The 57,671-nt window shown below is 55.3% G+C and carries 43 protein-coding genes (1 of these 43 running past the window's edge); 25 read left to right on the forward strand and 18 right to left on the reverse strand.

From position 1 onward, the window contains the following. Positions 1 to 11 precede the first annotated feature (11 nt). Complete coding sequence (locus tag EKK48_29235; protein RTL35250.1) at positions 12 to 794, forward strand: hypothetical protein; 783 nt, start codon at positions 12 to 14, stop codon at positions 792 to 794. Between the two features lie 142 nt (positions 795 to 936). Here the strand turns inward: EKK48_29235 and EKK48_29240 are convergent, their stop codons facing one another. Then, entirely contained in the window at positions 937 to 1,488 is a 552-nt protein-coding gene (locus EKK48_29240) for a GNAT family N-acetyltransferase (protein RTL35251.1), read from the reverse strand. Positions 1,489 to 1,573: 85 nt separating this feature from the next. On the opposite strand from EKK48_29240, the gene EKK48_29245 reads away from it, so the two are divergent. Beyond that, positions 1,574 to 3,895, forward strand: a complete 2,322-nt coding sequence (locus EKK48_29245; GenBank protein ID RTL35252.1) for a hypothetical protein — start codon at positions 1,574 to 1,576, stop codon at positions 3,893 to 3,895. A gap of 64 nt (positions 3,896 to 3,959) precedes the next feature. Here the strand turns inward: EKK48_29245 and EKK48_29250 are convergent, their stop codons facing one another. Continuing rightward, positions 3,960 to 4,373 (reverse strand): hypothetical protein, encoded by a 414-nt coding sequence (locus EKK48_29250; protein ID RTL35253.1) that lies wholly within the window; start codon positions 4,371 to 4,373, stop codon positions 3,960 to 3,962. 625 nt (positions 4,374 to 4,998) lie between these two features. Between EKK48_29250 and EKK48_29255 the strand changes: the two genes are divergently transcribed. The 5 genes from EKK48_29255 to EKK48_29275 all read left to right on the forward strand — a co-directional run bounded on the left by EKK48_29255 (position 4,999) and on the right by EKK48_29275 (position 9,443). After that, entirely contained in the window at positions 4,999 to 6,633 is a 1,635-nt protein-coding gene (locus tag EKK48_29255) for a dephospho-CoA kinase (GenBank protein RTL35254.1), read from the forward strand. A gap of 13 nt (positions 6,634 to 6,646) precedes the next feature. After that, positions 6,647 to 7,495 carry a hypothetical protein gene (locus EKK48_29260; GenBank protein RTL35255.1) on the forward strand — a complete coding sequence of 283 codons (849 nt, stop codon included), beginning with the start codon at positions 6,647 to 6,649 and terminating at the stop codon, positions 7,493 to 7,495. 64 nt (positions 7,496 to 7,559) lie between these two features. Further along, a complete protein-coding gene (locus EKK48_29265) occupies positions 7,560 to 7,982 on the forward strand; it encodes an OsmC family peroxiredoxin (GenBank protein RTL35256.1) in 423 nt (140 codons plus the stop codon). A 159-nt stretch (positions 7,983 to 8,141) separates the two neighbouring features. After that, positions 8,142 to 8,477 carry a hypothetical protein gene (locus EKK48_29270; GenBank protein ID RTL35257.1) on the forward strand — a complete coding sequence of 112 codons (336 nt, stop codon included), beginning with the start codon at positions 8,142 to 8,144 and terminating at the stop codon, positions 8,475 to 8,477. 372 nt (positions 8,478 to 8,849) lie between these two features. Beyond that, positions 8,850 to 9,443, forward strand: coding sequence for a hypothetical protein (locus tag EKK48_29275; protein RTL35258.1), 594 nt, complete (start codon positions 8,850 to 8,852; stop codon positions 9,441 to 9,443). 141 nt (positions 9,444 to 9,584) lie between these two features. Here the strand turns inward: EKK48_29275 and EKK48_29280 are convergent, their stop codons facing one another. Then, positions 9,585 to 11,615, reverse strand: coding sequence for a hypothetical protein (locus EKK48_29280; GenBank protein ID RTL35259.1), 2,031 nt, complete (start codon positions 11,613 to 11,615; stop codon positions 9,585 to 9,587). A gap of 531 nt (positions 11,616 to 12,146) precedes the next feature. Here EKK48_29280 and EKK48_29285 point away from each other — a divergent pair. Then, the gene (locus tag EKK48_29285) at positions 12,147 to 13,412 is read left to right on the forward strand and encodes a tetratricopeptide repeat protein (GenBank protein RTL35260.1); all 1,266 of its coding nucleotides are present in this window, start codon (positions 12,147 to 12,149) and stop codon (positions 13,410 to 13,412) included. Between the two features lie 441 nt (positions 13,413 to 13,853). On the opposite strand, the gene EKK48_29290 is transcribed toward EKK48_29285, so the two are convergent. The 3 genes from EKK48_29290 to EKK48_29300 all read right to left on the reverse strand — a co-directional run bounded on the left by EKK48_29290 (position 13,854) and on the right by EKK48_29300 (position 18,398). Beyond that, a complete protein-coding gene (locus tag EKK48_29290) occupies positions 13,854 to 15,524 on the reverse strand; it encodes a phosphohydrolase (GenBank protein ID RTL35261.1) in 1,671 nt (556 codons plus the stop codon). Between the two features lie 47 nt (positions 15,525 to 15,571). After that, complete coding sequence (gene pip / locus EKK48_29295; GenBank protein ID RTL35262.1) at positions 15,572 to 16,570, reverse strand: prolyl aminopeptidase; 999 nt, start codon at positions 16,568 to 16,570, stop codon at positions 15,572 to 15,574. A gap of 430 nt (positions 16,571 to 17,000) precedes the next feature. Further along, entirely contained in the window at positions 17,001 to 18,398 is a 1,398-nt protein-coding gene (locus EKK48_29300) for a DUF4388 domain-containing protein (protein RTL35263.1), read from the reverse strand. Here EKK48_29300 and EKK48_29305 point away from each other — a divergent pair. Beyond that, complete coding sequence (locus tag EKK48_29305; GenBank protein RTL35264.1) at positions 18,372 to 19,595, forward strand: histone deacetylase; 1,224 nt, start codon at positions 18,372 to 18,374, stop codon at positions 19,593 to 19,595. The genes EKK48_29300 and EKK48_29305 overlap by 27 nt on opposite strands. A 1-nt stretch (position 19,596) precedes the next feature. Next, on the forward strand, positions 19,597 to 20,460 hold the full coding sequence (locus EKK48_29310) for a DNA adenine methylase (protein ID RTL35340.1): 864 nt from the start codon (positions 19,597 to 19,599) through the stop codon (positions 20,458 to 20,460). 3 nt (positions 20,461 to 20,463) lie between these two features. Here EKK48_29310 and EKK48_29315 read toward each other — a convergent pair whose 3' ends face one another. From EKK48_29315 to EKK48_29350, 8 genes are all read right to left on the reverse strand, one after another. Then, the gene (locus EKK48_29315) at positions 20,464 to 20,919 is read right to left on the reverse strand and encodes a hypothetical protein (protein ID RTL35265.1); all 456 of its coding nucleotides are present in this window, start codon (positions 20,917 to 20,919) and stop codon (positions 20,464 to 20,466) included. An 81-nt stretch (positions 20,920 to 21,000) separates the two neighbouring features. Beyond that, a complete protein-coding gene (locus EKK48_29320; protein RTL35266.1) occupies positions 21,001 to 22,470 on the reverse strand; it encodes a PLP-dependent aminotransferase family protein in 1,470 nt (489 codons plus the stop codon). 145 nt (positions 22,471 to 22,615) lie between these two features. Beyond that, on the reverse strand, positions 22,616 to 23,827 hold the full coding sequence (locus EKK48_29325; GenBank protein ID RTL35267.1) for a hypothetical protein: 1,212 nt from the start codon (positions 23,825 to 23,827) through the stop codon (positions 22,616 to 22,618). A 270-nt stretch (positions 23,828 to 24,097) separates the two neighbouring features. Beyond that, entirely contained in the window at positions 24,098 to 26,134 is a 2,037-nt protein-coding gene (locus tag EKK48_29330; protein ID RTL35268.1) for a hypothetical protein, read from the reverse strand. 151 nt (positions 26,135 to 26,285) lie between these two features. After that, positions 26,286 to 27,674 carry a hypothetical protein gene (locus EKK48_29335; GenBank protein ID RTL35269.1) on the reverse strand — a complete coding sequence of 463 codons (1,389 nt, stop codon included), beginning with the start codon at positions 27,672 to 27,674 and terminating at the stop codon, positions 26,286 to 26,288. Between the two features lie 106 nt (positions 27,675 to 27,780). Next, on the reverse strand, positions 27,781 to 28,137 hold the full coding sequence (locus EKK48_29340; GenBank protein RTL35270.1) for a hypothetical protein: 357 nt from the start codon (positions 28,135 to 28,137) through the stop codon (positions 27,781 to 27,783). A 184-nt stretch (positions 28,138 to 28,321) separates the two neighbouring features. Continuing rightward, positions 28,322 to 30,313 (reverse strand): acyl-CoA dehydrogenase, encoded by a 1,992-nt coding sequence (locus EKK48_29345; GenBank protein RTL35271.1) that lies wholly within the window; start codon positions 30,311 to 30,313, stop codon positions 28,322 to 28,324. Positions 30,314 to 30,570: 257 nt separating this feature from the next. Next, a complete protein-coding gene (locus EKK48_29350) occupies positions 30,571 to 31,581 on the reverse strand; it encodes a M4 family peptidase (GenBank protein ID RTL35272.1) in 1,011 nt (336 codons plus the stop codon). A 1,305-nt stretch (positions 31,582 to 32,886) separates the two neighbouring features. Between EKK48_29350 and EKK48_29355 the strand changes: the two genes are divergently transcribed. From EKK48_29355 to EKK48_29385, 7 genes are all read left to right on the forward strand, one after another. Continuing rightward, complete coding sequence (locus EKK48_29355; protein RTL35273.1) at positions 32,887 to 35,706, forward strand: M1 family peptidase; 2,820 nt, start codon at positions 32,887 to 32,889, stop codon at positions 35,704 to 35,706. A 246-nt stretch (positions 35,707 to 35,952) separates the two neighbouring features. Beyond that, positions 35,953 to 38,577: a M1 family peptidase gene (locus EKK48_29360; GenBank protein ID RTL35274.1), complete on the forward strand. Its 2,625-nt coding sequence runs from the start codon at positions 35,953 to 35,955 to the stop codon at positions 38,575 to 38,577. A 131-nt stretch (positions 38,578 to 38,708) separates the two neighbouring features. Continuing rightward, positions 38,709 to 38,996 carry a hypothetical protein gene (locus EKK48_29365; protein ID RTL35275.1) on the forward strand — a complete coding sequence of 96 codons (288 nt, stop codon included), beginning with the start codon at positions 38,709 to 38,711 and terminating at the stop codon, positions 38,994 to 38,996. 133 nt (positions 38,997 to 39,129) lie between these two features. Continuing rightward, entirely contained in the window at positions 39,130 to 41,727 is a 2,598-nt protein-coding gene (locus EKK48_29370) for a M1 family peptidase (protein ID RTL35276.1), read from the forward strand. A gap of 197 nt (positions 41,728 to 41,924) precedes the next feature. Beyond that, the gene (locus EKK48_29375; protein RTL35277.1) at positions 41,925 to 43,763 is read left to right on the forward strand and encodes an FMN-binding glutamate synthase family protein; all 1,839 of its coding nucleotides are present in this window, start codon (positions 41,925 to 41,927) and stop codon (positions 43,761 to 43,763) included. A gap of 78 nt (positions 43,764 to 43,841) precedes the next feature. Next, positions 43,842 to 44,138: a hypothetical protein gene (locus tag EKK48_29380; GenBank protein RTL35278.1), complete on the forward strand. Its 297-nt coding sequence runs from the start codon at positions 43,842 to 43,844 to the stop codon at positions 44,136 to 44,138. A 36-nt stretch (positions 44,139 to 44,174) separates the two neighbouring features. After that, positions 44,175 to 44,684 (forward strand): hypothetical protein, encoded by a 510-nt coding sequence (locus tag EKK48_29385; GenBank protein ID RTL35279.1) that lies wholly within the window; start codon positions 44,175 to 44,177, stop codon positions 44,682 to 44,684. Positions 44,685 to 44,851: 167 nt separating this feature from the next. Here the strand turns inward: EKK48_29385 and EKK48_29390 are convergent, their stop codons facing one another. Beyond that, a complete protein-coding gene (locus EKK48_29390) occupies positions 44,852 to 45,262 on the reverse strand; it encodes a hypothetical protein (GenBank protein RTL35280.1) in 411 nt (136 codons plus the stop codon). Between the two features lie 590 nt (positions 45,263 to 45,852). Here EKK48_29390 and EKK48_29395 point away from each other — a divergent pair. Further along, positions 45,853 to 46,104, forward strand: coding sequence for a hypothetical protein (locus EKK48_29395; protein RTL35281.1), 252 nt, complete (start codon positions 45,853 to 45,855; stop codon positions 46,102 to 46,104). A gap of 248 nt (positions 46,105 to 46,352) precedes the next feature. Here EKK48_29395 and EKK48_29400 read toward each other — a convergent pair whose 3' ends face one another. The 3 genes from EKK48_29400 to EKK48_29410 form a co-directional block, all read right to left on the reverse strand. Next, the gene (locus EKK48_29400; protein RTL35282.1) at positions 46,353 to 46,922 is read right to left on the reverse strand and encodes a hypothetical protein; all 570 of its coding nucleotides are present in this window, start codon (positions 46,920 to 46,922) and stop codon (positions 46,353 to 46,355) included. A gap of 176 nt (positions 46,923 to 47,098) precedes the next feature. Continuing rightward, complete coding sequence (locus tag EKK48_29405; protein ID RTL35283.1) at positions 47,099 to 48,073, reverse strand: universal stress protein; 975 nt, start codon at positions 48,071 to 48,073, stop codon at positions 47,099 to 47,101. Between the two features lie 256 nt (positions 48,074 to 48,329). Continuing rightward, entirely contained in the window at positions 48,330 to 49,262 is a 933-nt protein-coding gene (locus EKK48_29410) for a universal stress protein (GenBank protein RTL35284.1), read from the reverse strand. Positions 49,263 to 49,783: 521 nt separating this feature from the next. Here EKK48_29410 and EKK48_29415 point away from each other — a divergent pair. The 7 genes in view from EKK48_29415 to EKK48_29445 are tightly spaced (at most 7 nt apart) and all read left to right on the forward strand, a layout consistent with a single transcriptional unit that may run on beyond the window. After that, the gene (locus EKK48_29415) at positions 49,784 to 51,082 is read left to right on the forward strand and encodes a hypothetical protein (GenBank protein RTL35285.1); all 1,299 of its coding nucleotides are present in this window, start codon (positions 49,784 to 49,786) and stop codon (positions 51,080 to 51,082) included. Next, a complete protein-coding gene (locus EKK48_29420; protein ID RTL35286.1) occupies positions 51,079 to 52,080 on the forward strand; it encodes a hypothetical protein in 1,002 nt (333 codons plus the stop codon). The genes EKK48_29415 and EKK48_29420 overlap by 4 nt, the downstream gene beginning before the upstream one ends. Positions 52,081 to 52,082: 2 nt before the next feature. Then, positions 52,083 to 53,573, forward strand: a complete 1,491-nt coding sequence (locus EKK48_29425; protein ID RTL35287.1) for a Y4yA family PLP-dependent enzyme — start codon at positions 52,083 to 52,085, stop codon at positions 53,571 to 53,573. Beyond that, positions 53,570 to 54,919, forward strand: coding sequence for a pyridoxal-phosphate dependent enzyme (locus EKK48_29430; GenBank protein ID RTL35288.1), 1,350 nt, complete (start codon positions 53,570 to 53,572; stop codon positions 54,917 to 54,919). Before EKK48_29425 ends, EKK48_29430 begins: the two co-directional genes overlap by 4 nt. 7 nt (positions 54,920 to 54,926) lie before the next feature. Continuing rightward, on the forward strand, positions 54,927 to 56,210 hold the full coding sequence (locus tag EKK48_29435; GenBank protein ID RTL35289.1) for an aminotransferase class V-fold PLP-dependent enzyme: 1,284 nt from the start codon (positions 54,927 to 54,929) through the stop codon (positions 56,208 to 56,210). After that, entirely contained in the window at positions 56,191 to 57,414 is a 1,224-nt protein-coding gene (locus tag EKK48_29440; GenBank protein ID RTL35290.1) for an N-acetyltransferase, read from the forward strand. Before EKK48_29435 ends, EKK48_29440 begins: the two co-directional genes overlap by 20 nt. A gap of 3 nt (positions 57,415 to 57,417) precedes the next feature. Beyond that, positions 57,418 to 57,671, forward strand: partial view of a transcriptional repressor gene (locus EKK48_29445; protein RTL35291.1) — the 5' portion only. Its footprint extends 223 nt past the window's final position; the window shows 254 of its 477 coding nt (coding positions 1-254); the start codon lies at positions 57,418 to 57,420; its stop codon lies off the right edge, out of view.

The raw sequence follows: 57,671 nt of genomic DNA on the forward strand, positions 1-57,671 counted from the left end.
ATGCATCCCAGATGCAACAACCACAGACACAGCCTATGGATGCATCCCAGATGCAACAACCACAGACACAGCCTATGGATGCATCCCAGATGCAGCAACCGCAGACACAACCTATGGATGCATCCCAGATGCAACAACCGCAGACACAGCCTATGGATGCATCCCAGATGCAGCAACCGCAGACACAACCTATGGATGCATCCCAGTACTCGCAAATGCCATCCGACGCATCCAACACGCAGCCAGTCACTGACAACACCCAACAAGCAGGTGGCAGATACACACTACCTGCACAATTGACTTCGTCTGGTGATCCAAACATCGAGGCGGGCGTGAAGCAAGCTTTCCAACTAATCCAGTCAGGCGATCAGTTTGATGGCGCAAGAATTTTGATGATGATCGCAAAGGCAGACCCGTCAATTCTCCAGGATCAGGCATTCATCAAAAATTTGGTCGATCTCGAATCAGCAGTCAAAGCTGGTGGCGTGAACGCAGCTACAGATCAATCAGCGCTTAGCCAGACTGGACAAGCGCAATACGATGCAAACGGCAATCCAATAGACGCAAACGGAAACCCAATTAACCAGCAAGTTGATGCAAGCGGCAATCCGATTTCGCAGCCAGGCACTCAACAAATGGTTGATGCAAGCGGTAATCCAGCTTCGACCGATTCACAGACAATGCCATATTCGCAAAACGGGACGCAAGGCATGACCGGAATGTCAGTTCCGTACGATTCTTCCACTCAAGTTGCCTCCGGCACAGACCCTAGTGTCGGTGCACCAACAGGCTGAGCCATAAGTTTACGCTGAACGCCCAACGCTGCGGAGCAATTCGCATTTTCACTCCGCAGTAGGTGGTGGTTCCAAGGTTTACGCTGAACGTCGTCCCGCGAGGCCAAATCGGTTTCGCGGAGCAGGCGTTTGAGACTCCCGATCATCGAAGACCGCGAGCCACAATGTAGAACTCCCGACCGGCGAAATCGAATCGGTCAATCACGTCCATACCCACCTTCTCATGAGCCTTTACGGATCTCGGATTAGAAGTGGCGATAAAGGCAAGCGCGACATCGAAATCAGTAGCGGTTGCATCAAACAGCTTGTTGTATAGCGCTTCGAATACACCCTGACCGCGATAACTTTTCTCCACGCAAACCGGCCCACTTATAAAACTCGAAACTTCATTCAACCTTCTAGAGCCAATTTTGATGCGAGGAAATCTCTGCATCATAGCTGCAGGAACGGGCACATTTCGATTAAACTCAGGCGTACTGGCACAGACAAAACCAATAACCTGACCCGCATCCAGAGCGACAATCAGAGCAACACTTTTCGCCATCTGCTCGAACTGTTCAGCCGTAAAATCAGACGACAAGAAACCGTCGCCCCTTGCGTCTTCCGGCAATACTGCCAACGAGTTAGCCTTCTGCAGAGTGACAACCTGCTCAAAATCTAGTGCGCCTGCTGTGGTGACCTCGAATTTTGACACTTGCAACTTCAACTATTCCTGACGATTTTCATTCTAATTGTCCCAATTTGCGATAATAGCGTCATCTTCAGAAATTGGTGTTTGGGTGTCCATAAAGTCGCGCTTTTTATCGCTTTTTGTAATTTTTAGCACAATCGCTTCGGCTTCGTCGCTTCCTGCCGTAGCGATTGACATCGACCTGGATTCACGAGACTCCAGAGAGGCGCTTGCCAAGCCGTCTCCGCAGGCTCGCAAATTAGCAGAGAAGATCGTTGAGGCCTACGGCGGAATTGAAAAAATCAAGAATCTGAATGAATTGATGTACAAAGCGAAAGGTACGATCAAAGAGAGTTCAATGATATCAGGCGCGGAAAACACCTTTGATTGCCTTGTTTTTGCGCGAGGCGACAAGACGAGAGTCGAACTGAACATTTTGGGACAACCAGTGGTAACAGGTTACAACGGCTCCCAGAGTTGGGTAAAACAGGGCGACAACGTTTTTCCAACCGACGCGACTACAGCAAAACATATTCAACTGGAAGTCGAACATGGACTGAAATTACTGGAGCGCATCGCCGAACGAAACTCATATCTGGCTCTAGGGGAGCCACAATCTGTCAACGGGAAATTGTGTCAGACACTTCTGATACGAGCTAGCGACGGCAAGTTCAGCCGCTTTTCCATCGACCCGACAACCAATCTGGTTGTACGAAATGAATACACAGGCATAGACCTTGAACAAGGATTGAAAACCGTCAAAGCTAATGATTACCTGGACTATCGCCCGATCTTCGGTACGCAGTTGCCCTACACGACAATCGAATACAACGACGGTAAAAAAAGCACTGAGACTCTGCTCACCGAAATTGAGCTCGTTCCGAACGGCAACGACACGATTTTTGACATGCCTCTCGAAATTCCGATTGCGCGCCTGAAACAGGGTCCTATCAAAATGCCTTTCGAGTACAAAGGCAACGAAGTCATGGTCAAATCAAAAATCAACGGCAAACCGGAAGTAGCGCTGATTTTGGACACCGGCGCCACAACAACTGTGTTGAATTCAGCAGATGCCACCAATTACGGTATCGCAAAAACTTCCGATTTTAAAATGACCACCGGATCCGGAACAATTAAAACGAGCTATATAACTCTTTCAAGCCTCAGTCTCGGTGACCTGACGCTCAACAATGTACCGGTTGCTGTCAGTGATCTGCCGGGCTTCCGCGAACTGCCGGGCGAAAAACCAGTGGGAATCATCGGCGCAGATATTCTGCGAAGATTTCTTGTTTGTATAGACTACGAAAATCGCGAGGTCAGCTTTTCTGATCCCCGTGAAGTCAAAGTACCCGAAGATGCCATCGTAGTACCTACGGAACCGGCTCTGGGAGCGGCCGGGTTGGTCGTTCAAGGCAAGCTCGACGGTCAACCGCTGACGATGCTTGTCGACACAGGCGCAGCATTCAACAATGTTTCGGAGCACCTGGTAAAGAAACTACTCAAATCGGCGCTCTTGCCGGTTGGGAAAGTAGAGGGGCTGGACGGGCAAAAGATAAGCATTGGCGCAGTTATGTTCAAAAATCTGAAAATTGGACCACTAACAGTGCCCAATCCAATTTTCTCAGTCGCACCAGATACAATACCGGGTGCACCCAAGGGAATTATCGTTAACGGAGCCCTTGCGATCCTTGGGAACCCTTTCTGGAGCCACTTCAAGCTGACAATCGACTATCGAAACCAACGCCTGCTGTTGCAACGGTCTAAGACGCAGGAACAATTTGAAGCCGCCATGGCCGAGATTGATGCGATCGATGAGAAATACTGGCGCTCGCATGATGCGGTAGCAGCCGCCTCACAACTCAAAGATCTTTCAAAAAAGCTGGAATCACGCGGTGTTCTTTCCGGAGCTTCTGTTTGCCTGGCTAGATCTGCCCTTTACTCGGCTATAGATCTGAAGTCATTTGATGCAGCACATGCCTCCGATTTGCCAACCCGGCTCAACTCCATCAACGCAGATTTCAAAAACGCCGAACGGCTAGCCACGACGTCAAAAGACAAAACCGCTCTGGCTGAGGTTCTAGCAGCCAATGCGACATATTCACTCAAGTACAGCATGCCACCAAATACAGCGGCAGTGAAAGCTTTACTGAGCACGGCTATGAGTTACTCCCCGACAAATGTATCCGTATCGTTAGCATGTTACTGGCTGGCGAAACAACTAAAATCAAAAACTGCCAGCCAAATTGTCGACCAGGTGCTGATGACTCAGCCAAACAACTGGGACGCGCTCTGGGAGCGATACAGAGACGCAAAGGCGCAGGCGAACAGTCGTGATCAGACGCTTATCGTAGAACAACTTAAACGCTACTATTCAGGCTTTCCCGACGTCGAAGCGATTGATACCGAATCCAGTGCGGGCACCAATCCGTAACCAGGCTGCAAGACACACGGAAATCAGTCGGCTCAGACAGACAAGCGCCTAAAATGACACGGGATCAGGCTTGCTGGGGTTGCTGCGCAGCCAGTACTACCTGAAACGGCAAAGTTCCCACTATTTGACCGTCAACATCAAGCGCGAAACTATAGACGCCTTCGCGATCGAAGGTCAAACCAGTGAAAGCATTGATAATTTTGTGAGTAATATTCTCATTCGGCAGTGGGTCTACTTGAGCCATTGGTGAGGCTCCGAGCAGGTTGCCATCCGGATCCATGACCTTAAACTGATACTGGAATCCCACCTTACCACCAGTCAACTGCGCGAAAGCATAGATGAGAGGAAGCTGAGTAGGGAAGGCTGGGGCGACAACTCCACTGTGAATGTTGACGCAAGAAATAGCATCTCTTCTCAGCACATCTTGCAGCACTAGTTCGCAAAGAACAATTCCAATCAACTGCGGTCTGTCACTCATTGCACTTCCTCTTGGTACGCTAGGCCGCTTATTATATCAGCGCAAAAAAAAATTCCATCGGCCGATCAAACTTGGTTGTTTACTTTCGATGCGCTTATAATGGTTGTCATGATCGATCCAGAAAATTTCTCATACGTCGAATGGAGTTTCTTTTGCCTCGCGGCAATCTTGATTGTGTTCTTTTTGTGCCGCTGGATTGACATGGTCTACTGAGACAATCAAAAAATGTGTCGCGGCTCGCGAGATAACACGAGCCTCCGGCCGCAAAGCGACCTCGCACGGATGACGACTTGCGCCCTTGCGTCATACTGACAACTTCTGTTGAACCCCGGTTGTCATTTGGTATCGCAAACTGCGCTATTAACGCCTACTAACAACCAGGATGCAGGGCGTCTACTTATTGAAAACATATAGAGATCTTGGCTAGTGTAACTTCGTTTTTATCACACTTCTTTTTCCGGATTTAGATCAACCTTTAGCCAATCTCCTCTGAGATAGAAGCTTTCCTGAACACCGCGCGCGTAGCTATGTTGCTGCGCCGATTGAAATCGACTGGTCCCAAGCGCGACTGGTCGAACTCTTTCGCACGCTCCTGAGCGTGTTTCCAAAGAACTGGAGATTTATCATGAGCAAGCCTCAAAAGACGTACACGCTTGCGATAACCGCATCCATCGGTTGTGGCAAGTCAACGGTGCGTCGGTGTCTGGAGCAGCTCGGTGTACCGGTTGTCGACACAGACGACATCGCACACCAGCTTCTCAACTCGCCGAACCCCATCTATCACGCCATCCTGGAACGGTTTGGCCACCATCTGGTGGACGCACCCGATGCCCCCATCAATCGCAAGAAGCTCGGCGCCATCATCTTCGCAGACCCCAAGGCTCGCGAAGACCTGAACGCGCTGATGCATCCTGCCATTCGCTTTGTCTCTCAGCAGCGCATCCAGAACTTCAACAGTGACATCGTCGCCGTCGAAGTGCCGCTGCTTTTCGAATCGGGTCAGCAAGATGAGTATGACGAAGTCTGGGCGGTGCTCGCAGAGAGCCACGTTCGACTGCAGCGTCTCATGGTGCGTGACTCGATCACAGCGACCCAGGCGCAGATGCGCATCGATGCACAGTGGTCGCAGGAGAAGAAAGCGGCTCTGGCGCATCGCATCATCGACAACTCGAACAGCATCGAGGAGACTCGCAAGCAGGTGATCGCCTGCCTTGCGAAAGCCCGAGCCGCTGCGAGAGACTCCGCAACGAGTCGCTCCATCGACGCGACAAGCGCCGAATATCACGACATCCTCAAGCGCTTCGGCTACCTGGGTACCGACCAGGCGCTGGAGCAGATGGGCGACCTGTCGACGACAGCGCACAAAGAGGCGAACGCCTCGATGACGCTCGTGGTCGACTCGACCAACACGGATGATGGTGACCACAATCGACGCGAGCTGCAGGTGGACGTGCACATGTCGGTGAAGCAGACAGCGCCGCCGCCGCCTCCTCCTCCTCCTCCACCGCCGCCACCGCCACCTCCTCCACCGCCGCCTCCCCCTCCGCCGCCTTCCGACAAGAAGCGCTGCTGGTGGATGCTCGGTGTTCTCCTGGCGGCGCTTATCGCCTTCTGGGTGATACTTCAACGCCCATCAGTGCCTGTGCACCCTGTGACACCGCCACCGCCTATCGTGCAAGTCGATCCCAAGCCACCGCCTGCAGTGCCACCGACTCTGCCACCGCAGAAGGATCCCGGCAGCCCGACTTGCCCGGCTTCGGTGCAGTACCTGTCATCGCCACCTGATTTCATTCGCCAGAACCTGCACAACCGAGAGTTGTTCAGCGCCGTGCAATGGAAGGTCGAGTACGTGGCAGGCAATTGCGGCGGTGCAGTAGTGACTGGCACAGACTCCTCCGGACGAGTGGTCAACATCCAGAGCTACGGGCCAAACCTGCGTTTCCAGCATCAGTGGACTATCTTCTACGGTGCCGGCATTGTGCAGGTCGACCGCTTCGAGCCCTTCAACAACTTTGTCGGGCGCACCAATTACATCTTCAACAACAACGTTCTGGTCGACGTTCAGCAACTGGACGGCAATCAGAGGCTGCTCGTAGATGCGCGTTTTAACCGCTTCGATGGGCAGCTTGTTGTTGCGCTCAAGTTTTACGACGCACCGACTGGCCGTGTGACAAACAGCTACACGGTGGCGTCTGCTGACGTTCATTCCGCTTGCAATCAGCGGTTCTACCTGTTCGACATGTTCGGACAGAACATCTGAAACGGAGCTTTCCATGTCCAAGAAGACAACGAAGAAGCTCGCCGGTTCGAAGAATTTCACACTCCAGAAGTCGGGTGTGATCAAGATCGCCGGCGAGTTCCCCAACCTCATCGAGCCCTGGTCCAAGACCAAGGTTCCCAACTACCTCGGCGCCGTCGACCACGCCCTTGCCATCGAAGACAAGGACGAGTACGAGAAGGCGCTGAAGGAAGCCGAGACCGAGTTCAACCTGCTCGTGCGCGAGATGGCAGCGGCCAAGAAGTCGCTCATCATCGCACTGCAGGGCCGTGACGGCGCCGGTAAGACCGGTGCCACCATGCGCATCACCGAGGCGCTCGGCTACGACTTCAAACTCTTCGCCAGCGTGCCCGTTGGGCCGCCGACCGAGGAGGAGAAGGCGCACGACTACCTGTGGCGCTTCTACAAGCACGAGCGCATGCCGGCTGCCGGTCAGGTGCGCGTGTTCGACCGCAGCTGGCAGGAGCGAGTGCTGGTCGAGAAGGTGATGGGCTTCACGCCCGAAGAGAAGATTCGCGACTCCTACGCGGAGTTGCGCGTCTTCGAGTGGCAGCTGCAGCGCCAGGGTGTCGTGCTGGTCAAGATCTGGCTCGACATCTCCAAGCGCGAGCAGAAGAAGCGCTTCAAGGCGCGCAAGGAGTCCAAGCCGTGGAAGGTGAGCGCGTCCGATGACATCGCCCGCTCCCACTGGGACGACTACACCCCTGCTGCCAACGAGCTGTTCCACCGCACCGGCACCGACTTCGCGCCGCAGTTCATCATCTCGAGCGAGGACAAGCGCTACAGCCGCGTCACCGTTCTGCAGGTGATCAACCAGCAGCTGCGTCAGGCGCTCGGCAAGTAACCCTCACCCTGCGAACCGCGGGTTCAATCGAACTCGCGGTTCAACGGGAAAGGAGCAACTCTTCATGAACAAAACAGTCACGGTTTCACTCGTGCCTGGCCAAACCTACCAGCAACAGATTGTTGCAGGTAGCCACACAGTGCTCGCCGATGTCGACACCGCATCTGGTGGCGCCAACGGCGGACCCGACCCCAAGGAGCTGGCACTCGGCGCACTCGGTGCCTGCACTGCCATGACCTTGATCATGGTCGCCGCGCGACGCAAATGGAACTTGCAGAGCGTGTCGGTCACCGTCACATTGACGGACGAAGCCGACCCGAACGACAAGACCAGGCGCATCGCGGTGATTACCGAAGATGTTTCGGTCAAGGGTCAACTCTCCGCGCAAGAGCTCGCCGACATCAAGGCGACCGCGGCCAAGTGTCCCGTCTACAAGCTCTTCGAAGGTCCGAAACGTTTGGAAACGAACGTCATCTCGGTGCCCTAGTGCAGTAGCAGTGCTTCGGAAACGAAGGACGCACTGACTCGATAGCACTTGTGACGAGGCATTTTTCTCCAGTGGCACCACTTCCGGTGCCACGCAGTCATCAGACAAACTTCTGCGTGCCAGGCACGACGAAGTTTGTCCTCAAGTAAGGTCAAATCTATGCCATACATCATCAGTGCGATCCTCGTTATCGCAATGGCGTCGGTGGGCGGCTTCTGGCTGCACGCCGAGCGCACACGGAAGAAGCGCTACCAGGCCGAACTGGCTCGGGTGAAGGCGCTTCCTCTGAACGAGCGGCTCGACGAGCTGCTCAAGGCTCGTCGTGAACTGGTCGAGGCGCGTCAGCACCTGGCCTCCATCCGGCGCGCTTTCAACAGCAGCTGGGGTTACCGTCGCAACCCCTACTTCTCTCGCCTGATCATCGCAGAAGCGTCCTACAACGCCGCACACGACTGGGTGAAGACGGTCGAAGAGCTCTGCAACGAGCCTGCCTGAGCTGCCTGAAAGCAGTCGCAACAACTGAAAGAGTCGCCGAGAGCAAGGTCAATCGACCCCAATCTCGGTGACTTTTTCACCTTTTTGCACCTTTTTTGCAATTTTCCGGCCGTTTTCAGTCACTTTTCGACCTTTTTTGTACGGCTTCTATTCATTTTGCTTTCAAGAAGTGAAAGCTCGCTTCACAACATTTACTCTTTGGCACTTGCCAACAAGACCACCCTCAAATTCAGTCTGAATCAGGCTTTACGAGAATAGAAGCGATGCTTGGCAAATTCTAAAATTGGCAAGATGAACCGGCAATAGTGACCTTGCCGAGAACATAAGTTATTCTAGTTCGCCGCAAGCGCGAAAGGTAACCGGTCACCAACTATGATGCTCAAACTAAAATCGAATTTTATCCCGTTACTGTCCATGGTGTTATTTCTCGTTTCAATCAGTCTGGCTTCCTGTGCCAGCAAAGAACAGCAACTGAAAGAACGCCAGGAGACACTTGAAAAATTCGTCGTCTCACTGACAAAAAATGTTTTCGACAGAAACCCGGTTACCATCAAAGAATCAATGGGACAGTTGATGCGTCTGCAACTGAGTGAAGGGGCGCGCAACAAGCTTCAGGCCGAAGGAAAAATTCCCGACACCGAACTTGATGTTCTCAAAATCATCGACGATAACCAGAACGCACATATCACTAACAAAGTGGATGTTGACTCAGTGCACCCGACTGGACCTGTCGACCAAAACTTGATTCCCTTCAAAGTCGTCGCCAAAACAACCACTCTACAGAACGGACAACCCACTGACAGCAAGGTCTTCAACCTGACAGTGGTTTGCCAGTTAACACCGGAGATGGGCGGATATCCTCGCTGCACCGAAATCGATGGTTTGCCGGGTGGAAAGGAACCTGCTAAAGCGACCGGAAAAAGCTCGAGCAATACGCCGATTTCTAAGCGAAAACGTCGCCACTAGACAATAGTTCTTTTAGCAAACAACTGACCCCGATGCTTACCCCAAAATCACAGTAATGCTATAGATTATAGTAAAACAGTTGAAAAAAACAGTTCAGGAAGGCGGCGGGCTTGCGCCCGCCACCTCCCCGACTGCCTGCTGCTACTTGACCGGCACCGTGGGAACAGCCACGTTGACGGCTCGGGTCGGCACCGGGGTGGTCTCCGGAGTGACGACCGCCGAAGCGTCCGTCGTATCCGCAGTCCCCGCTGCACCCTTCCCACTGGAGTCAGCAGCGACATCAGCGGGCTTGGCATCGTCGGGCTTGACGACACCGGAAGTTGCGTTCGAATCGCCCGTACCATCCGCAGGAGCGCTTCCACCACCGGGGTTGACCGGGGGCTTCGGCTTGCGGCGCGGCGGCGGCACGACCAGAACGGGCTGCTGATTGGGGTCGTCCACGAGCGTCGAGGGGTCCCACTTGCCGGTGGCAAGCAGTTGCGCCTCGAGCTGCTTGTAGCCGTCCAGCCAGCCGGTCTGCCACGCATCCGTCGTCGCCAGCTTGCCCGTCCAGCCAACAGTCTTCTTCACCCACTTGCTCGCACGGGCGGCAGCGCGGCTCTGGAAGTGCTTGTTGATGTCGAACATGTTGACGAACACGAACTGCGCCAGCTTCTTGTTGCCGATGACGATGACGCCGTTCTCGTCATTGCCGTAGCTCGCCTTGGCGCCGAGGTTGTCGGAACCGAAGATGACCACCGGCTTGTCGCCCCACGGGTCGATGACGATGATCTTGCCGTGCGTGATGGCGTGCGCGTCCGGGAGCTTGAGCAGCTCCTTGACGAAGTCGGCGAAGTCCTGCTCGCGACCGGTTGCGAGCGTGAACAGCGGCTGCCGGCCCTTGCGACGCTTGGTCTTGACACCGATAAGCGCGTCGTACGAGCTGACGGTGAGGAACTGGTACAGCTTGGCGTTGCTGTTCCAGATGTCCGCCATCCACTGCACCACCGACGGATTGCCGGGGTAGAACACCTCGCCGACCAGCACCTCCTTGGCGCCCTCCATCAGCGACTTGACTCGCGTCAGGAAAGGCGACAGCGGCACCGTCGGGCCCTTCGGCTTGACGTTGCTGTCCATGGACGGCTGGAAGTAGGTCTCGATCACCGTCCCATCGCTCAACGTGACAGGCGCGTAGCCCTGAGCGTTGCGGCGACGGAAGGCGAGCGACTGCTGCCCGTTGTCAGCGAGCAGACGGTTCCAGTAGTCCATGAAGTTCGCCGCCACCTGGGCGTTGAAGATACGCGCCACCATGTTGGACTGGCAGCCCATACCCGTGTTCGTCCAGTTGGTGCTGCCAGTGGTCACGTCGGTCGGCACCTTGTTCTTGTCGACCTTGATCTGGAACTTGTTGTGGGCAATGCCCCAGTCCCCGACGAACCGGTCGTGGATGTCGGCGCCGTCGGCGTGCAGCTGCTGACGTGCCGGCGCGTTGGTGATGTCGTCCTTGCCCGTGTTGCCCAGGATGAGCGAGAAGTACTGGAGGTGCTTCCGGAGGAAGTCGACCAGCTGATTCGCACTCAGCTCGTAGAGCGCCTGGTAGACGTGTCCGCCATCGCTGACGCACTCGTTGATGGGCGCCATGAGCATCTCGGGCACCAGCGCCATCAGCTCCTTGCGGATGACGTTGTTGGGGTTGGCGTAGTCCTCCAGAGCGTCGATGATCTTCTGGAAGTCGGGCAGACCGTCAGCACCGAGACCGATCCGATGGGCGAGCCACTGGGTCGACAGAATGCCGCGGGTGAACGCCACGCTGAAGGTCTCGTCGACCTTGGTGGTAAGGGTGACCGGGTTCGTCTTGACGAGCAAGCCCACGATCGGCGCCAGGCTGCCGGGGGTACCGGACATGGCCTGGATCTCGTAGGTGTACGTCTCACCCGGGGTGCCGGTGAAGTCGATCCAGAACTTGCGCTGAATCGGCCAGACATCGCTGGGCTGACTGAGCCAGCCCTGGTTGTCCTGTCCTTCGAAGGGCAGCTTGGTGGTGATCACCTCGCGCTGGCCCTTGCTGTTGATGCGGGTCAGGCAGAAACCGAGGCAGCCGTCGATCTTGACGCCTCGATTCCAGTCCCAACCGATGAGGGTCACCGTGTCATTGCTATGAGCAGCGGCGACCAGGTTGATGGTCTTCGTCATGGTATGGTCCTTTCGTGCCGTTATTCGGCAGTTGGTGAAAGAAAAACCACAACGCACAGCCCGACAGGGTTGCGTGATGTGGTGTGGAATGGTTCGTGTTATTGCTTTAGGGGTGCGTAATTATTCGGTGCTGAAAAAGAGAAGTAGTACCCGACCGTCGCGCAAACGCATATATAAAAGCAAGAGGACTCATTTCTCTTAAAAGAGCCTCGGTATAAGCTTTAAAGCTCAGTCTAGAAAAGCTTTTTAGAGAGCTATAAGAAATTAGTGCGAGCTCCCGCGACTTCCACAAAATGCTGCTTTTTACTTCTTGACTACTCGCCTACCTAGCGCAATGCCCAGAAAAATTTGCGCCAACTTGTGCTAGCTGTCATGTCGCCACTGCATCTGATACCGAAATGAGATCAGTTAATCGAGATCCGCAACTCCATTGAACCTGCGCCGCTGCCAGGTATCGCTCAGCTGCGCTAGTAATCGCACCTGCCTGATACCAACTTTTGTTTGCGCTAGGATATAGATGAGGTGGCAAACATGATTAACTTCTGTCCACGGCGCCTTACTACTTTGCTGACTTTCGCACTCCTGCTGACACTATCAGCAAACTCTCAATCGGACTCTGCTGACAAAAAGGGCTCCGGCGACAAAAAAAGCCCCACCGAAAAAAAGAACCCTGCAGAAAAAATGGGGTCTGCCGAAATCAACAAGGGGCTGAACTACTTCCACCAGAGCAATTACGAGAAAGCACTCGACTCCTTTACACAAGTGATCGCGAAAGATCCGAAAAATGAAAGAGCCTGGTATCAGCGCGGCGAATGCTACATCAAACTGAAAAAATACGATCGCGCTATAGCCGACAGTTCACGAGCTATCGAACTCAATGCAGCAGACCCAAACGCATACAGATTGCGCGCCTATGCGTATCTGCAGTTACAGCAGTATGTGCCAGGCATTGCAGACTACACACGAGTGCTTGCTTTACGCCCAAATGACAAAGAAGCGCTGCAGAATCGGCGCATCGCCTGCAAGTTGATCGGCAAACCGGAACCGCCTGTGACTCCGACGAAAAGTGGATACGATCCCACTGAGCTCGTTTTGATAGCCCAACACGAAGCTGATCATGGGCACTTCACCAGCGCACTGAAAAAATTCCACGACGCCCTCGTCTATGACGACAAAAGGGCCGACACATACTATCGCAGGGCTGAGACTTATTTTGCTATGGAACGCTTCCAGGATGCCATCAACGATCTCAACGTTGCAGTTAAATTGAACCCCAAAGATGTCGGCTATTACTACAGTCTCGGCAAAAATTACACGTCGCTGAATCAGTACGACAAAGCCATCGAGAGCTTTAATCAGGTGGTTAAACTAATGCCGAACAACAAAGGCGTTCACATGCGCCTGGGCGGCTGTTATTTAGCTATCGGAGACAAGAAAAAAGCGATCGAAGAATGGGCGCTGCACTTAAAAGTACAGCCCCATGACGATAAAGTACTTTATCAAAAAGCAGGTTTATATCGCGAACTAAAAATGTATCCACAAGCACTGAAGGACTACAACTTACTTGTAGACAGGAACCCGAAGGACGAAGACTGGCACAGATTGCGGGGTGAGTTCTTTATGGAAACGCACCAGTACAACAAAGCCATCGAAGATTTCACGCAAACAATCGACCTCGACAAAGAAAATGCCGGTTCCGTATACAAGCTCAGAGCCAAAGCCTATCAGGCAGTCGGCAAGCCGGACCTGGCTGCCAGAGATCTGAAAGCAGCAAAAGAATTCGATGAACGAATCTAAAGTCGCACCACATCTGAAGTCGCAACATGTCTGAGCGTCTGCCCGAACACAAAGCTCGATCTCAAATCTCTTCCGAATCTCTTATTGATCCGCTAAATAGGCTGATTTCAATGCCTTGTAGGCAATCGTCCCATACAACAAACAGAGCAGCACGATCCCAACAATCGGAAACTTCATGATGATCTTCAAGAACGGTCGCAAAATATAGTCGAGCACAAGTATGCCTGTTGAGGCACTAGCTCCCCAGCCCATATAACTCTCCAGTTTTTAGTAATGACTAGAGTGTGGCAGCAATCGGTTAAGGCTGGGTTAAAACCACATTCTCCATAACTCACCAATCATACTAATGACAATAGTAGTAAAAGTCAAAAAGTGTAAGCCCTGGAATGAACCAGGGCCTACACAAAGAAACCAACACAGCCGACAATTTGCTCACCATCGCTACTTGGTGATGACCAGCTTCTCCAGCACCTCACCTTCCAGCGAGATCTGGCGCAGGATCAAGGTCTCACCGTTCACATCGCAAACAGTGAAGCTGTGCAAGTCGCCGGCGTGTCGAGCCGTCGACTCGAGCCAACCACTCTCAGAAGCCGGCAGATGCTGCTCCTGCAACTTCGCGCCACCAGCACCGGTGACAATGTAGATGACACCATCCGGCTTGGTGAAGGTAACTCCATCGAACTTCCGGTCGAGCTGCCACGTCCCATCCACAGAACCATCCGCACCAATCAAGCTGCCGTCTGCCTTGGGCGTGACGGTGAACTTGAGCGGATACGAACGCTCGTACAAGTGGGCATGCCCGTTGAAGACGATGTTCACACCGCACTCCTGGAGGATGCCCGTGAGGAGCCGCATGCGTTGCTCCTTGCCGTGCTTGTTGTGCGAAGTGAAAGGAGGCTGGTGGAACATGACGATCTTCCACGTGGCAGTGCTCGTGGAAAGATCCTTACGAACCCACTCCAGAAGCTCCTCATTGGTCCAGTCGACGTTGGAGTTGCCATCCAGGATGAGCCAGTGCGAGTTGCCATAGTCGTAAGAGAAGTTCGCCATGCGCGGATAACGACCTTGAGCAGCCTTCAGGAATCGCTCCTGATGAGACTTGTCTCCAATCAGCTTCTGGCTGATCTGGTCGGCGAGCGCATCGTCAGGGCCGTTCATCGGCTGCGACCAGAAGATGAAGTAGCCGAACAAGTCGGAGAAATCATCGAGGTCGGGCACGTCGATCAGGTCGGGTCGACCATAATCGTGGTTGCCCAGGCAGGCGAACGAAGGAATGCTGCGCAGAAGCGATGCCCCCAGAAGAGGCGAGGAGCGCTCTGCGTTGAAGAACGGAAAATACTTGAGCAGATACTCCGAAACCCGTCCGCGCTTGTAGGCGATGTCGCCGGGCATAGCGAGGAAATCGGGAGAGACCCGGGAGATCTGATAGGCGATCTTGGCCTGCTCCGGCTTGGCCTCGCCCATATCACCTACGGTGACAAAGCGATAGGGCTGAGACGCCGACTTGCGAGCCGTCGTGTAGGAAGAAAACACGAGCCCGCCGTTCTTGATGATATCGTACTCAATCTGCTCGCCAGGAAGCAGGTCTTGCACGACGCAATGAAACTGCGTCTGCTCGACGAGCGGAGCCTGGTCATGCTCGAGAAAAGAGACCGCGTTTTGATGCGGCTCGAGGAAGAACCGCTTGAAGTAGCCGCGCAGAGTCTTTGAGAGCCGAATCTCCACGGTCCACCGGTCGCCAGGCAGGCTTTCCGCGAACCACCGGATTTCCAGACTCTCATCACCGCGCTCACCAGGGGCGGTGCCAAGCTGAATGTAAGGCTTGACGAAAAATTCTGGCTTACAGCCAGGAGAAACGCTGCTGCCTGTGCCCGACTTGCTTTCAGCCTGGTCCGCGCAGGAAGTCACCTTGCGGCGACATCGAGTGCGAAGGACGTAGATTGCCAAGCAAATGTCGAACAAAAACAGCAGCACCAGTGCTGCGTTGTAGTACATATGCTCTCCTTGAGAGTTAGGAGCCCGAAACAGATTCTCCGGGCTCATCTTCACGCGCTGCCAGGCAGCGCCTTTTGACACCACGCACAGTGCGTGGACGCACGGGCGGAACAACATCGTTCCGCCCGGCGCAAATTAAACTCTGAGAACGACTTGGAATCGGCTCAGACAGCGGCGAACTTGTCGGCAGCCTCGACGAGAGCGCGAGTGATGCCGGGCTCGGACATCGAGTGACCGGCATCGGGCACGACGACGAACTCCGCCTCGGGCCAGGCCTTGTGCAGCTCGTAGGCGGTGGCGATCGGGCAGACCATGTCGTAGCGACCCTGCACGATCACACAGGGAATGTGCCTGATACGGGCCACATCATCGAGCAGCTGCGCATCGGACTTGAGGAAGCAGCCGTTGATGAAGTAGTGGCACTCGATGCGCGCGATGGCGACAGCGAATTCCGGATTGCCGAAACGCGCACGCAGCCCCTCGTCGACATGCAACTTGCTTGTCGAACCTTCCCAGAGGCTCCACGCCTGCGCCGCTTCGATGCGCACATTCTCGTCATCGCTGGTCAGCCTGGAGTAGTAGGCCTTGACCATGTCGACACGCTCATCAGCCGGGATCGGCTTGAGGTAGTCGCGCCAGAACTCGGGGAAGACAGTGGATGCACCCGACTGATAGAGCCAGTCGAGTTCCTGCTTGCGACCGAGGAAGATGCCGCGCAAGACGAGCTCGCTGACGCGGTCGGGATGCGTCTCGGCGTAGGCGATGGCGAGCGTGCTGCCCCACGAGCCGCCGAAGAGCATCCACTTCTCGATGCCGAAGTGCTGACGGATCGCTTCCATGTCGGCGACCAGATCCCACGTCGTGTTGTGGTCGAGCGAAGCGTAGGGCAAGCTCTTGCCGCAACCACGCTGATCGAAGAGGATGATGCGATAGACATCCGGGTCGAAGAAACGGCGATACTTCGCGTCCGTTCCACCGCCGGGTCCACCGTGGACGAAGAGCACAGGCTTGCCGTTGGGGTTGCCCGACTCTTCGAAATAAATCTTGTGTCCGTCCGAAACGCTCAGCATCCCTGTGCAGAATGGAGCGATTTCCGGATATAGTTCGCCTGCCTGCCGCTCACCAGTACTGGTGTCACGGGCGGGAGCTGTATCGGTACTCATGTGAGACCTCCACTTTCTGGGCACTGAAGATGGTGTCGTATGAACCTCAGTTCATCACGCTACCAGAAGCAGGTTCCATGTTCCCACTCGGCCCCATGCATACGCAAACGCGCGGAGCTGAAGATGAGCAAGAGATGGAGATGTGCCGGGTCTGACCTGCTATAGAACTAAAAGAAGTAAAGAACGAAATTTAACAGCTAAAACTAGTGCAGATCTAATTTCTTGATCAAGAGCATTTTAAGATCAATTAGCTAAGCTTCTCTATTTTAGGCTTTACAACGGCAAAAGCGTGGCTATGACAACTAGCAAACCTTGGCAACCACAGTTGAGCAATCAGGCTTAAGCGATGCCCGGAAGGTAACGAGCCGCTCCGAATGACAACCTCCGTTTCGTCTCTTCTGGCGCTTTCCTGAAGTCGAGATAGCAAAACTCATCCGGCGTTAAGAACAATTCGTCGCTCAGGAGTAGCAGCCAATCGCAGCTTACAGGCACGATTCATAACCGTCTCAAAGTCAGCCCCATCGCGTGGCACTTCACACAAGCCGACAGACATTCTCAAAGCGCTGCCGTGAATGCCATTTCCCAGCTGCGTGTTTTGAAGATTATGCAAAAACTGCTTGAGAGTCGCCGCCGCAGTTGTGCCCGAACAGTGAGGAAACAGGGCCAGGAAGCGCACTCCCGTAGCCGCAGAGATTGTATCGAGTGCCTGCCCTGCACTCTCGAAACACTCCTGCACCTTGCCGATACTCTCGTAACTGAGTACGCCTTGAGACTCCAGGCCAATGGCAGCGATACAAAATGGTGTCCTGCTCATTTCAAAACGAGCAAACTCGGTGCGGGCAAGCATCAAGAACATACCGTACTTAAGCATGCCGGAAGGCTCAATCAAATTGTCGAATGTCTCTGCGATCAGGTCATCAGCATTGGAAAAATCGTCGGGATTGACTTTGATTTTCGCCGCCAGAGGAATGGGCGGAGCGGCACTACCAGGCAATTTTGGCGGAGTTGCCGGTTGAGCCGGCGCAGCTGCAGGAGCGGCGGCAACAGGTGCAGCGGAAACTTTTCCTGCCAACAAATCTTCGAGCGATGAGTTGACCGTGCGCGTCGCTGCCGGATAGCCATTCTGAAATTTGAAATCACCAGAGGTCCAGGTCAAAAGGTCTACGACTACGCTATCGCCGGTCATGTCACGGTCTTTGTAAATCGAATGCACAGACTTAGCATGCACAGGCGAGCCGTCGGTAAAAAACACCTCTGATTCGACAGTGCCCTGATTGATGAGAAGACGCCCTGTCGCCTTGCTTGACGCCAAACGCTGCACTAAGTTGCGAATCGGTATTTCTCGCAAGTTTCCTGATTCGAGCGAGCCCGCACCACCTGCGGTGCCGGACTGAGCCGCACCACCATAGCCAGCCGCAGCACCACCGTAACTTCCGGCAGAAGCACCCCCATAGGTGCTCTCAGAACCGCTTGAAGCTCCACCATAAGCGGGAGCTCCTCCATACTCGCTTTGAGCTCCGCCATAGGAGGGCGGTCCACCGGCACTGTCTCGTGACTCCGGCGAAGCACTCTGGTTCGCCCACTGTTCGTCAAGCGGTGCAGACGCTGCCGCATCACCAGCCTGGCCGTCGACCAGTATTTCATCAATTACCGACAGCACCATATAAGAGTCGCTCGTCTGCATATTAAAAAGCTGCTGGCGCCGACCTTCGATGTCTGCTTGCAACGTCCAATCAGCGGCACTGACTGCAGCATTATCGTGGGCGCTGACGGCCCAACCTTTACGCTGGTCTGCCTTACCATGCGTGACGACGTTCAGATAGTACATCTTAGTCTGATCGGGCGAATGCCACTTGTACTGAAAGGTTCGATCCGGAGACTTCTGGGACAGACCCAGAATCTGTGTCAGATCTGCATTTGTCGGCGGTTGTTTCTTGGCTGCTTCCTCCTGAGGCTTTTTGCTTTTTCCCAGACCGAAACCGCTGCTTCTCATTACAATTTCTCCCAGACGCTAACTCAACTTGCCCCAGCGAACCTACCTTGTAACACCCAGGCGCTATACTTGCAAACGATGATTGCGCCTCTGTTTTACTCACCAAAATACAAGACCGACCTTGGCCGGTTCGGCATTGACAAGCCCTTCGCTCTGGATCGGGGCGAGCTCGTCTTGAAACGCTTAAACGAGGAAGCAGCTGCCCGTGGCGCTGAAAAAATCCAGTATCGTCTGCCCGAACCCATATCTGACGCGGACGTTCGACTGGTTCACACGGCCGAGTATCTGGAAACTCTGAATGACGCCGCCACTTGGCTTGATATTTTCGAATTCAAGGGTAACGAGTACATTCCTGAAAAAGCTATCGAGCCACTGCCAAATTTAATCGAAGATTTGAGACTAAAAAGTGGTGGCACCCTTGCAGCCGCAATGCTCAGCCTGGAAACAGGGCTAGCCGCCAGTCTGGGCGGAGGCTACCACCATGCCTTTGCCGATCGCGGCAGAGGCTACTGCGTGATCAACGACGTAGCCATCGCCATTCGTTCGATGCAGAAAAGCAAGCTGGTCAAAAATGTGCTGATTGTCGACCTGGATTTTCACCAAGGTGACGGCACAGCCAGAATCTTTCAAAACGACGATTCAGTTTTCACATTTTCAGTACATTCACACGAAGGATGGCCCGACGAAAAACAAACCAGCGATCTTGACGTGCCCGTGAAAGAGTCAGAAACAGGGTGTTATCAAGAGCTGATGGAAGCCGGTGTGAAAGAGTCCCTGCGCCGCTTTGCACCGGATATGGTGCTGTTTGTAGCGGGCAGCGATCCTTACGAGAAGGACGTTTTGCCGGGCACCAAATTCATCAGACTCTCACTTGAGGCTATGAAAGAAAGAGATTTCTATGTTATAGATACATTTGCGGGCAAAGGTATTCCTCTTGCCATGGTCTTTGCCGGCGGGTACGGGCCAGATGTCTGGGAAGTGCATTACTGGGCGACACGCCGACTACTGGAAAGAGCGGGAATAATTGTTTGAGATGCAGCCTGCTCGACGAGCAAAGGGCACAAATGTGCGTCACCTCGTAACAGCAAAAGCAACTCCGTTTCTTAAATGGGCAGGCGGCAAATCGCAACTGCTTGCGACCTTCGACAAATTCTATCCAAAGAATTTCAACCGCTATTTCGAACCGTTTCTGGGCGGCGGGGCGGTGTTTTTCAGCCTGGCAGCCCGCTATGAAGGGCTGAGAGCAACAATCTCAGATTGCAATGATGAATTGATCAACTGCTACACGATGATACGCGATCAGCCCGATGAAGTTCTCGAAGAATTGCGTGAACACCGCAACGACATTCATCACTTCTACAAGATCAGAGCCCAGAACGCCGATCAACTGGACGACGCCGAACGCGCTGCCCGCATGATTTTCCTCAACAAAACTTGCTTCAACGGACTCTATCGAGTCAATCGAAAGGGACAGTTCAACGTACCTTTCGGTCGCTACAAAAATCCCAAACTGGTTGATAGTCAGAACATTTATGCCGTCAGTCGCGTACTGGCCAACACCCAGATTATCTGTCAACCATTCGAAAAAGCAGTAGCCAAAGCCAGACAGAACGATTTTGTTTATTTCGATCCGCCTTATCATCCACTCAACAGCACTTCCAACTTCACAAGTTACACGAAAGGTTCGTTCAACTACGCCGATCAAGAGCGTCTGGCTCAAGTGTTCAAATCGTTGAGCCAGAAAGGTTGCTACGTCATGCAAAGTAATTCGGACATCCCTGTGATTCGCGAATTGTATTCAGGCTTTCGCATCGAAACAGTGCAGGCAAACCGCGCTATCAACTGCAACGGTGACAAACGCGGTCGCATCAACGAACTAATTATTCTCAACTACTGATCGTCAAAGCACCGTCAAGTGCACACCACTAGTGGTGGCATAGGCAGAGCGGGCGGGATGTGTTGCCGTGCCATGCTTGAGCGTGTGTTGCACTGCACGGCGAGCGACAGGGTGGCTGGTCGAGCGCTGTACGGGCACGAAAACAGTCTCAAAAGAGGCGGTTTGATAGGCGCGCCGCGTTCCACGTGCGCCTGCTCCCATGTTATAAACACTGCTCGACTCACGCTTCAAATCCTTCTCTTTGAGCGCTTTCCAGACGTAATAGCGATTCCATAAGGCCGCCATCTCACGTTTGCTCACCTTGTAGTCTGCAGTATGGTAAGCATGACGAGCGGAAGACGCCGCTCTCGAGGCTGCCGAAGTCACATCCTGATGTGGTATATCCAAGACACTCACCTGCTCGATAGCTTCCCGTAACACGCGGGCTGGACCCAAGATATCATAACGTGCTGGAAAGATCCTGTACTCACCCTATTCTTATGTTCAACTACGGTCAGACTTAATGTTTAGGTTGAGTTCGCTGCTGGTGGAAATCTTTCATCAATCACTGTGAGTAACAATTGCACTCAGCCGTCGAATGCCCTCTCGAATCTCCTCGGGAGAAAGGTTGCCGTAACCGAAGACAAACTCGCCGCGGCGCGGATTCTCGAGATAGCAGTTCGTGGTTGAAACCAGACCGACGCCGACTCTGGCACAGCGCGCAATCAGTATTTGATCCGGGACAAGCGATTTGATTCTAGCCATGACATGCAGTCCGGCATTGTCACCAAATATGGTGACTCGATGGCCCAGATGCTGCTTGAGGCTGTGTATCAAAGCCGAACGCCTTTCCTCATAAATTGGCTTCATATGCTTGATATGCCGCTTTAGATGCCCTTCTTCGATGAAGTCGGCCAATGCCTCCTGCATCTGCGCAGGCAACGGGTCAGCGGCCAGCCGGCGCATATTCTCGAATAGTTCAACAAGATTTTCAGGCACGACCATATAGCCTATGCCAAAAGAGGTGTAGAGAATCTTGCTGAAACTGCCCACATAGACGACCAGACTGTTTCTGTCCAGACCAGCTAGAGCGGGTATGGGCTGCCCTTCGTATCGAAACTCGCTGTCGTAATCGTCCTCTAAAATCACAGTATTGGCTTTGCGGGACCAATCAAGAAGTTCCATGCGCCTCGACATAGAAAGAATCGTACCTGTAGGAAATTGATGTGAAGGCGTCAAACAGAGCAATTTGATGTCATTTCTGGTGCGTGCGGCCAGTTGCTCGACAATCAAGCCTGATTCATCTACATCGATGGGCACAAGTTCGGCACCGTAAGCCTCGATGGCCGCACGCGTGTCCATGAAGCAGGGATTTTCCATAGCCACCAGATCGCCTCTGGCGATGAACAAGCGACTGATCATATCCATCGCTTGCTGATATCCAAGTGTTGTAATCACCTGGGCAGGCGAACAATCGATGCCGCGCGTCTGCCTGACGAGATCGGCAATTGCCTGACGCAACCTCATCGAACCGGCTCGTGGTCCCCAATCGAGCAAACTGCTCTGAGCGACACGACTGCGTTTCCACAAATTTTTCGTCCACTGCTCAAGTGGCAATTCTTCGAGCGCATTGCGCCAGAAATAAAAGGGAATCTCCAGGTCCTCGCCCACAGGTGATTCGATCACCTCAGTCTTGCTCAGTCTCTTGCCCAATTCTGTCAATTTGTTGGTGACGCGAGCAGGCACCGGGCCGCTCTGAGAAGCAGGCAATTCCAGACATACGAAGGTATTGGACTTGGCTTTTGCGTCCAGATATCCCTCAGCAATCAGCTGTTTGTACGCATCGACAACTGTAGAGCGGGAAATTTTCAGCGTCTCTGATAATTCGCGCGTCGATAAAACCCGCATTCCAGGCTTCATCTCGCCCGACAGGATGGCGGCGCGGATGTGGTTGTACAACTGGCGATCGAGTGTTACGTCACTGTTTCGATCTAGCTGGATATTAAGGGTGATCATCATCGCGATGATCATACGATAAATGCAAACCAGTGCGTCTTGCCAACGCTACTATATTGATGACTAGAAGGGATAAAAAAAAGAGCTACGTGGAGGGCCGGAAAGCCTCATCCACGTAGCTCATAACCATCATCTGGTTTTTGTGCCAGACAGGCGCGTTTCAGTACTCGCCGTACATCGAGTAGGGATTGTACGGATAGATGCCGGTCGGTCCAGGCGGGCGGTCGAAGCGCTCCAGTTCCATGAGCTTGGCCGGCAGCGTCTCACGCAGGTTTTCAGACGGTGTGTGCGGCGTCGATGCGATCTTCTTGCCGTCCTTGTCGTAGACCTCCACCTTGGCCAGAGTGCCGTCGGGGGCAAACGTCTTCTCGATGCGTGCGGAGCCTGGAGGCTGATGGTAGATCGTCACCGTTTTCGGTGTCATTCCATCATCAGCGGTATAGACTGCCAGCAACGTGTTGTCTTTCGTATCGGTCTGAGCCGCATACGTCAGACGGTAACGCTTGATCGAGCCGCCATCGGGGGTTTGCAGGTTGTCCACCGTGAAGGTCTGCTTGTAAGACGGCTCGCCCTTCTCGGTGTAATAAGCAACCGTCATGCTGCCGGCGTTGATTTCACGCTTGACGATCTTGGTGCCGTCGAAACGCAAAAGCGTCAGGGTGACGGTGTTCGGACCCTGCTCGAGCCGCTTGTAAACGTTCACACCATCGGGGTAGTAGAACTCGGTCGTGATCGTCGACCCCCGAGAATCTGCCTTGGCCACCGAGGTCTTGACGCCTTTGTCGGTGAAGGTGGTGATCACGGTGCTGCCGTCGGTTTGCAACAAGAGCGACGAAATCACAGCGCCGTTGGCAGCATATGACTCATCGAAGTTGGCCACCCACTTGTCTTTCTTGACGAAGCGCTGATGGCGAGCCACGGTTTTACCGTCGGCGGCAAAGCTGTACGATTCGAAAATCGTGCTGCCACCGAAGTTGGTGCCCTGACGTTGCAGCTTGCCGTCCGGATAGTAGTCGACGACCGAGACGTAAGTCTTGCCGTCGGCTTCATAGACTGCCTGCCGCTGAAGCTGGCGCACCGTACTGCCTTCAGGCGCCGGATACCAGATCTTCACTTCAGCCAGAGTTTTGTCGGCACGGTGCGTAGCCACAGCCGTGCGATTGTCCGAATACTCGATCCGTTCGTCAAAACCGCCGCCGGGCCTGCTCGTGACGAAGCGCACTTGCTCGGCACCGCCCGGTTTGAGAATGACGCTGTTGGTCGTCGACTTCGGAAGAGACAGTTCGCTTTTCTGTCGGCTGCCGATCGTCGCCAGACCGGCAACGATCACAAGCAGCAGAGCGAGAAGCGCAAGATACTTTCGCGAATTCATGTTGAGATCTCCTTGAACGGGAAGAAGCCGGAGTGCTCTTCACCCGCTCAGAGAAACCAGCGTTGGGCTGGTCTGTGGAAAACAATTTTGCACCGTAAGTGGTGCGAAACTATTAGCAAGCGGCACGCCGAGCGGGTCTTCGACCGAAGTCAAAGACCCGCCCTTTGTGCAGGGGAGAACGCCTCCCCGGTCGCAAATAAATCGCTTCCGAGCGGCGCCCGAGGGACTGCGAGGTGCCCTCGAACGCCACTTCAGAAGCTGACCACCCGGTTACTGGGTCGTGCACGGGTCCTTCGGAATCTCCGAACCCGGCGCGCCAGGCACCTCGGGCACGAGGTTGCTGTGGTCCTTGCCGCAGCCGCAGATGGCCTTGGAAGCACCGGGCACCAGCTCCGAGGCCTCCAGGCGCTCGCGCACCGTGTCGAGCATGCGCAGAGCGTTCTTCTCGACCATGGCGATCGAGCTGCCGACGCGCCGACCGCCCTCGGTCAGACCCCAGTAAGCCATGGTGGCAGCCGCTGCCACGTAGGTGGCATACATGCCGCCCATGTCCTCGGGAACCGCCGAGCTGCCGGCCATGAGGTTCTGCGCCAGCGCATCGACCTTGGCCTGACGAGCACGATTCCAGTTGACCAGGTCGGACGTCGACACACCGCCGAGCGACTCGAGCGGCTTGCGAATCAGAACCCGCGCCACAACAGGAGCCACCTGCTTGAGGTCGGACATGGCGATCTTGACCACCGACTTGCTCTTGCCCTCGGTGTCCTCCCAGGTGATGTAGCGGGGAAGCGGGCTGCCGACCGCCTGGTCAGCGAGAGCACGGCACTGCTCGGCCTCCTCGGGGAAGCCGATCTCGTCGAGCGCGGCCGCCACGATGTAGGCGCGAATGTAGTCGGGCGGGTGCGGCAGGAAGGTGTGCCGGCCGTCCTTGCCCAGCTCGTAGTACGAGCTCGAGCGCAGCAGCTGGTCGCTGTCCCTGGCCGCGAAGACGCTGCGTCCCTGCGAGTTGAAGGCGCAGAAGGTCATCACCATGTTGTAGAGGAAGGCCGGTCCGACCGAGAGCACCCCGCCCGAGATGTCGGCATCGACCTCGCCGATGGTGTCGGCGAAGAGCTGCGCAATAAGCTCGATGGGCTCGTAGGAGAACTTGCCCACCTTCTGCTTCTCGGTGACGAAGTTGAAACCCTTCTCCTGCCAGACCTTGACGATCTCAGCCACCACCGACTGGGTGAGCTCGGAAGCCAGCCCGTTGATGTCGGCGAAGATGTCGTGACGGAACTCGTGCGTGTAGAGCACGAGCATGAGCGAGATCATGTCACGCTCGTCGTGAGGCACCTCGATGGCGTGAGCCTTGATCGGACCCTTGCTGCCGGGCAGCGTCGACGGTCCTTGCGGGCTGAAGCGAGCCACGAAGACCGAACCCACCTGGAAGATGTTGCTCTCCAGCTTGGCGCGGCACGGACCCGTCTTGCCATCGGCGCAGTGGTCGTCCAGGGCGCCCGTCTCGAACAGCTTGAAAGCCTGCTCGACGACGAAGGTGACAGCCTGGAGCTGCTTGTACATGCCGTCACGCAGCTGGCCGAAAGCATCCGTCCAGATGCGCAGCACAGTCAGGATCTCGGCCAGCTCTTCGTCGAGCGAGCCGACAGCAGCCTCGAGCAGCTGATGAGCAGGGGCCTTGGGGTTCTGTCCTGCGAGCACGGAGAGCACGCGCGGCAGAGCCTCACGGTAGAGAGCACGGAGCTGACCGAGCTGACCACCCAGGCTCATGATGGCCGGGCGGTACTTCGGCTCCATGTTCTGGCCTGCCCAGTTGACGGCGCCCGCGAGCGGGTCGAAGCGGTCGGCGATGATGGCGTCGAAGCGTCCGTTGTGGAGCACCTGACGCACACCCTCAGCCGCCACCCAGAGAGTGGGTCCGAGACCCTTGCCGGCCTGCTTCTCCTCGGGCAACTGCGGCACGAGGGGAACGGGCACACCGGCGCCGGCCGGCAAGAGGGGGAAGGCCTCGCTCATCTCGACGCGGATGGGCGGCAGGCCGAACTCGCGCCGGGTGGAAGACTCGGCACGGTCATCGGCTGCCTCTCCGACCACGCTGGACGAGTCGTTCGCCAGCCGCGTCAGTGAGTTGATGACGAGAGTTTCCACCTCGGGAAAGTTGAAAGACTGCTTGCCATAGCCGGGCAGAACCACGATGTGGTTGCACCCGCCATGCTTGGTGTGGGTGGCGGCAGGCTTCTTGCCGGCGCCGACGATGATGTTGTTGAGCTTCGCCAGAGTGGCGGTCTTTTTCTTGGTCGTAGCCATAGTGTGTAGGCTCTCCTTACTTTGATCGCCGTTGAGCAACCGCCCGAAAAGGCAGCTGCTCGCAGGCGCTGGAAAAAGATGGGTGCCCGAAGACACCCAGGAAATCGCAACCAGAGCCGCGATTAGTCATTTGAAGACAGAACGGGCAGCGTTACGACCGGCTGGCCAGAACGCTGCGAATGGTCTTAACGAGCACGTCGACAGAAGGCATCGAGCGATACTCGGGAATTTCGAGCCGCACGTAACGACCGATGCATGCACTGGGCGTGACGATGGGCTGGCTCTCCTGAAGGGCCTGCTTGAAGGCGTTGGGCGACCAGGGCTCGGGCACCTTGAAGCAGATGATTGAAGGAACGAGGGGTCGCTCCGGTGTGCTCTCGAGCACCTCGATGCCGTCTACGGCGGAGAGGGCTTCCACCACCTGGCGACGCAGCCTGGTCACAAGTGCAAGCTGATGCTGCCTGCGCTCGCTGTAGGTCTCGCCCACGCCTCGCCAGAAGTGACAGCGCACAGCCTCACGCATCGCCACCACCTCGGGAATCGAGACGGCGCCTTGCTTAAGGAGGTGCGGGGGAAAGCGATCTTCGTACTGAGGCTCGAACTGGAAGTGCGAGACCCAGGGCGGTGCCTCCTTCATGCTGCCGGTTTCGATGCGCTTGAGGAAAGCTTCGAGCAACTCCCGCTTGAGCACGAGCGTCGAGGCAATCAGCAAGCCGCCGAGCGCCTTGGACGAACCGAAGACGTAGGCATCGCAGAACGAGACCGGGTTGGCGATAGATTCAGCGTCGGTGCGACCGATGCCCTGAATGTCGTCGACGATAAAAGAGAGCTGAATACCGTCGGCTTTCAGTTCCTCGACAGCGCGCGAGACTGCCCTGACAGGCAGAATGCGCCCCGTTTTGGTGACGTGAGGCAGAACCAGGCAGCCTGTGATGCGACCGCCCTCAGAAAGGCTGTAGGCAGCCTCTTTGATCGACTGGACGAGCTCGTCGTTGGTGAGCCGCCCGATACCGATCACCTTCGAGGTCGGCGTCACATCAGGCGGATACGGCAGAACCGGCTCCGCTTGATAGAAAAGAGCGCTCGTCGGCTGAAACATCGCCGACTCCATCTGATTGGGATTGCGCCCCATCAGAGCAGCTGGAACGAGCGACCCGCCTTCGTCGGTGGTGATGGTGAAGAAACGCCCGCCGACCGCGCTGACGTGAGCGCAGAGGCGCGACGCAAGCAAGAGCGAGGCAGTACCGCTGGCATCGAAGACAACCGGCGTCTCGACGGTAAGCTGCAAGAGCTGACGAATCAGAAAGCGGCTGTAATCCATGTCTTGCAGGTAGTAGCGTGTCAGCGCGGCCGGGTCATCGAGGAACCGACGCACAGCGTTCACCGCCTGCTTGGCTGGTCCTGACACTTCCATCGTGGGCGACGCAATCGTGGCACCGCCCCACCAGTTAGAAAACTTGTGCTTCCAGTCGACTCCATGCCTGGGCACGGGAGAAGTGCCGGCAGGAACAGACCCGAAGTGCTGTTTGGGGTTGAACATAAAAGTTGTCGCCTCCTTCCACTAAGCAAGCTCTCGCTTGCCGCAAGACAGCAGCAGGCAGCCGACATGACCGCCTGCACCTGTCGGAAAAGAAAGATTGAACCCGCTACTGCGCAGCCTGAGCCGGGTAGGGGTTGTACTTGACGCCCGTGCGCACGTCGAAGACGCAGGCACGACCATCGACCGCCTCGGCGCCGGCGTCGAAACGCTGGCAGTCGGCAGCCGCCTCATCGAAGGTCATGAAAGGACCGTCGGGCAGATCGGTGCTGCCGTCCTTGAAGTGGAACCCGGCACCGTGCGTGCTGTAGAGCACGAGGAAGTCGCGTCGCGGCGCCGCCAGAACGCGGTTGGGCTGACTGGCGGAGCGGCGCGGAGAGGTGAGCGCCTTGAAGGCGAACAGACCGAGCACACCGAGAGCGCCTATGGCGAGCAGGTCTACACCGTTGCGATTGCTGTTTCTCATATGGGAGTTCCTTGAATTTTGGTCGATAGGCATCGACGGGTCCATGGAAAGCAACTCGGGGCGAATGCAAGAGCGCACTCGCCCCGAGCGCATGATGAAACGGAATAGCAAGTGGTGAAGGATCTGCCGATTGCGAAAATCGGACCAAACTCCAGCCAACACTTGCGTTTCACGCTTCTACGACCTACTTCTGGTCGTACTGGCGCAGGATGGTAGCCTGCGGAACACCGGCAAGCTGCGTGAACTTGCCGTCAGAGACAAGCCGAGCCAGCTTCGTGCAGGCGCGGAAGTAGCCGTCATCGGGCAAACCACCGACGAGCTGCATGGTCAGGTCACGGCAGAGCACATCGGCCGCCGCGATCGTCGCCTCGTCACCACGCTCGGTGGCATACTGCACCACCGCCAGCATCGTCACAGTGCGCTGCACAGCCATGGACATCTGCACCATCTGGAGCTGACGGTCAGCCAGCGCCACCTGGTACTTGAGCATGGCGCGCTCGATGCGCTTGGCCAGACGTGTGAAGTTCTTGAGGGCGAACTTGGCGTGGCGGCGCAGCTTCGGGTTGACCTCAGAGACGCTCTGGAAGTCGCCGAAGCGGCTCTCGGTGCGGAAGATCCAGCCCGCCATGGGCAGAGACGCGCGCACCAGACGCAGGAAGTTGGCAGGCTTGAGGAGCTTGCCCACCTGAGCCAGCGTCTTGCCGCCCCGCCACTTGAGCAGGTACTTCATCTCCACGCCGGAGGCTGCCATGGCAGCCATGACCGGCCCCATGTAGCTGTTGCCCGGGTCCTTGATCAGACCCTTGAAGAAGGCCATGGCCAGGACCTCGCCCTCACCCTCGTAGATCATGGGCGCGAGCAGGTCGTGGATGTTGTCGCCGACGATGCTGCCCTTGAGCAGCGAACGTCCGCCCAGCGTCTTGAGCGCGTCTTCGATAGCCACTTCCTTGAGCGACTCCGAGCCGAACACCTTGGCGATGATGCACTCGAGCTCGCCGCGGTAACCCTGGTCGAGCAGCGAGGAACACCAGGCCACGAGCGCGTCGGCACCGACGATGCGAGAAGCGGCGTGGGCGATGCGGCGCTGCACCAGCTCACGGCTGGCGATCTTGTCGCCGTAGGTAACGCGGTAGTCGGCCCACGGCAACATCGCCGCAAGCAGCGTACGCATCACACCCGAGGCGTTCGCGCACAGAGCGATACGCCCACGGTTGAGGCCGTGATAGGCGACGGTGAGACCGTCTCCGACCGGCGGCACGAGCAGGTTGGCCTTGGGAACGCGCAGGTCCTTGAAGACGATGCCGTAGTTGTAGATGTGGCGTACGGCGTGGATCTCGTACTTGTCGAGCTGGAAGTGCTCGTTCTCCTCGGCCGGCAGGTCCACGATCAACACGGCATGCTTGCCGTCGATCATGGCCACGAGACCGATGGTGCGACCGGGTCGGATGTTGGAGATGAAGAGCTTGCGCCCGTTCACCACGTAGTCGTCGCCGTCGAGCACAGCCGTGGTGCGCAGCTGCGTCAGGTCGGAACCGGCATTGGGCTCGGTCAGAGCAAATGCCGAGAGCGCCCCGCCCGAAGCCAGCTTGGGCAGGAAACGAGCCTTCTGCTCGTCGGAGCCGAAGCCAATAAGCGGGTCGACAGCACCGATACAGCCGTGGATGGAAGCCAACCCGGCCGTCGTCGCGTCACCCTTGGCCGCCATCTCGGTCAGAAATGGCATGAAGTCAGACAACAGAGCACCTTCTCCACCGAACTCCGGGTCAATGAGCAGACCGAAGTAGCCAGCTTCGGACAGATCACGGATGCAAACGTCGGAGATCTTTTCTTTCTCGTCGAAAAGCGTGCCCGCCTCGTTATGCGCAGCGACAATGTCGATGCACGCGGCCATGACCTGAAGGTACGCGGGTTTCTCAGCGAACCCAGCCGGGCGGGCATGGGGCGCGAAGAGCCGCAGGGGGGAATTGCCGAAAACGCCCTTGGCTACCGGGCTTTCGGAAGTGCGGAAACGGGCCTCGAGAGTCTTCTCGAAGACTTCATCGGCACGGTCGATCGTGCCGACAGCCTCGACCTCAGCCGATCCCTTGCCACTCTGGCGCAGGACCTCTTCCGCGAGATTCGTGTCGTCGGAAGCCGTAACACCTGGCTTCCCAATCTTTTTGTTAGCGGGGTTCATATAGCGAACTCCTTCTTCGACTAACTAACTAAATAACTAGCGTCGTCAGCCGTCTAGATGTCCTTAGATGCACAGCGTTGTGCCGCACATCCTGCGATCATTCGTCACCGACAGAGGCTCCAAACCTTTGCCGGCTTCACAAGCGTTGAGCTTCCGATGCGCCACCACCCATAGTGGTAGTGGCGCCCGGAAAGAAAACCGAAAAGGGCCAGCCGGATATTACTCCGGCCAGCCCGATTCAGTGAATTGCATGCAGATCAGGCGACCTTGATGCCGACCTTGTCCCAGGCGGCGACGAGCTTGTCGACGATCTCCGGGAACATCTTGCGGCAGGTGGTGACCGTCGCGTTGGCGAAGCCCTGGAAGTCGGTGTCGCTCTTCACGAGCCCGGAGACGCAGGCGGTGTTGAACCACACCGGCAGCGCCTTCTCCCAGGAGTAGCCGCCGACGGCGATGGCGAACTCGGCGAAGGCCTTGTTCGTGATGCCGCTGTTGGTGTGGACGCCGCCGTTGTCGGACGACGTGTTGACGAAGTCCTTCATGTGCGCCGGCTGGCGGTCGCGACCGATCTTGGGGTCGTTGTAGGCGGTGCCGGGGTTGCGCATGTCGCGCAGGGCGCGGCCCTTGATGCCCTTGGCGAAGATGCCCGGGCCGATCAGCCAGGAGTCCTGGTCGACGGTGAGCTTGCCGACCCACTGACGCAGGCCGACACCGAAGACGTCGGAGAGGCTCTCGTTGAGCGCACCGGACTGGCCGTAGTACTCCAGGCCGCAGGTGTGCTCGGTGACGCCGTGGAACATCTCGTGACCGATCACATCGAGCAGGACGAACGTGGCGAAGATGACGCCGTCACCGTCGCCGTACGTCATCTGGCGGGAGTTCCAGAAGGCGTTGTTGTAGCCCGAGCCGTAGTGCACGGTGCCGATCAGGTCCATGCCCTGACCGTCGATGCTGTCGCGGCCGAAGACGACCTTGAGGAAGTCGCGCATCATGCCGTGGAAGTCGTAGGCGTCGTTGACGATCTTGTCGCCGGTGGCCGGGTCGTTCTCGGCGCGCACCTTGGTGCCGGGCAGGCGCTGGCTGTTCTTCGCATCGTAGATGATGCGCTGGGCGTTCTTGAGCGCCTTCTTGTAGGTGACCTTCTTCTGACCCTTGGCCCAGAGCGTCTGGGTCTGGATCAGGGTGTTCAGGTAAGCACTGTGGCCGGTGGCATTGGCCAAGTGGAGAAGCATGTCGGGCGGGATGATTCCCTGAGTCGTGCGGTTCATGACAGTTTCCTTTCGGACGTGTCACAAACTGCCGTCTCACTTTCGTATAGACGAGTCTGAACGCGCTCATCGCTAAGTGCGATCGAACGTTCAACTCGAAGCGTTCCTTGCGAAACGCCGGCTACATATCACGCTTGAAATTGACGTGTACCGCCGAAGTCGCAAACGCGAAATCGGTCTATTTTGAAAGCGAACGGACAGCTTGCACAGTCCAGTACGTTGCGCTCACCAGATGTGGTGGCGCGGTTGATGAAGATGGTGAGCGACCATCGCTAACCATCAAGGGGCACTCTTGCCTGAGAAACCAGGTGCTTCACTACCCTCGTCGTCACTGCTTCTCCCCGACATGCACAAAGTGCACGAGTCGTTGTTGAAATGGGAATGCGCAGATGAGTCGATGCTGCGGGTGATGAAGTGCCTGAGAGCTAAGGAAAGAGTACGTAGACCCTAACTAGAAAGAGAAAGTCAAAGCAACGAAAGTAAGACCAGGTATAGAGCGCGGAGGTATATATAAACGCTCTTTTAAAAAGCAGGGTCAAAGAAAATAGCTCTCTCACTTATTTATGCAATGCAGGCAGGCAGCAACTTCCATTGAGATGACAAGAGGGCTTGCGATTATGAAGCGCTTCTCCTTTTAAGACTTTGCGGGGCACCCGATAGCCTGTCGATCGGCACCGCCAGCCAATTTCAGATCAATAGCGGAAAGATATATCGCCGCCACCACTTTGCAGGTAGCACAGCTTGTAAACATTGCCCCGAGCGGCTTGTCAAGCGCATTCCGAAGTGACTTGCAAAGTGCTCACGTCAACCGCGCCAGAGACTGAAATAAAGCAGAGCTTTTTGCCGACTCCATAGGCGGTGGCACTCAGTTGACAACTAGTGCACCTGAACACAGCATGATGTCAAGACTTCGTCGCAGTCCATCGTAGCCTCTCATGGAGCGCAGCCGTCCCGGCTGCCTTGACAATATGTACTCAAAACAAGTTGCCAAGCGGAATGCAACGTCGCGGACCGTAAAGGCCACCATGAAGCGCAGCCGTCCCATCTGCCCTGACTATGCATACTCAAACCGGGTTGCCAAGCGGAATGCGCTTAAGTACATATGATTTGATCTCAATATACGTCGGGCTATATGGTCCAGATGTCGTTTACTTTTTCTTCTTACGCTTCAGGAACCTTTTCCTCCTCTAAGCACTAGATTTCAGTGGGTCCGAGCCTCGTGCACTGTGTGTCGCAGTGGCGGGTAAGACTGACTAGATCTTTGTGAACGGAGTATCATGTTCCTGGCGTTAGGAGCGCTTCATCTTGTCCATCGAAACCTCGTTGAGGCTTCGACACACCTTAACGAATCTGGAGTCAAAAAACATGTGTAACAAGCACGCAAATCCGCAGGCTGACTCGGATGTGCCGAGCTACAAGCTCCCCACTTCCGTGATTCCCAGCCACTATCGGGTTCGGCAGATGCCGAACTTCGGCACGTTCACCTTCACGGGCGAAGTCGAGATCGACGTCGACGTCCTCCGTCCGACCTGCAGCCTGACGCTCAACACGAAGGACCTGAAGATCACGAGCGCCTACGTCGTGCACGAGAACGGCACTCGCCTCGACGCTCTCAAGACGCGCGCCACGGTGCGCTTCGCTGACGCCGAGACGAGCAAGTACGCCGACATCGAGCACGAGAGCGCCGGCACCTACGACGCCGAGGCCGAGCGCACGACGTTCAACTTCGCCGGCACGCTCGGTGCGGGCAAGTGGAAGTTCTTCGCGGAGTACGAGGGCAGCCTCGTGCAGCCGAGCCTGGAGGGCTTCTACCGCTCCAAGTGGACCGACGACAAGGGCGAGGTGCACTGGATCGGCACCACCCAGTTCGAGGCCACGCACGCCCGCCGCGCCTTCCCCTGCTTCGACGAGCCGGCCCTCAAGGCCACGTTCGACATCGAGCTCATCGTCGACGACCGGCTGACGGCGCTCTCCAACGGGCGCATCAAGTCGGAAGAGCCGTACGATGACGGCATCCGCTACGTGACGGCGGGCCCGACCTACAAGCTCGTCAAGTTCCACACCACGCCGAAGCAGTCGACCTACCTGGTCGCCTACTGCATCGGTGAGTTCGAGAGCTCCGAGCCGGTCTTCGCCAACAACAAGGAGATCCGCATCTGGTCGATTCCCGGCCAGAACCACCTCAAGAGCCTGGCGCTGCGCACCGCGGCTTTCGGCGTCAAGTGGTTCGAGGAGTTCTTCAACCGTCCCTACTTCGGTGGTGACAAGATCGACATGATCGCCATTCCCGACTTCCGGTCGGGCGCCATGGAGAACACCGGTCTGATCACCTACCGCGCCACCGCCCTGCTCGCCGACGAGACCAAGGCGACGAGCCAGGAGATCAAGCGCGTCGTCGAGGTGGTGCTGCACGAGCTCGACCACCAGTGGAACGGCAACGAGGTGACCATGGCCTGGTGGGACGGCCTCGGTCTGAACGAGTCGTTCGCCACCTTCATGGCGTACCTGGCCATGAACCACTTCGCTCCAGAGTGGAACATCTGGAACGACTTCGGCATCAAGCGCGCCGGCGCCTTCGCGCTCGACTCGCTCAAGCGCACCCACCCTGTCTTCGGCAAGGTCGGCCACCCCGACGAGGTCGAGCAGATCTTCGACATGATCACCTACGAGAAGGGCGGTTCGCTGCTCTTCCAGATCCTGCAGTACATCGGCGAGGACACCTTCCGCACCGGCATGCGCATCTACATGGAGCGCCATGCCCTGGGCAACACCGAGGTCACCGACCTCTGGGACGCTCTCGAGGAGGGCTGCAAGCTCCACAACAACAACACCCCGGTGCGCCACATCATGGACACCTGGATGCTCACTTCCGGTCACCCTGTGCTGACCGTGTCGGAGTCTGACAAGCCGGGCTTCGTCAAGTTCAGCCAGGAGCAGTTCCAGTTCCTGCCGGAAGGCGAGAACACGCAGCTGTGGCCTATCCCCGTCCACATCCGCTATGCCACCAAGGATGGTGTGGTGAAGGAGGAGAAGTTCATCGTCTCCGAGCGCGAGCAGACGGTGTACATCGACAAGGACTTCCAGTACATCATCGCCAACGCCGGCGGCTCGGGCTTCTACCGCGTGCGCTACTCGGACGGGCTCCTGGCTCGCCTGACGGCCGACCCGCTCGCCACCATGCAGGTGATCGAGCGCTTCAACCTGGTCAACGACACCTGGGGCGGTGTTCGCGCCAACAAGACCAGCTCCGAGACCTACCTGGGGCTGATCGGGAACTTCGGCGCCGAGACCAACCCGAACGTCTGGAGCATCATCAGCAGCTCTCTGGGCCACCTCTACACCCTCACCCAGGGTGCGGAGCGTCAGTCCATGAAGCAGTTCATCCGTGACCTGGTCAAGCCCGTCTTCACGGGTCTGGGCTGGGCTCCGAAGGCCGACGAGTCGCCGGCTACCCGCGAGCTGCGTGGTTCGCTGGCAGGGCTCCTGGGCACGGTCGGTAGCGACGCCGATGTGCGTGCCAAGGCCACCGAGCTGTACGACGCCTGGAAGAAGGACGCCACGTCCATCGACCCCAACGTCGTGCCGGCCGTGATCTCGATCATGGCGCACACCGGCGACAAGGCTCGTTTCGACGAGTTCGTGGGCTTCGCCAAGTCGGCCAAGACCGACCAGGAGAAGCTCCGCTTCCTCACGGCGCTGGGCAAGTTCCGTGAGCCGGCTCTCTACACCGCTGCCATGCAGATGATGCTGGCTGAGGTGAAGACCGACGACGCCCCCTACATCCTGGCCGCCTACCTGGGTACCGAGCACGCCGGCGAGGCGACCTGGGACTTCATGCGGGCGAACTGGGAGAAGATCAACCAGAAGTTCCCCACGCGCGGCGTTGTGCGCATGGTGGAGAACTGCTCGGGTCTCGACACGCCTGAGCTGCAGGCCGAGATCGTCGACTTCTTCGAGAAGAACGAGGTCAAGCAGGGCGACGTCGCCCTCGGGCAGATGCTGGAGCGGCTGGCGGTGAACGTCCGTCTGCGCCAGAACGAGACGCCCAAGCTCACGGCGAAGCTCACCAGCCTCGTCGCCGCCACCAAGGACGGTGCGGAGAAGGAGCCGGTGACGACCAAGTAGTGCGAGTCTGAACCCGGCTCGAGCTCTTACATCAGCGAGAGGGTGCATCGACGACCTGTCGGTGCCCCTCTCGTTTTTTCGGCGGATGCCACCGCAAGTGGTATCGCCGTCACTTCCACCGCCGTACCCGACAATCAGGCTGAAATGCTTGTCCGTCAGGCTCGGCCAACACATCGCCGAAGGCGCTGCTGCAAGGCAACGCTTTCGGTATTATGTTTCGATACCGAAAGGTAAGGAGTCTATACCATGTGTAAGTTTCACAACACCGAAAACGGCATCGGCGCGCACGTCGCTCTCGACAGCTTCCGGCTGCCGAAGACCGTCGTTCCGACCGACTATGTGATCAAGCTTTTCCCGAACCCCACGGGCAAGAGCGGTCGTTTCCGCGGTGAGGAGACGATCGCCGTTACCGTCAAGGAAGCGACCGACGTCGTTTCCCTGAACGTCTGCGACATCAGCATCCAGAAGGTCCGCATCACGCGCGGTGGCAAGTCCATCGTCGGCAAGGTGTCGATCAACAAGGAGACCGAGGTCGCCACCATCACCTTCCCGCGGCAGATCGCGGCAGGCGACTGGAAGCTGCACCTGAGCTTCACCGGGTCGCACAACCAGGGTCTGCGCGGCTTCTACAAGTCGACCTGGGAGGACGAGGCGGGCAAGACCCACACCATCGTCACCACTCAGCACGAGGCGACGGAAGCTCGCAAGACCTTCCCCTGCTTCGATGAGCCCAACTTCAAGGCCACCTTCAAGGTCAGCCTGGTCGTCGACAAGCATCTGGTGGCGCTCTCCAACGGGCGTCGTCTCAAGGAGACCCCGGTCTCGCGCCGGCGCAAGCTGGTCGAGTTCGCCCGCACTCCCAAGATGTCGACCTACCTCACCTGCTTCATCGTCGGTGAGTTCGAGAGCTCCGAGCCCGCTTTCGTGAACGGCAAGGAGATCCGCATCTGGTGCGTGCCGGGCAAGAAGCACATGACCTCGTGGGCGCTCAAGTGCGCTGTGCGTGGCATCGAGTGGTTCGAGGAATACTTCGGTGTTCCCTACTTCGGCGGCGACAAGATCGACCACGTGGCGATTCCCGACTTCGAAGCCGGCGCCATGGAGAACACGGGCTGCGTCACCTACCGCGAGGAGGCGCTGCTCTGCGACGAGGCCACGGCTGCCCACGACGAACTCGAGGGCATCGCCGTGACGGTGCTGCACGAGACGTCGCACTTCTGGTTCGGTGACCTGGTCACCATGGACTGGTGGAACGGGCTGTGGCTGAACGAGTCGTTCGCCACGTTCATGGAGAACCTCTGCCTGGCCATGTGGAAGCCCGAGTGGAAGATCTGGGACGGGTTCGGTGGCACGCGCGCTGCGGCTCTCCGCATCGACGGGCTGAAGAGCACGCACCCGATCGAGATGCCGGTCAACCACCCGGACGAGGTCGACGAGCTGTTCGACGCCATCTCCTACAACAAGGGTGGCTCGGTGCTGGACATGATTCACCAGTACATCGGCTTCGAGACCTTCCGCGAGGGCATCCGCATCTACCTGAAGCGCCACGGCCTGAGCAACACCCAGACGGGCGACCTCTGGGATGCGCTCGAGGAGGCCTGCCGCCTCAGTGGCTCGAACGTGCCCGTGCGTCGCATCATGGACGCCTGGGTGTTCACGCCGGGTCACCCGGTGGTGTCGGTGGAGCGCGGCGAGAAGCCGGGCACCATCAAGGTGACGCAGCAGCAGTTCCAGTTCCTGAACGAGGAGCCGTCCACTGCGCTGTGGCCCATCCCGCTCATCATCAAGACCAGGACGGCGAGCGGCGACATCGTCAAGCAGACGGTGCTGTTCGACACCGCCGACGCCACCATCGACGTGGGCGAGGGGTTCCAGTGGGTCAAGCTCAACGCCGGTGGTTCGGGTGTGCACCGCGTGCGCTACTCGAGCGAGCTGGCGCTGGCGCTCACTGCCAACGTGCAGGAGAACCTCTCGGTGATCGAGCGGTTCAACCTCGTCAACGACGCCTGGGCCGGTGTTCGCGCCGGTCTGAGCACGAGCATCGACTTCCTCGAACTCGTGCCTCGCTTCGCGGGTGAGACCGACCCGACGGTGTTCGGCATCATCCTCGGCGGTCTCGGTGCCATGCACCGGTTGCTGCCCGAGGAGAAGCGCCAGCCCCTGAAGGACATCATCCGTGCCTTCGCGCGCCCGACGTTCGACCAGCTCGGTTGGACGCCTGTGGCGGGTGAGTCGGTGCAGACGACCCAGCTGCGCGCTTCGCTCTTCTCGACGCTCGGCACCACCTGTGAAGACCCCGAGGTGCGCGCGCGTGCCGAGGAGCTCTTCGCGGCGTGGCAGAAGGACCGGGCTTCGGTCGATCCGAACCTGGTTTCGGTCTTCGTCGGCATCCTCGCTTACTTCGGTGACCAGGCGCGTTACGAGGAGTTCAAGCAGCTCTTCAAGACCGCACGCACGCCGAGTGACAGCAACACCTTCCTCTTCTCGCTGTACGGCTTCCGTTCGCTCGAGCTGCTGAAGCTGACGCTGGACTTCAGCTTCAGCGACGAAGTGAGCGTGCAGAACTCGCCGTACCTGTTCGCCGGCCTGCTCGGCAACAAGTACTCCCAGGAGTTCGCCTGGAACTACCTGCGCGACAACTGGGAGAAGGTGAAGAGCGCCTTCCCGACCAACATGGTGCCGGCCATTGCTCGCGCCTGCGGGTCGCTCGATACGCCTGACCGGGCAGCCGAAGTGCGTCAGTTCTTCAGCACGCACGAGGTCAAGGCCGGCGCCATGGCAGTGGCTCAGATGCTCGAGCAGCTGTCCATCGCCGTGCGTCTGCGCGAGAACGAGACCAACCGTCTCCTCGACTACCTGGCGAAGCGCTAGCAAGAGCCAGGACGGCTCGCAACCGACCGCGATATGGCAGGAGGGGTAGGTCAACCTATCCCTCCTGTCTGTCGTGCTTACCCGTGTCCTCAAGACACACACCTGCAACCAAGGAGGCTCAAGTACTCCCTATGCTCAAGAAATTCCGCGACAACGCTCTCTTCAGACTCTGGGACAGGATTCCCTACATCCGTCGCAGCGGCAACGCCAGCCTCGGCGACCTGGCCAAGGCGCTCTCGATCACGCTCCTGCTCATCTTCATCGCCAACGCGCCCACCTACATCGCGCATCCGGCCTATCTGCTCCTCTCGCTGGCGGTGATCGTGCCTCTGGTCGGGCTGATTCTGATCGCCCATCCGTTCCTCAGCCACCGCGCCACTCTGGCCGAATCGTTCGGCTTCAAGAAGCGGCGCCGCTAGCACCACAAGCGGTGTCATAACGGCAGTCGAGTTTTCATCCGGGAGGGACTGCTTAGAGCGGCCCCTCTCATTGCGCTTGCACCACTTCTGGTGACAGCGTTTTCGATCTGATTTCGTGCGGAGACACTCTGATATGACGAAAACAACAACATGTGCACATTGCGCGCTCAAGTACGGTAAAACGGAACAGCGCAGCAAGTATCGCCTGCCCCGCAACGTCGTGCCGATTCGGTACGACCTGACCATCACAGCCGACCCCGGTTCACCTGGTTTTTCGGGCAACGTCGCCATCGACGTGGATGTGCTCGAAGCCAGCCGCGTCGTCACTCTCAACGCCAAAGAGCTGAGCGTGAGCTCTGCTCTGGCACGCCATGCCAACGGCACGACGCTGCTTGGCACAGTCTCGCTGTGCGCCGAAACCGAAATGGCGCACATCACCTTCGACGGTATGCTCGGCGCCTCGCAGTGGACAATCGAACTGTCCTTCGTTGGCAAGCACGGCACCGCCAGTGCCGGCTTCTTCAGCGCCGTCTGGAAAGATGGCGAAGTCGAGAAGACCGTGTTGTGCACGCAGTTCGAATCTGCCGATGCACGCGCTGCATTCCCCTGCTTCGACGAACCGGACTTGAAGGCCACCTTCAAAGTGCGCCTGGACGTGCCTGCCGGCATGACTGCGCTCTCCAACGGCGACATCGTCTCCGTCACCGCATCTGGTGAGGGGCGCAAGCTGGTTGAGTTCGAAGAGACGCGCAAGATGAGCACCTATGTCGTCTGCTTCACGGTGGGCGAATTCGTCGGCATGGAGCCGTTCTACGTCAACGGCAAGCGCCTGCAGGTGTGGTGCGTTCCCGGCAAGGAGAACCAGACTGCATACGCCGCCAAGGTGGCTGCATTCGGGCTGCGCTTCTTCGAGAAGTACTTCGACATTCCCTACCCCTTCGGCAACAAGATCGACCTCATCGCCATGCCTGGCTTCGCCTGGGGCGGCATGGAGAATGTCGGGCTGATCATCTTCCAGGAAAATGCCCTCCTGGCCAGACCCGAGGCTGAAGCCTGGGCACGCAGTCAGGCCGTGATCATCTTTCACGAACTGGCGCACCAGTGGTTCGGAAACCTGGTGACAATGCGCTGGTGGAACGGCTTGTGGCTGAACGAAAGTTTCGCCACCTTCATGAGCTACGTCGCCGCCGACGCCTGGGAGCCGCTCTGGCAGACCTGGGACTACTTCAGTGAGAGCCGCGACAAGGCCTATCAGGTCGACTCGCTGAGGCGCTCGCATCCGATCGAAGAGACGGTCCTCAAACCCGGCGATGCTACATTCCTGGTTGACCCGATCTCCTACGAGAAGGGCTGCTCCGTCATGTACCAGACGGAACAGTTCATCGGGCCGACTGTCTTCCGGGACGGCATCAGACTCTATCTCAAGGAGCACGAGTTCGGTAACACCGAATCTGGTGACTTGTGGGAGAGCCTGGAGGAAGCCTGCCTCGTCAACAACGTGGCATTGCCGATTCGCGAAATCATGAAGGCGTGGGTCTTCCAGGTCGGTCACCCGGAGGTGATCGTCAGCGAAAGCGCAGACGGCTTCATCAATCTGCGCCAGCGCCGCTTCCTCTTCCTCAAACAGGGACGAGGCACACGCAAACTCTGGCCCGTGCCTGTCACCATGCAGGTGAAGAACGCCGACGGCTCGGTGACAAGCAGCAAGTTCATCTTCTCTCAGCGCAACCAGCGCATCGAGGTGGGCAAGGGCTATCAGTGGGTGAAGCTGAACGCGGGTGGCACCGGTTTCTACCGGGTTCGCTACACGCCGACTCTGCTCGCCAGACTGACCGAAAACCTGCTCGATCTGAGCGACATCGAGCAGATCAACTTGCTCAATGACGCTCGCGCTTTTGTCACCGCCTGTTTGCTCACGCCTTCCGACTACATGCATCTGCTCTTCCGGTTCGCTCAAGTAAACGACGCGGGCAGCTGGGTGGAGATCGGAAAAGGCATGGCGCTTCTGACCAGGCTGGTTTCAGAAGCACAGTGGCCGCAACTGCGCAGCACCGTCGCCGAATGGCTCAGGCAGACCGGCGAAAAGCTCGGTTGGAAGCCCGACAGCGACGAGGTCTTGCCTTTCGTGCAGGGCTGGAAGCCCTATCACCTCAACTTGAATCCGTTCGTGCAGCGCTTGAGCCGCAAGCTTCAGAAAGACTGGCGCTCTGACAAGCTCTCGGTGCGCGCTGAACAAGCGGCTCAGGCAGCCATGGTGCTTCACTTCGGCGGTGCTCGCATGTCCAAGACATTCCGAGACCTGCAGAAAGACGCACGCCACCAGACCGCTCTGCAGATTCAGCGCTACCTCGTCGAACTGGCTCGCCGCAACTCCACCCCGGAGAAGCCCGTCGACATCTACGAAATTCTCGCTGATGTGCTGCTCGAACGCACCGCCTCCAGCGAAACGCTGGTGACGCGCCTGGTCGGTGAGTGGCCGCAGTTGATCGCCAGCGCACCCAAGATCAGCCTCATGTACAGGGTGCGTTTCGGTCTCGACAAAGTCGATGAGTCTGCGCAAGAAGCGCGTCTGCTCGAGCTCTTCAGGCAGCATCCGCATGCCGGTGCACGGGCGGAATACATGCGCGCCATGGAACGTGTGCGCGCCAACGTGATCATGCAAGAGACTCAGTCGCATGCTCTCGATGCTTACCTCGCCGGGCAGAGCCAGCGCAAAACTGCGGCTGCCTGACCGGTCGCCTGCCGCACCACACGCGGTGCGGGCTATCAGCAAGACCCGGGTGCTCAACTGTGCTCGGGTCTTGAATCTTGCTTGAGATAACCAGTGCAGCTTGCTGCCTGACTATCTTCGGATAATTCTCAAAGCCGTCTCCTGGCCGGCACCACTTCTTCAACGAGGTGGTGTTTGCCTGGAAAGGAGTCACTACCATGTTCAAAATCTATCTAGCCGCGGCCGCCATCACGGCGTTTGTCGGGGCTGTCATCGCTCGCATCTTCTCAGTGGAAGTGGCGGTGCTGTTCATTGGCCTGCCCTGTCTGCTGACTGTGCTTTACGATCTTTTCCAGCGCAAGCACTCGCTCGGACGCGCATTCCCTGCGCTCTGGCGAGGACGGCTGATAGCGGAAGAGATGCGTCCCGAGTTCCAGCAGTACTTCATCGAGACCAACACCTCGGGTAAGCCTGCTTCCCGCAACGACCGCTCCTGGTCTTACGCTTCCTCCAAGGGTGAGCCGACCGACATCAGCTTCGGCACCGAAAAGGAATATCACCAGCCCGGTCAAATTCACATTCGTCACAAGGGCATGCCTCTGCCCGACCGCGTCAAGATCGACCTCAAGCCAATCGTCCTGGGACCGACCCGCAGGCAGCCCGCCTACCTGCACGGTCGCTTCGGTGTGAGCGACATGAGCTTCGGCTCGATCTTCGAGCGCGCCAAGCAAGCCATCACATCTGGTGCGGCAGAAGCCGGCGCCGTGGTCTGCCTGGGAGAAGGTGGTCCGACGCCGTACGACTTCAGCGGCGTCTACGTTCAGCATGGGCTGAAGGACCTGTGGAGCTGGCGCGTGCGCCACTACCTCTTCGGCTGGGCGAACAAGAATTGGCGCCAAGAGCCCAAGGCCGTTTCACGCTACATCGGCGGCGCTCAGCTCATTCCTGAGATCGGCACGGGCAAGTTCGGTTTCAAGAACGCCGACGGCAGCTTCGACTGGGAGCGCTACAAGGCGTTCATGGCCGACCCCAGCTGCGTGGCCAGCAAGTTCAAGCTCCATCAGGGCGCCAAGCCCGGTGGCGGTGGACACCTGCCCGGCTACAAGGTGAACAAGCTGATCAGCAACATTCGTCGCATTCCAGAGGGCAGGGATTGCATCTCGCCCAACTGCTTCGACGAGTGGGACAGCGTGCCCGGCATGATGGAGTTCATCACGCGTGCCCAGGAAGAAACCGGCAAGCCCGTCGGCATCAAGATCGCCATCGGCGACGACTCCTTCATCGAAGAGATCGCCCAGTGGATGAGCGACAACCCCGGCATGGGTCCCGATTTCATCCATCTCGACGGCGGCGAAGGCGGCACAGGTTCCGCACCGCTCATGCTGGCTGACTACGTCGGCATGTCGATTCTGCATGCGATTCCGCTTGTGGACAACGTGCTGCGCAAGCACGGCGTTCGCAACCGGGTTGTGCTGATGTCGTCGGGCAAGGTCTTCAACCCGGCCCAGCTGTTCATTCAGCTGGCGCTTGGCTCGGACTACGTGCTCGGCGCTCGTGGCGTGATGTTCTCGCTTGGCTGCATCCAGGCGAAGAAGTGCGGCACCAACCAGTGCCCGAGCGGCGTCGCCACCAACCACTGGTGGCTCAAGCGCGCTCTCGTGCCGGTCGAGAAGTACACCCGCACCGGCAACTACATCAAGGCCATGAACCGCTACCTCGTGACACTACTGAGAGTGGCGGGCAAGACCGACACTTACTACCTGACGCGCAACGACATCATGCAGGTGACGACGTCAGGTGAGGTGCCGATGGATCAGATCGTGCCGTACCCGGCCGGATGCGATGGTCTCCGCCTCGCTCCAGTCGCCGAGAGCTACGGTCTGACGGCACCTGACGGAGCTCCCGGACCGCGCCCGATGAGCGATGCCATTCGCGCGCTGTTCGGCGAATTCTTCGATGAGCACGGGCGGCTGATCAACGGTGGCGAGGGCATGTTCGACGTCAAAGAACAGGCTCCTGCCGCGCAGCTGGTGCAGCTTTCCGTGCGCAAGAAGTAGCAGCGTTTTTTCAGGTCGGTCGATCACGTGGTCGGCCGACCTCGCACCACTTTTGGTGCACAGTCAGGAGAACTCCAAATGCATCTCATCGTTCCGGCAATCTGCGTTGCACTCCTGTTGCTGTGGTTCTTCGTGGACCCGGTCATCTACAGGGGCCCTGCTTCGGTGATCGCCAACAACATGAAGCATTACAGCACGACGCACAAGACCGTCATGGTCCTGCGTCACAACGCCCCCGACACCAAAAGCGACATCCTCGTCGCCACGGTGACCAACGCCAAGGCGCGCGAAATCGCTGCCTCGGCAATCTCGACGCGCCAGGTTACGGTGCGTCAGCGACTCTTCGGAAAGCCTCGGGTGACCAGTATCTCCTGAGGTAGTCCGAATCAACCTCATTCAGAGAACAACACTATGGACAATCTCGTATTTCTCATTCCCGTTGTCTTCGCCTTCGTCATCTACAAGGCGAACACCTGGAACTCCAACCCTTCCTTGTTCGCTGCCCAGAAGCGCGAACGTGCCCGTGCCGCCTCGTTCACCGATGTGCTGACGCGCTACTTCGACGCCCTCGACACGGACAAGACGGGTCTGCTCACCCAGCATCATCTGCTCGCGGTGGACGGACTCGACTGCAACGAAGCCGACAAGGCTTTGCTGCGTGCTGCTCTCTGTCACACCGGTGCCGTGGTTTTCGTGGCTGAAAACCCGTGGTTCCTGGCTCCGCTCGCCGAGTACGAATTCACCCCGATTGGGCATGTGACCGGCCGGCGCAAGGAAACGAGCGTCGCCATCACCGGTCATCCGTACGGTGGTGTCGCCGTGCCCTTCGACGTCTGGGTCGACGACTACGCCATCAGCCGCGCCGACCTGGCCACCTACGTGGACCGCGTCAACGCACGCCAGACGCTGCCCAGCTTCTGAGCACTGTCTGTCGATTGACTGAGTAATGTGCAGCAGGAGCGTGAGCTAACAAGCCATGTTCCTGCTGTTGCATTACCGGACTAACTGGAAAAAGCGAGACTACGTCAGGTTCTGACCATCTTGCTTTTTCCTTTGATCATATCTACGAGCAGAAGTAGTAGAATTTTTCAAGGCTCCACTTCTCGCAAAGCTCCTAGAACTGCCTCAATACGCGCCTGCTGATCCTTTCTGTCGACCGCTCTTATTGCTTCCTCACTAACATCTTTTATGCGAGGCAGAAGTTCCTTCTCAACAATCTCAACCGCACTATCCGAACCATAACGAACTACCAGAAAGCTTCGAAATTCTGTTTCACAGTCTCGCGGATCCGCAGAACCCAACAGCAAAACGATTGAATCATCCAGGTTCAAGATGCCGCTGATAATCTTTAGAAGCCTGTCACCACTCGGCGCATGGTTTAACACAACATATGAACTATTCCGACACTTGTATTTGTCTACAATCAAAAAACGCGTTCCAGATGAAACGATGCCGCCACCTGCGATTTCTGCAATATCCAGACAGACTGTTATGTCCATCGGGTCCTCCGAGCATCACGAATACAGTGTTACAAGAGACATTCTACCCGGACATTCCCGAGCCCTCCGGACAAGACCCACCAGGCGCATCAAATGCCGACTATCTCGGTCGAGCAATAGATATAGACGGCCTTGATACCAGATCCAATAATTTAGTAATAGAGAAAACAACCTTAATTCAGAGTACAGTTTGACTAGCAATTTCGCTGAATCACTGATTCAACGCACAGTATCAGACACCTGAGAAAAATTCTCTGATGAGAAAAACTAGCGCACCATAAGGCCGATGCAAAATCGAAGCGAATCCGTGGTAACTACAAAGCTTGGAGAGCTATTTTAATCAACAAGAGGCAATACTTTCTGCATTGCTGAGCCTAGTTTGCTAGAAAAAAGGCATCACAATTCAATCCATTTGGCAAGCCACCAAACCTCGCTGTAAAAGCTATTCCGCTATCGCAAAAGTTTTCGCCACAGTTAATGACTGTGCGTTACACACCGTTCAACGAATGGGAGGAACTCAACCCCGTTATCGACCGTTTCGTAGCGCCAACATCCGCCAGTTTCGCGACCTTACATCATGGAGCGATAGTATGTTGAAGATCACCCCCACCGAACATCCGCGAGTCGTCAGGGTCAGCACTGAGTGCGCGAGCTATCTTTGCTATATCGGCGTCTTCGGCTCGACTGACGACGAAACCCTTATTGCCGATGCCACTGCGCCGCGCGTCTCTTCTCGCCGACTCGAGAATAAGCGCCGTCGCCGCCTGGGACAAGAAGCCGCTGAGCAGGGTTTCCTCGATTATCTGCGCCAGCGTGGCGAATTGACCTTCGGCGACGTCTGATCGAAACTGGCGCAAAAACCACGGGGCTGGTTGCTTAAGCAGCCAGCCTTGGTACCGACGCTATTCACGGGCAAGTCGTATTGAAAAAAATTTGATGATTTTTGCACCATATACGGTGTCTTCCTAATTCGCAGCTTATCAGTTTTCCAACGTATCTGTTCTAAAGCCAAAAAGCCGCGTGTTAAACACGTCCCTGGTTCTCCCAAAATTGAAATGAATAAACATATTTGCCGAAGCACACATCTAAACTAGATGAGCATACCCAAAATCTCGGCTATGTGACAGTGTGCTTCGTGTGCTTTCTTGGCGGCTGCACTCATCTCCGCTGCCTCTGCATGACCTAGACAAGCTTCCGTATCCCTGATGGCCTTCTCCAACAACTCTTGCAGCGCGGCGGGACACTCTCTATTTGAAAGGCACTCATCAAGCAACGAACACCGCACTTCGCACAATATTTTTAAAGTTCGATCGAGTCTTCTTTTGGTGGCATGGTCTTCTCCCGAAAAAATATTCCGCATAGCCGACAACAATTCCCTCGCGGCTACCGAAATATTTACGCCTTCTCTATAAAACTCATTGACCAGATACGTGCTGCCATTCGCAGCCTTGCTGCATTCCACTACACCAGCATCTACTGGTTTACTGATCAATGCATGATCGGACGACTGGCTTTCTGCCAATTTTTCCAGTGGCGGTTCTGCGCTGAAAATATTGAGTTTAGAGAGATCCGATGCAGGACTGATCAAAGGCGGGCCCTGATTCAAACCTTTCCCTCGATAAATTCCCCTGGTGGACGAGGTCAAAAAATAGTCTGACATGAAACCTCCCAAACATTCACAAAGCAGCTGAGCGGAATATTTGGAGTCTACGTCCACAACGTTTAATCAACGTTTACTTGGTATCACGGTCGAGCCATTGTCACAACGGGTCTTGAGACCCGATCAATCAGTGACACGTGAGTAACGATATTTCGGGGTCAAGGTTAACTGGCAAATTACGCAGAGTCACTGATTAACGGACATGAAATAACTGAATCATCAAATAAGCTCGTCTCGTCCGCTAACACAATCTTCACGCAGCAGCGCGAAAAACAGGCTACCCGCTTCGCCACAGAGCCTGTTGATGCATCAACTTGCTTTTGCTGGCTGTGCGCACCGATCACAATGAGATCAGCTGAAAAGTCTTCTGCCAGTTCGAGAATAAGATCGGCCGCATACCCGTAAAGGACCTGACCGACTACGGGATTTCCAGGCAATATCAACCTCAACCGCTCTACGTGCCAATCGAGTTCGTCTTGCCGGGCAGCCATAGCCGCATTCTTCAACTGCGTGGCTTTTCTTTGATGGAACATTTGCAGGCAGCCAATTTTATCATCGTCGACTTCATCAAGAACGCTTACAATGGCAAACTCCTGATGGGCAGACCATGTGCTGTGAGCAACCCAATCAATCGCGGCGCGCGAATTATCGGAACCGTCAAAACAAATGAGAATGCGACGCTGATCCTGCCAGGATTTTCCGGTCCGATTGAAAACTCTTATAATCTCCAGCGAGCAAGGAATCTTTTCAATAACTTGCGATGTAACGCTGCCGAAAGCGTACAGCTGTACATTACGACGCCCATGAGACCCCATGACAATCAGCTGCGCACCCCAGCTGATTGCTGTATCGATAATTTCTTCAGCTGGATGTCCATAACCGACTGCAAAAGTTACTGTCACCTCAGGCAATGCTCTACGCAGTTCAGCGCATCTGGTGAGCAGCTTGAAAATCGCTTCTCGTTCCTGCTCCTCTTCAAGGAAGCGCAACTTCTGCGTACTGGCGGCAGAGAGAAGCATACCGAGCTTGTCGTAATCGGGGACCACTGAGTAAAGAAGGAATTTCGTATCAGCAGGCCATTGCCTGGCAGCGATAGAAGCAACTGCCGCATCTGAATAGCTCGAATCGTCAATTGCTACCAACACGTTCATCAATAACGTTCCCTGGCTATCGAGAGGTCTCAATCTTCCGGACTAATACAATCCTGTTCTCAGTATTCGAATTGATATTATCCTTCAGTCGCAACTGGCTGTTGTGAAATCAGCTTGGCACACCTGGCGCCCTGCGGAATCGACCACGAGGATAATCGCAAGTACCGATGAAGGTTATCACCCATCAAGGTGATCCCAGTAAACGGAGCTATCAAGCATCGTCAAAGCTGAACCTACGAGATTATCGGATGAACCATCAACGAAATCTGCTCATCTCGTGCGCCCTCACAACCTTCACGCAGCAGCGCGAAAAACAGGCAATCCGTTTCGCCACCGAGCCGATTGCGCTGTCTATGTGCAGTTGTTCGCTGTGAGCGCCAATGACGATGAGATCAGCTAGAAAATCTTCCGCAAGCTCAAGAATAGACTCGGCGGCATAACCCTCCAGGACGTGCCCAATTATGGCGTTGTTGGGCATCATCTCTCTCAAACGCTCAACATGGCTGTCGAGAGCGCCTTGCGCCGCAGCTATAGCCTGTGCCTTTAACTCATTGGCTTTCTTTTGATGGAATATTTGCAATGCGCCAATCTTGTCTTCAATAGTGTTGAGGACGCTCACCAGAGCAAACTCCTGATGAGGAGCCCAGGCACTATGCGCAACCCAATCGAGTGCCGCCCGCGAGTGATCTGAACCGTCATAACAGACGATAATTCGACGCTGATCGTGCCACGCTTTCCCGGACCGATTCAGTAATCGTATTACTTCCATGGAACACGGAGTTTTTTCAATGACCTGCGCAGTAACGCTGCCGAGCGCATAAAGCTGTACATTGCGCCGTCCATGCGAACCCATGATGATTAGCTGCGCACCCCAGCGATGTGCTGTTTCAACAATTTGCGTGGCTGGATGTCCGTAACCGACAGCAGAACTTACAGTCACTTCGGGCAGAGAACGACGCAATCCATCGCATTTGCGCTGGAGCATGCAAATCACTTCTCGTTCCTGTTCCTCTTTCAACCGGCGTAACTTTTGCTCATCAGGCACAGCTAGAACCTTTCCGAGCTTGTCGTAATCATTGACTACCGAGTACAGCAGAATCTCAGTGCGCGCCGGCCAATGCCTCGCACCAACAGATATAAGAGCCGCCTCTGAATAACTTGAATCGTCGAGTGGTACCAAAACCTTCATGACGCCTGCTTCCCTGCTTCCTGGTTACCGTGTGATTTCTATCTTTCGAACGACTTCACTTCTGTTCTCATGAGTAGAAATGCAATCATTGAACCGACTCATTGGTTAGTGTGATTCCAGCTTGTCACAACAGGTGCTGCTCGGAATCGACCACGAGGATAGTTGGAGACCTATATAGTGACGCCCGGTATCACCCAACAGGTTGATTTGCGGTCAAAGCAAGTTTTCATTCATCAGCCGAAAGAATGATGCGCGGTCAAACCGCATCATTCGCGTTGGATTCGCTTGCATTGAATCCAAAACAAAACATATTTCTTAACCAAGAGGCAAAAGGTTCGCCTTGCCTTTGAACTTCCACAATCCTTCTAAATGATAATGGATTCTCCATATCGTTAACAGATATCAACATCACAGTTTTGCCCACTGAAGCTGTCTTTCAGCGAAGAATGAGAAATGGTTAAACGATAATGAAAACGGTTTTCATTATATAATTGACAACGTATTCCAGCCAGGTTTACCGGATGTCTTCTTTCCTCACCGCTCATATAGGGCGGGTAGTTTCACCGCAAAAAATTTGCAGCACCTCATCTGCGTCCTGCCAGCCAGTTGCCTTAGATGACATGAGGCGAACATCTACCGAGTGGATCTGGAGTGCCATCTACGAACCACGCATAGCAAGTCTTGAGGGCTACCTGAAGCGACCTGCCCCCTGCTTGTTCCCCGGTCAATGGCCGGCACTTTTGCCTACTGGAACAAACAACCATTTCGCACTTGATCGAGCACGAGCACTGGCAGGCGATCAGTTTTTTGCAGACAGAGAACCTTTCAAAGGTGTCGTTACAAACACTGACATAAATTCATGGAACTGGCAGTTTCTCAAAAGGCAGCAATTCAAAGAAGTGTCTTGTCAATCAGAGTCAGTGAATGTTGCGGAGTCCAAAATTTTGCACCTGGTGCAGAAAGTGCAAGACGTGTCTTCACTGCAAAGTCTTTTTAATTTGATTCATTCGTGCTGGTCAAGCGTAGAGTTTGTCAACTATCCAAATTCAGCTCTGCAGATAGCCCTAACTACACTCAGCCAAAGTTCCAGGCGAACACTCCAGGTTGCATTCGAGCTCGAGGAGTTTGCCAGTTATTGTGCATTGCGTTCGAATTACTTGCCAATGCAGTCCACGCTTTTTGAAGGAAAGTGGGTCGATATCGGATATCAAGACCCTGCCGAAATTCGAGCATCCGAAAGATGCATAGCAAAGAAAGTTTTGTCCGAACTCGAAAATTTGCCTCTTGGGAAAACGGCACCGCTGCTGGTGAATGAATTCGACTACATAGCAGATGGCAATCACAGGCTCACCGCGTCCCGGGTTTGGAACGCTCTGCACGCAGCAAACGATGAACTCTGGGAGCCGGGCAACGTCCATTTTGAAGAAAAACTGTTTCGTTTCTTCAACAAAAACGCATCAGTTAAAAGCGATTTGACCGCATCAAATGCACTTGAGAGTCTATCCGAGATTCTGAATGAAGAGGAGAGCAAGCAGAGAATCAACAACCTGAAAAGAATGATTGGCTCGCATGTAATTCGTAGAATACCCATTCTGCCGGTGCTGTCGTATAGCGGAGTGGCGATCGATAGGCGACTCTATGAAAACGGCGGCGTCGCGTGCCGTTTCAATCCTTCTCATTATCAAATCCTGAAAGAGGATCCCTCGACCTGTTTAGCGGCAAAAGCTTGTTACCACAGGACAGACACTCTGCCGCTGCCATTGTTTTATGTGCTCGAGGCGCGACAAAAAGATTTCAGCGATAAGTGGGAGGACAAATGAGATTTGCATTTTTAGGTAAAGGTGGCTCAGGCAAAACCACTGTCACAGCCAGCTTTATTAGACATCTTTTGAGCAAAGACTATGACGTTTTGGCGATAGACGCAGATGTAAACGTACACCTGGCCGAGGCACTGAATGTCGAGTTGGCAGGAGCCTGCCCGTTTTTGTCCGAGTCGGTGAATGATCTTATAGAGCATTTGATAGGAACGCGGTCGGACCTGAACGGACGACCTCTATTAGGGTCGACTCCTCCAGCTAGAGGCTCACGCCTGATTCAGGCAAACAAAAATGAGCCGGTCCTGAGGCGATTCGCGTTGCAGAGAGATGGTTTGAGTCTAATTCGTGTGGGTAACTACAACGAAGCTGACGTGGGCGATTCTTGTTATCACAGCAAGCTATCCAGTTTGGCGGTATTTCTGCATCACCTGGTAGATAGTGATGAAGAATTCGTGGTCGCCGACACGACAGCCGGCACTGATAACGTTGCCACTTCTCTAGCCTTTGCTTACGACGTAAATATCTTTGTTGTAGAACCGACTGCAAAGTCGCTCAGTGTCTACCAGGACTTTATGCGAATTGCACCAGAGTCGATTAAAGAGCACACGTATGTGGTCGGCAACAAAATCGAGCACCACGATGATGAGCTCTTTATTCAGAAAACTACCGGTAAGTCTTACCTTGGCGCCCTCCCCTACTCTCGAGCGCTGAAACAATTCGAGCAGGGTAACAGCGAAAAATTGATCGAATTTCAAGCTCAACTTGAGGAGACTTTATCGAATGTCTTCCAGGTTGCCAGTCGACACAAACGAAACTGGTCCACATATCTCTCCAGGCTGAAAGCAGTGCATAAACAGGTGGCGTCAGATTGGGCTAACGCAATGTACGGATGTGATCTGGTTTCTGGACTTGACGATCACTTTAGTTATGAAGCTGCCTTGAGCGAAATGACTGCAGTAGCATTGCCAACGCCAGCTCTTTCCAGCACCACAGGTAACTGAAGATGCCTGTAGAAACTAGCGCGAAAATCGCCAAAGAAAGCAGTCTCAAGTTGACGGCTCGCTTGCACGACGAAATCGCTTCGTTCTTATCTACGAAGAAAATTTTTGAACTTGTAAATGCGCTGGGAAGTCCGCTTAACGTGCTGTTTCCAACGCTGTTAGACGAAAACGTCGCTTCTTTCAGAAAGATCTTCGAAAAGCATGGTCTTTCTGGCCGAATCTATTTCGCCCACAAGGCGAATAGATCGGATGCAATTCCCCGGCAACTGGCAACAACAGCAAGTTACATAGATGTGTCTTCCGTAAATGAACTGAGACATGCATTAGGTAGCGGATTTGAAGCGTCACGTATTCAAGCGACCGGACCAAAAAACTCAGAATTCATGCATCTGTGCCTTCAGCACAACATCGTCATCGCAGTAGATAGCTTGCAAGAATTGGACACATTGATCGACCTGGCTTACAGAGCAGGTACGACGAAGAAGACTCGCGTTTTACTTCGTGTAAGCGGCTTTAAAAATAGACAGGCAAAGCATCAAGGCAAAGCAAGTCGTTTCGGTATCAGGTTTGATCGCGTAGATGAGGCGCTCACTACTCTCTCGGCCCATGGTGATAAGTTCAGTTTATTAGGATTCTCATTTCATCTCGATACGGTGAGCGCACTGGAGAAAGCAGTGGCTCTGGAAAGCTGTCTGCAGCTTGTCGAGAACGCAATCGAATTCGATTTCAATCCGAGCGTAATCAACATCGGTGGCGGCTTCAAGGTGAATTACATCGAGAACGGCAATGATTGGAGCGAGTACACATCTGCCATGAGAGAAGCGGCGCTCGGATCGCGGCCGCCTTTCACCTGGCAGGGAAGCACCTTTGGACTTTATCCCGATAAAGGTGTGTTGCGTGGAAGCTTCAACACTTACAGTTTTTATGACTCGTCTGCTGGTCCTGCGTTTATGGATGAAATTCTTTGCCATCAATGTGAAAGTACTGGTACATCAATTGCTAATTTCTTGCGAGAGAATGGTATTGAGCTCTGGATCGAGCCTGGCAGAGCACTTTTGGACCAGGTCGGAATTACAATAGCAAAGGTCAACTCACTGAAAGAATCTTCAACTGGCGACGTACTTGTCTGCTTGAACATGAAGCGTCAGGATATTTGCTTTATCGATCAGGAAATTTTTCTCGACCCGATTGTCGTCTATCAAGAGGATCGTTTTTCTGTAGAAGACGAGATCGGCGTCTATTTCGCCGGCAATCTCTGTTTAGAAAGCGACCTGGTTACGAGACACGAAACTAAGCTTTCATCGCTGCCTGAACCCGGCGACCTGGTGGTGTTCGTGAACACAGCGGGTTATTTTATGGATTTCAGCGCCAGTGAAGCGATCATGCACCCAATCGCGAAAAAAATTGCCGTCGAAAGAAACGGCGATTGTTTTAGTTGGTGCCTGGATGAAAATTATTATCCAAGACTCGAAAGGAAGAGCGTATCGAAATGATTGTCAAACGAATTACAGAGCTGATTGGGAACACACCACTGCTGGAAATAGATCCGTCGATTCACGGTCTGAAAAACATAAACTTGTTCGCCAAGTTGGAGTTGTTCAATCCATTTGGTTCGGTCAAAGATAAGACCGCATGGAACATGCTGCGATACGACCTGGATGAGATAAAGGCCAAAGGTCAGATAGTCATCGAGTCATCGAGTGGTAACACAGCCAAAGCAGTTCAGATGATCTGTGGAGTTGAAAATATCCCCTTTAAAATCGTAACCAATCGCGTGCGAGTGAAGGAAGTCAAACAGATTCTGCAGTTGCTCGGAACTGAAATCGAGGAGCTGCCAGGTCAATCGCAATGCCTCGATCCATCAGATCCCAACGACCCTCTGTTTGTCGTGGAAAAAATTATGAACAGCGAGCCCGGACGCTATTTCCATACCACGCAGTACACCAACGAATTGAACACGAAGGCACACGCCGAAATGACGGGAGCCGAGATCGCTCAGGACCTGGAAAGGGTAGATTTTTTCATTGGCGGGCTGGGTACGACTGGCTCCACCCGTGGTGCAGGAGAAACGCTAAAGCAATACAATCCCGCCATGTCCAACATCGGAGTCGTATCGAGTAAAAACGGCTTTATACCAGGCATTCGCAATTCCGATGAGATGTTTGAAGTTGGCTTGTTCGATCGAAATTTCTATCAAGATGTAATTGAAATATCAATTGACGAAGCATTGGATGGCATGATGATGTTAATTCGTCGTTGTGGTGTTCTTTCCGGACCAACCGGTGGCGCCAGTTTAGCGGGCGCTCTGAAGTATCTCAAAACGATAGACTCTCAGCTACCTGAAAGACAGAATGCTGTTTTTCTCGTCTGCGATCGGGTCGAGTGGTATCTCTCATTTTTGCAAAAGCTGCGTCCAGAATGGTTTGGTTTGAGCACAAGAGAGAGTGGTCTTAAGAAATTGACGCAGGAACACATATCTTCTGCAAAAGAAATAACTGCTGATGAGCTGGAGTTGATGGTCTCGAAGAATGAGCCTATAACTCTTGTGGATCTCAGGGGCGGACTGGCATTCAAAGGCTCACACATTGACACATCAGTAAACATGCCGGCTGAAACGCTGGAGGAACTCTTGCAATGGAGTATTCCGTTCTCGCAGAGCAAACCTGTCGTGTTGATTTGTCCCGTAGGCGATCAGTCTAAACGTTTTGCAGCTTATCTGACCGAAGCGGGCTTTGAAAGTATGAGCCTGGAAGGGGGATTCGCCGCCTGGCGTGACAAGGAAAAGCCGGTGGTCAAAGCACGTAAGCGAAAAGAATCCAAAGCCATTTTATCAGTGTGAGGTGCGTATGGTTGTCTCATCCATGCAAATGTTGACGTCGCCGCAGTGTGTTCTGCCAGAGCCTGGCAGATTCACGAGGCTTGTCTCGTTCAGATCCGATTTTCCTATCTTGAACGACAATCCGAGCACACTTTTTTTCGACAATGCCGCCACGACTCAAAAACCCTTATCGGTCTTAGCGAAAATCGAAGAATTCAATCGACAGATATGTGCAAACGCCGGACGAGGAGCTTACTCATGGTCTACGCGACTGAGTCGTGATGTTGAGGATGTGCGCTCACGCGTGGCCAACTTTTTGAACAGTACGACCGATCTGGTTGCTTTTACGAATGGGGCGACCGACAGCTTAAACATGGTAGCGACCATGTGGGGGCTGCATAATCTCACAGATGGCGATGAAGTGATGCTGTGCGAAGAGGACCACGCCTCAAGTGTGTTGCCCTGGTTTAACGTGCAAGAGATGCTCAGCCGGCGCGGCATACACATCAAAATCGTGCCTTTCCATATGCATCACACCGGTACTTACGATCGCAAGAGTCTGCAAGAGGGGTTTAGCGATCGAACGAGAATCGTCTGTTTAAGTCAAATTCACCACCTCTACGGAATGGAGATGGACATCGCGGAATTGAAAGCTCTTATCCCGCAAGATGTTTATGTATCGCTGGATGCAAGCCAGAGCGCAGGACACATCAAGATCGACAGTGAATCGCTGCAGGTTGACTTCATCTCCTTTTCCGGTCATAAAATGTTCGCCGCAAACGGAATCGGCATTCTGTGGACAAGTGCACGCGCCCTTTCGCAGATGTGGCCAATACGAGTGGGCGCCAAAACCCAGCTATTAAAAACAGGTAGATTCGACGTCGACAGACTTAAATTGAGCAACATCGTTGAATGCGGAACTTTGAATCTGCCCGCTGTGTTATCACTGGGAGCAGCAATAGAGTTTATTGAACGCAACAACATATCGGTGATGGCCGACTACGTTTCGAGCCTCACCATCAGTCTGCTAAAAAAACTTAGAGCGTTCGAGGGCATCGAATTTGCTCCGGGCATCGGTGTTTGCGACTGCACGAGAGGATTCGGGATTATCTCTTTTAAGTTTTCAGACGTGAGTTCAGCCGATGTAGGCGCATATCTCGATAGCGAAGAAATATTGGTCAAGACTGGAGATCAGTGTCAGGGTCGCCGCAACTCATCGGACGATCTGATTCGAGTCAGTCTACAAATCTACAATACTGTCGATGAAATCGATAGATTTGCGGAGGTGCTGAATGACGCAGTTAGCAACTAATACGTCCGTGCCCGAGAAGTCAGAGTTAGTTTTTAGAGAAGCCAGAGCGGAAGATTCTCAAAACATTGTTGCTTGCTATGAAAGTGTTTTTGGCAAAGATGGCATTAGAGCTCCGGGCCATGCTCCCTATCCAGCTCCCGAGGTTTTTTTCGAACAGGGTGTTAACCAGATAATAAGCGATTCCCTGCGTCAATTCATGGTGGTTGAGACGGCAGAAGAGATCGCCGGCGGCATGATCATCAGTCACAACAGCAAATTCCACCGCGAATTCGGTTGCGTAGCCGTATCGACGCGGTTTCAAGGGCAAGGTATCAGTTCCTTTATGCTCAAGCAAGCTAAAGAACTGGAACGTCAACAGACTCTGTCTATTAATATCACAGAGATTGTCACTCACAGCATGCTAAGCCAATCAGCTCATGCCTATGCGGGATACAACCAAATTACAGGTTTTGGTTTTTGCCAATATCCAAGAGTTTTCTTCAAAGATCACCCGGAATCGTGCTTGTGGGTGACTTCATTCGAGGGTAACATAATCGAAGCTTTGCGTCGTTCACGTCCCAAATGGCACGCCGCTCAGAAGTCGCACACAACTGGTTATGAAGATCATTTCGGGAGCTTTGAGGAGAGGCTTCTGACAAACCTCGAGCAATGCCGCGCAGTTTTTATACCACAACATTACTTGAAAATCGTTTCCAGGATTGCGTCTCAATTCGAAGAAACATTTTCTTTCCGAATTCATGGCGAGAGCGATAATCTTTCAGAGACGACAAATGGGATCACTGACTGGCAGCTGGACCCCTGCGATGACTATCCTTACGCCTACCTGAACTTGCCCTCGAGAACAATAGGCGAAGAAGAGTTGTTGCAGAAAATTCAATCACTTCCAGCCGGCAAAAGGTACATACAAGCACGAGTCTCCACAAGCAGTGCCGTTGCCATTCGGAACATCGAACTTCTTCGCACCCATGGCTTTGTGTTTCTTGGATGGGTGCCGCTTTTTCGGTACGCGGGAGACAAAGCGCCAGTTTTTGATGACGTGTTGCTCATGCAACGGTTACATCCAGATTTAGTTGCGACTAATGCCTTACCGGGTGAAACGAATGCAGTCGTGAAGTTGCACGGCTACCCTCTCAATCTGACTGGCGATCTAATCGCGACCATCCGCATGGATCTCAGAAGTTCAAAGAAACGATGGGATGAGTAGCAATTGCAGCTGTGCAAGGGATCACTTTTGGCCGGGACAAGAACCGACGCGGAGCTATTGAAATTGAAAGCAGTAAGACTTAGCCGCAGCTGCCATCAAGTACTTCGATATTTGCGAGAAAAGAAAGGGCTTCATTCTGCAAACGACATCTATATGGCATTGAAGAGTGAGTTCTCCGAGGATGCACCTGGTCTAACAACCATTTATCGATGTCTTGAGACGCTCGTACAAACCGAACGAGTGCAATCGGTAGTGCT

The sequence above is a fragment of the Candidatus Melainabacteria bacterium genome, from assembly GCA_003963305.1.
Classification (GTDB): Bacteria; Cyanobacteriota; Vampirovibrionia; order Obscuribacterales; family Obscuribacteraceae; genus PALSA-1081.

Bases quoted from the DNA above. Each gene is read 5' to 3' on its own strand.
- EKK48_29235 (RTL35250.1), top strand. From the start codon at position 12: ATGCAACAACCACAGACACAGCCTATGGATGCATCCCAGATGCAACAA.
- EKK48_29250 (RTL35253.1), bottom strand. From the start codon at position 4,373: ATGAGTGACAGACCGCAGTTGATTGGAATTGTTCTTTGCGAACTAGTG.
- EKK48_29255 (RTL35254.1), top strand. From the start codon at position 4,999: ATGAGCAAGCCTCAAAAGACGTACACGCTTGCGATAACCGCATCCATC.
- EKK48_29260 (RTL35255.1), top strand. From the start codon at position 6,647: ATGTCCAAGAAGACAACGAAGAAGCTCGCCGGTTCGAAGAATTTCACA.
- EKK48_29265 (RTL35256.1), top strand. From the start codon at position 7,560: ATGAACAAAACAGTCACGGTTTCACTCGTGCCTGGCCAAACCTACCAG.
- EKK48_29270 (RTL35257.1), top strand. From the start codon at position 8,142: ATGCCATACATCATCAGTGCGATCCTCGTTATCGCAATGGCGTCGGTG.
- EKK48_29275 (RTL35258.1), top strand. From the start codon at position 8,850: ATGATGCTCAAACTAAAATCGAATTTTATCCCGTTACTGTCCATGGTG.
- EKK48_29280 (RTL35259.1), bottom strand. From the start codon at position 11,615: ATGACGAAGACCATCAACCTGGTCGCCGCTGCTCATAGCAATGACACG.
- EKK48_29285 (RTL35260.1), top strand. From the start codon at position 12,147: ATGATTAACTTCTGTCCACGGCGCCTTACTACTTTGCTGACTTTCGCA.
- EKK48_29290 (RTL35261.1), bottom strand. From the start codon at position 15,524: ATGTTGTTCCGCCCGTGCGTCCACGCACTGTGCGTGGTGTCAAAAGGC.
- pip (RTL35262.1), bottom strand. From the start codon at position 16,570: ATGAGTACCGATACAGCTCCCGCCCGTGACACCAGTACTGGTGAGCGG.
- EKK48_29305 (RTL35264.1), top strand. From the start codon at position 18,372: ATGCGTGACGACGTTCAGATAGTACATCTTAGTCTGATCGGGCGAATG.
- EKK48_29300 (RTL35263.1), bottom strand. From the start codon at position 18,398: ATGTACTATCTGAACGTCGTCACGCATGGTAAGGCAGACCAGCGTAAA.
- EKK48_29310 (RTL35340.1), top strand. From the start codon at position 19,597: ATGCAGCCTGCTCGACGAGCAAAGGGCACAAATGTGCGTCACCTCGTA.
- EKK48_29320 (RTL35266.1), bottom strand. From the start codon at position 22,470: ATGATCATCGCGATGATGATCACCCTTAATATCCAGCTAGATCGAAAC.
- EKK48_29325 (RTL35267.1), bottom strand. From the start codon at position 23,827: ATGAATTCGCGAAAGTATCTTGCGCTTCTCGCTCTGCTGCTTGTGATC.
- EKK48_29330 (RTL35268.1), bottom strand. From the start codon at position 26,134: ATGGCTACGACCAAGAAAAAGACCGCCACTCTGGCGAAGCTCAACAAC.
- EKK48_29335 (RTL35269.1), bottom strand. From the start codon at position 27,674: ATGTTCAACCCCAAACAGCACTTCGGGTCTGTTCCTGCCGGCACTTCT.
- EKK48_29340 (RTL35270.1), bottom strand. From the start codon at position 28,137: ATGAGAAACAGCAATCGCAACGGTGTAGACCTGCTCGCCATAGGCGCT.
- EKK48_29345 (RTL35271.1), bottom strand. From the start codon at position 30,313: ATGAACCCCGCTAACAAAAAGATTGGGAAGCCAGGTGTTACGGCTTCC.
- EKK48_29350 (RTL35272.1), bottom strand. From the start codon at position 31,581: ATGAACCGCACGACTCAGGGAATCATCCCGCCCGACATGCTTCTCCAC.
- EKK48_29360 (RTL35274.1), top strand. From the start codon at position 35,953: ATGTGTAAGTTTCACAACACCGAAAACGGCATCGGCGCGCACGTCGCT.
- EKK48_29365 (RTL35275.1), top strand. From the start codon at position 38,709: ATGCTCAAGAAATTCCGCGACAACGCTCTCTTCAGACTCTGGGACAGG.
- EKK48_29370 (RTL35276.1), top strand. From the start codon at position 39,130: ATGACGAAAACAACAACATGTGCACATTGCGCGCTCAAGTACGGTAAA.
- EKK48_29375 (RTL35277.1), top strand. From the start codon at position 41,925: ATGTTCAAAATCTATCTAGCCGCGGCCGCCATCACGGCGTTTGTCGGG.
- EKK48_29380 (RTL35278.1), top strand. From the start codon at position 43,842: ATGCATCTCATCGTTCCGGCAATCTGCGTTGCACTCCTGTTGCTGTGG.
- EKK48_29385 (RTL35279.1), top strand. From the start codon at position 44,175: ATGGACAATCTCGTATTTCTCATTCCCGTTGTCTTCGCCTTCGTCATC.
- EKK48_29390 (RTL35280.1), bottom strand. From the start codon at position 45,262: ATGGACATAACAGTCTGTCTGGATATTGCAGAAATCGCAGGTGGCGGC.
- EKK48_29395 (RTL35281.1), top strand. From the start codon at position 45,853: ATGTTGAAGATCACCCCCACCGAACATCCGCGAGTCGTCAGGGTCAGC.
- EKK48_29400 (RTL35282.1), bottom strand. From the start codon at position 46,922: ATGTCAGACTATTTTTTGACCTCGTCCACCAGGGGAATTTATCGAGGG.
- EKK48_29405 (RTL35283.1), bottom strand. From the start codon at position 48,073: ATGAACGTGTTGGTAGCAATTGACGATTCGAGCTATTCAGATGCGGCA.
- EKK48_29410 (RTL35284.1), bottom strand. From the start codon at position 49,262: ATGAAGGTTTTGGTACCACTCGACGATTCAAGTTATTCAGAGGCGGCT.
- EKK48_29415 (RTL35285.1), top strand. From the start codon at position 49,784: ATGTCTTCTTTCCTCACCGCTCATATAGGGCGGGTAGTTTCACCGCAA.
- EKK48_29420 (RTL35286.1), top strand. From the start codon at position 51,079: ATGAGATTTGCATTTTTAGGTAAAGGTGGCTCAGGCAAAACCACTGTC.
- EKK48_29425 (RTL35287.1), top strand. From the start codon at position 52,083: ATGCCTGTAGAAACTAGCGCGAAAATCGCCAAAGAAAGCAGTCTCAAG.
- EKK48_29430 (RTL35288.1), top strand. From the start codon at position 53,570: ATGATTGTCAAACGAATTACAGAGCTGATTGGGAACACACCACTGCTG.
- EKK48_29435 (RTL35289.1), top strand. From the start codon at position 54,927: ATGGTTGTCTCATCCATGCAAATGTTGACGTCGCCGCAGTGTGTTCTG.
- EKK48_29440 (RTL35290.1), top strand. From the start codon at position 56,191: ATGACGCAGTTAGCAACTAATACGTCCGTGCCCGAGAAGTCAGAGTTA.